This is a genomic window from Microbulbifer sp. ABH2_005 (genome assembly GCF_056160005.1).
This window is the reverse complement of record NZ_JBSWWI010000001.1, coordinates 230,686-288,356: the sequence shown is the minus strand read 5'-3', so window position 1 is coordinate 288,356 and position 57,671 is coordinate 230,686. Positions and strand designations below refer to the sequence as shown.

50 protein-coding genes (2 of these 50 only partly in view) are annotated in these 57,671 nt (G+C 48.7%); 23 read left to right on the top strand and 27 right to left on the bottom strand.

What is annotated here, in order from left to right; translation table 11 throughout:
* Both ACXAFI_RS01280 and ACXAFI_RS01275 read right to left on the bottom strand, forming a co-directional pair.
* Positions 1 to 27 carry the 5' end (the start) of an alanine/glycine:cation symporter family protein gene (locus ACXAFI_RS01280; protein WP_475107362.1) on the bottom strand. Its footprint begins 1,380 nt before the window's first position, so the window shows 27 of its 1,407 coding nt (coding positions 1-27); it begins with the start codon at positions 25 to 27; its stop codon lies beyond the left edge, outside the window.
* A gap of 178 nt (positions 28 to 205) precedes the next feature.
* A complete protein-coding gene (locus tag ACXAFI_RS01275) occupies positions 206 to 1,723 on the bottom strand; it encodes an MFS transporter (RefSeq protein WP_475107361.1) in 1,518 nt (505 codons plus the stop codon).
* Between the two features lie 186 nt (positions 1,724 to 1,909).
* Here ACXAFI_RS01275 and ACXAFI_RS01270 point away from each other — a divergent pair, with 186 nt between their 5' ends.
* From ACXAFI_RS01270 to ACXAFI_RS01260, 3 genes are all read left to right on the top strand, one after another.
* On the top strand, positions 1,910 to 4,351 hold the full coding sequence (locus ACXAFI_RS01270; protein ID WP_475107360.1) for a glycoside hydrolase family 31 protein: 2,442 nt from the start codon (positions 1,910 to 1,912) through the stop codon (positions 4,349 to 4,351).
* A 50-nt stretch (positions 4,352 to 4,401) separates the two neighbouring features.
* The gene (locus ACXAFI_RS01265; RefSeq protein WP_475107359.1) at positions 4,402 to 6,315 is read left to right on the top strand and encodes an alpha-amylase family glycosyl hydrolase; all 1,914 of its coding nucleotides are present in this window, start codon (positions 4,402 to 4,404) and stop codon (positions 6,313 to 6,315) included.
* A gap of 215 nt (positions 6,316 to 6,530) precedes the next feature.
* Positions 6,531 to 7,169 carry a hypothetical protein gene (locus ACXAFI_RS01260; RefSeq protein ID WP_475107358.1) on the top strand — a complete coding sequence of 213 codons (639 nt, stop codon included), beginning with the start codon at positions 6,531 to 6,533 and terminating at the stop codon, positions 7,167 to 7,169.
* 47 nt (positions 7,170 to 7,216) lie between these two features.
* On the opposite strand, the gene ACXAFI_RS01255 is transcribed toward ACXAFI_RS01260, so the two are convergent.
* Positions 7,217 to 9,766 carry an alpha amylase C-terminal domain-containing protein gene (locus ACXAFI_RS01255; protein ID WP_475107357.1) on the bottom strand — a complete coding sequence of 850 codons (2,550 nt, stop codon included), beginning with the start codon at positions 9,764 to 9,766 and terminating at the stop codon, positions 7,217 to 7,219.
* Positions 9,767 to 10,916: 1,150 nt separating this feature from the next.
* Between ACXAFI_RS01255 and ACXAFI_RS01250 the strand changes: the two genes are divergently transcribed.
* The 8 genes from ACXAFI_RS01250 (at position 10,917) to ACXAFI_RS01215 (ending at position 15,274) form a co-directional block, all read left to right on the top strand.
* A complete protein-coding gene (locus tag ACXAFI_RS01250) occupies positions 10,917 to 11,720 on the top strand; it encodes a trypsin-like serine protease (protein WP_475107356.1) in 804 nt (267 codons plus the stop codon).
* Between the two features lie 74 nt (positions 11,721 to 11,794).
* Positions 11,795 to 12,082, top strand: a complete 288-nt coding sequence (locus ACXAFI_RS01245) for a hypothetical protein (RefSeq protein ID WP_475107355.1) — start codon at positions 11,795 to 11,797, stop codon at positions 12,080 to 12,082.
* A gap of 255 nt (positions 12,083 to 12,337) precedes the next feature.
* Entirely contained in the window at positions 12,338 to 12,562 is a 225-nt protein-coding gene (locus tag ACXAFI_RS01240) for a DUF7661 family protein (protein WP_475107354.1), read from the top strand.
* A gap of 163 nt (positions 12,563 to 12,725) precedes the next feature.
* A complete protein-coding gene (locus ACXAFI_RS01235; protein WP_475107353.1) occupies positions 12,726 to 13,502 on the top strand; it encodes an acyl-CoA thioester hydrolase/BAAT C-terminal domain-containing protein in 777 nt (258 codons plus the stop codon).
* A 165-nt stretch (positions 13,503 to 13,667) separates the two neighbouring features.
* A complete protein-coding gene (locus tag ACXAFI_RS01230; protein ID WP_475107352.1) occupies positions 13,668 to 13,871 on the top strand; it encodes a GDCCVxC domain-containing (seleno)protein in 204 nt (67 codons plus the stop codon).
* Positions 13,872 to 14,099: 228 nt separating this feature from the next.
* Positions 14,100 to 14,399, top strand: coding sequence for a hypothetical protein (locus ACXAFI_RS01225; protein ID WP_475107351.1), 300 nt, complete (start codon positions 14,100 to 14,102; stop codon positions 14,397 to 14,399).
* A 75-nt stretch (positions 14,400 to 14,474) separates the two neighbouring features.
* Positions 14,475 to 14,861: a Rid family hydrolase gene (locus tag ACXAFI_RS01220; protein ID WP_444910637.1), complete on the top strand. Its 387-nt coding sequence runs from the start codon at positions 14,475 to 14,477 to the stop codon at positions 14,859 to 14,861.
* Between the two features lie 104 nt (positions 14,862 to 14,965).
* Positions 14,966 to 15,274: a hypothetical protein gene (locus ACXAFI_RS01215; protein ID WP_475107350.1), complete on the top strand. Its 309-nt coding sequence runs from the start codon at positions 14,966 to 14,968 to the stop codon at positions 15,272 to 15,274.
* 378 nt (positions 15,275 to 15,652) lie between these two features.
* Here the strand turns inward: ACXAFI_RS01215 and ACXAFI_RS01210 are convergent, their stop codons facing one another.
* The 8 genes from ACXAFI_RS01210 to ACXAFI_RS01175 all read right to left on the bottom strand — a co-directional run bounded on the left by ACXAFI_RS01210 (position 15,653) and on the right by ACXAFI_RS01175 (position 22,703).
* Entirely contained in the window at positions 15,653 to 16,450 is a 798-nt protein-coding gene (locus ACXAFI_RS01210; protein WP_475107349.1) for an FTR1 family protein, read from the bottom strand.
* A 10-nt stretch (positions 16,451 to 16,460) separates the two neighbouring features.
* Positions 16,461 to 16,847 (bottom strand): cupredoxin domain-containing protein, encoded by a 387-nt coding sequence (locus ACXAFI_RS01205; protein ID WP_475107348.1) that lies wholly within the window; start codon positions 16,845 to 16,847, stop codon positions 16,461 to 16,463.
* Entirely contained in the window at positions 16,840 to 18,183 is a 1,344-nt protein-coding gene (locus tag ACXAFI_RS01200) for an ATP-binding protein (RefSeq protein WP_475107347.1), read from the bottom strand. The genes ACXAFI_RS01205 and ACXAFI_RS01200 overlap by 8 nt, the downstream gene beginning before the upstream one ends.
* Positions 18,180 to 18,848, bottom strand: a complete 669-nt coding sequence (locus ACXAFI_RS01195; RefSeq protein WP_475107346.1) for a response regulator — start codon at positions 18,846 to 18,848, stop codon at positions 18,180 to 18,182. Before ACXAFI_RS01195 ends, ACXAFI_RS01200 begins: the two co-directional genes overlap by 4 nt.
* 148 nt (positions 18,849 to 18,996) lie before the next feature.
* A complete protein-coding gene (locus ACXAFI_RS01190) occupies positions 18,997 to 19,842 on the bottom strand; it encodes an SDR family oxidoreductase (protein WP_475107345.1) in 846 nt (281 codons plus the stop codon).
* A 1-nt stretch (position 19,843) separates the two neighbouring features.
* Positions 19,844 to 20,515, bottom strand: coding sequence for a TenA family transcriptional regulator (locus tag ACXAFI_RS01185; protein ID WP_475107344.1), 672 nt, complete (start codon positions 20,513 to 20,515; stop codon positions 19,844 to 19,846).
* On the bottom strand, positions 20,512 to 21,990 hold the full coding sequence (locus ACXAFI_RS01180; RefSeq protein WP_475107343.1) for an AMP-binding protein: 1,479 nt from the start codon (positions 21,988 to 21,990) through the stop codon (positions 20,512 to 20,514). Before ACXAFI_RS01180 ends, ACXAFI_RS01185 begins: the two co-directional genes overlap by 4 nt.
* A complete protein-coding gene (locus ACXAFI_RS01175; protein WP_475107342.1) occupies positions 21,981 to 22,703 on the bottom strand; it encodes a thermostable hemolysin in 723 nt (240 codons plus the stop codon). Before ACXAFI_RS01175 ends, ACXAFI_RS01180 begins: the two co-directional genes overlap by 10 nt.
* A 316-nt stretch (positions 22,704 to 23,019) precedes the next feature.
* On the opposite strand from ACXAFI_RS01175, the gene ACXAFI_RS01170 reads away from it, so the two are divergent.
* Entirely contained in the window at positions 23,020 to 23,862 is an 843-nt protein-coding gene (locus tag ACXAFI_RS01170) for a universal stress protein (protein WP_475107341.1), read from the top strand.
* Positions 23,863 to 23,941: 79 nt separating this feature from the next.
* On the opposite strand, the gene ACXAFI_RS01165 is transcribed toward ACXAFI_RS01170, so the two are convergent.
* Positions 23,942 to 25,588: an alpha-amylase family glycosyl hydrolase gene (locus tag ACXAFI_RS01165; RefSeq protein WP_475107340.1), complete on the bottom strand. Its 1,647-nt coding sequence runs from the start codon at positions 25,586 to 25,588 to the stop codon at positions 23,942 to 23,944.
* A gap of 296 nt (positions 25,589 to 25,884) precedes the next feature.
* On the opposite strand from ACXAFI_RS01165, the gene ACXAFI_RS01160 reads away from it, so the two are divergent.
* From ACXAFI_RS01160 to ACXAFI_RS01140, 5 genes are all read left to right on the top strand, one after another.
* Positions 25,885 to 26,739, top strand: coding sequence for a DUF3014 domain-containing protein (locus ACXAFI_RS01160; RefSeq protein WP_475107339.1), 855 nt, complete (start codon positions 25,885 to 25,887; stop codon positions 26,737 to 26,739).
* A 320-nt stretch (positions 26,740 to 27,059) separates the two neighbouring features.
* Positions 27,060 to 29,057 carry a DUF3857 domain-containing transglutaminase family protein gene (locus tag ACXAFI_RS01155; protein ID WP_475107338.1) on the top strand — a complete coding sequence of 666 codons (1,998 nt, stop codon included), beginning with the start codon at positions 27,060 to 27,062 and terminating at the stop codon, positions 29,055 to 29,057.
* Between the two features lie 3 nt (positions 29,058 to 29,060).
* On the top strand, positions 29,061 to 31,244 hold the full coding sequence (locus ACXAFI_RS01150; RefSeq protein WP_475107337.1) for a hypothetical protein: 2,184 nt from the start codon (positions 29,061 to 29,063) through the stop codon (positions 31,242 to 31,244).
* Between the two features lie 324 nt (positions 31,245 to 31,568).
* Positions 31,569 to 33,416 (top strand): VCBS domain-containing protein, encoded by a 1,848-nt coding sequence (locus tag ACXAFI_RS01145; protein WP_475107336.1) that lies wholly within the window; start codon positions 31,569 to 31,571, stop codon positions 33,414 to 33,416.
* A 64-nt stretch (positions 33,417 to 33,480) separates the two neighbouring features.
* Entirely contained in the window at positions 33,481 to 33,777 is a 297-nt protein-coding gene (locus ACXAFI_RS01140; RefSeq protein ID WP_444920212.1) for a hypothetical protein, read from the top strand.
* An 81-nt stretch (positions 33,778 to 33,858) separates the two neighbouring features.
* Here ACXAFI_RS01140 and ACXAFI_RS01135 read toward each other — a convergent pair whose 3' ends face one another.
* From ACXAFI_RS01135 to ACXAFI_RS01090, 10 genes are all read right to left on the bottom strand, one after another.
* The gene (locus tag ACXAFI_RS01135) at positions 33,859 to 35,370 is read right to left on the bottom strand and encodes a tryptophan halogenase family protein (protein WP_475107335.1); all 1,512 of its coding nucleotides are present in this window, start codon (positions 35,368 to 35,370) and stop codon (positions 33,859 to 33,861) included.
* Between the two features lie 137 nt (positions 35,371 to 35,507).
* The gene (locus ACXAFI_RS01130; RefSeq protein WP_475107334.1) at positions 35,508 to 38,348 is read right to left on the bottom strand and encodes a TonB-dependent receptor; all 2,841 of its coding nucleotides are present in this window, start codon (positions 38,346 to 38,348) and stop codon (positions 35,508 to 35,510) included.
* 323 nt (positions 38,349 to 38,671) lie between these two features.
* Positions 38,672 to 39,634, bottom strand: a complete 963-nt coding sequence (gene glk / locus ACXAFI_RS01125; protein ID WP_475107333.1) for a glucokinase — start codon at positions 39,632 to 39,634, stop codon at positions 38,672 to 38,674.
* Positions 39,635 to 39,943: 309 nt separating this feature from the next.
* Positions 39,944 to 40,252 carry a DUF1272 domain-containing protein gene (locus tag ACXAFI_RS01120; RefSeq protein ID WP_152455163.1) on the bottom strand — a complete coding sequence of 103 codons (309 nt, stop codon included), beginning with the start codon at positions 40,250 to 40,252 and terminating at the stop codon, positions 39,944 to 39,946.
* Positions 40,253 to 40,612: 360 nt separating this feature from the next.
* Positions 40,613 to 40,750, bottom strand: coding sequence for a hypothetical protein (locus tag ACXAFI_RS01115; protein WP_475107332.1), 138 nt, complete (start codon positions 40,748 to 40,750; stop codon positions 40,613 to 40,615).
* A gap of 111 nt (positions 40,751 to 40,861) precedes the next feature.
* A complete protein-coding gene (locus ACXAFI_RS01110) occupies positions 40,862 to 41,203 on the bottom strand; it encodes a hypothetical protein (protein WP_475107331.1) in 342 nt (113 codons plus the stop codon).
* Between the two features lie 45 nt (positions 41,204 to 41,248).
* The gene (locus tag ACXAFI_RS01105; protein WP_475105975.1) at positions 41,249 to 42,136 is read right to left on the bottom strand and encodes an IS3 family transposase; all 888 of its coding nucleotides are present in this window, start codon (positions 42,134 to 42,136) and stop codon (positions 41,249 to 41,251) included.
* Positions 42,088 to 42,441, bottom strand: coding sequence for a transposase (locus tag ACXAFI_RS01100; RefSeq protein ID WP_475107330.1), 354 nt, complete (start codon positions 42,439 to 42,441; stop codon positions 42,088 to 42,090). Before ACXAFI_RS01100 ends, ACXAFI_RS01105 begins: the two co-directional genes overlap by 49 nt.
* A gap of 406 nt (positions 42,442 to 42,847) precedes the next feature.
* The gene (locus tag ACXAFI_RS01095) at positions 42,848 to 43,159 is read right to left on the bottom strand and encodes a cupin (protein WP_475107329.1); all 312 of its coding nucleotides are present in this window, start codon (positions 43,157 to 43,159) and stop codon (positions 42,848 to 42,850) included.
* Positions 43,160 to 43,208: 49 nt separating this feature from the next.
* Positions 43,209 to 43,499, bottom strand: a complete 291-nt coding sequence (locus tag ACXAFI_RS01090; RefSeq protein ID WP_475107328.1) for a hypothetical protein — start codon at positions 43,497 to 43,499, stop codon at positions 43,209 to 43,211.
* Between the two features lie 310 nt (positions 43,500 to 43,809).
* Between ACXAFI_RS01090 and ACXAFI_RS01085 the strand changes: the two genes are divergently transcribed.
* A complete protein-coding gene (locus tag ACXAFI_RS01085; RefSeq protein WP_475107327.1) occupies positions 43,810 to 45,111 on the top strand; it encodes an amidohydrolase in 1,302 nt (433 codons plus the stop codon).
* 29 nt (positions 45,112 to 45,140) lie between these two features.
* Here the strand turns inward: ACXAFI_RS01085 and ACXAFI_RS01080 are convergent, their stop codons facing one another.
* Positions 45,141 to 47,486, bottom strand: coding sequence for an FG-GAP repeat domain-containing protein (locus ACXAFI_RS01080; RefSeq protein WP_475107326.1), 2,346 nt, complete (start codon positions 47,484 to 47,486; stop codon positions 45,141 to 45,143).
* A 334-nt stretch (positions 47,487 to 47,820) separates the two neighbouring features.
* Positions 47,821 to 49,287 carry a DEAD/DEAH box helicase gene (locus ACXAFI_RS01075; protein ID WP_475107325.1) on the bottom strand — a complete coding sequence of 489 codons (1,467 nt, stop codon included), beginning with the start codon at positions 49,285 to 49,287 and terminating at the stop codon, positions 47,821 to 47,823.
* A gap of 447 nt (positions 49,288 to 49,734) precedes the next feature.
* Here ACXAFI_RS01075 and ACXAFI_RS01070 point away from each other — a divergent pair, with 447 nt between their 5' ends.
* On the top strand, positions 49,735 to 50,337 hold the full coding sequence (locus ACXAFI_RS01070; RefSeq protein ID WP_475107324.1) for an N-acetyltransferase family protein: 603 nt from the start codon (positions 49,735 to 49,737) through the stop codon (positions 50,335 to 50,337).
* Positions 50,338 to 50,680: 343 nt separating this feature from the next.
* Positions 50,681 to 51,649, top strand: a complete 969-nt coding sequence (locus ACXAFI_RS01065) for an alpha/beta hydrolase (RefSeq protein WP_475107323.1) — start codon at positions 50,681 to 50,683, stop codon at positions 51,647 to 51,649.
* Positions 51,650 to 51,768: 119 nt separating this feature from the next.
* Here ACXAFI_RS01065 and ACXAFI_RS01060 read toward each other — a convergent pair whose 3' ends face one another.
* The gene (locus ACXAFI_RS01060; RefSeq protein WP_475107322.1) at positions 51,769 to 52,824 is read right to left on the bottom strand and encodes a hypothetical protein; all 1,056 of its coding nucleotides are present in this window, start codon (positions 52,822 to 52,824) and stop codon (positions 51,769 to 51,771) included.
* A gap of 392 nt (positions 52,825 to 53,216) precedes the next feature.
* Between ACXAFI_RS01060 and ACXAFI_RS01055 the strand changes: the two genes are divergently transcribed.
* Together ACXAFI_RS01055 and mmsB are read left to right on the top strand one after the other, a co-directional pair.
* Positions 53,217 to 54,728, top strand: a complete 1,512-nt coding sequence (locus ACXAFI_RS01055) for a CoA-acylating methylmalonate-semialdehyde dehydrogenase (protein ID WP_475107321.1) — start codon at positions 53,217 to 53,219, stop codon at positions 54,726 to 54,728.
* A gap of 40 nt (positions 54,729 to 54,768) precedes the next feature.
* The gene (gene mmsB / locus ACXAFI_RS01050; protein ID WP_475107320.1) at positions 54,769 to 55,668 is read left to right on the top strand and encodes a 3-hydroxyisobutyrate dehydrogenase; all 900 of its coding nucleotides are present in this window, start codon (positions 54,769 to 54,771) and stop codon (positions 55,666 to 55,668) included.
* A 36-nt stretch (positions 55,669 to 55,704) separates the two neighbouring features.
* On the opposite strand, the gene ACXAFI_RS01045 is transcribed toward mmsB, so the two are convergent.
* Positions 55,705 to 56,427, bottom strand: a complete 723-nt coding sequence (locus ACXAFI_RS01045) for an SDR family oxidoreductase (RefSeq protein WP_475107319.1) — start codon at positions 56,425 to 56,427, stop codon at positions 55,705 to 55,707.
* A gap of 121 nt (positions 56,428 to 56,548) precedes the next feature.
* Between ACXAFI_RS01045 and ACXAFI_RS01040 the strand changes: the two genes are divergently transcribed.
* Positions 56,549 to 57,469, top strand: a complete 921-nt coding sequence (locus ACXAFI_RS01040; RefSeq protein ID WP_475107318.1) for a LysR family transcriptional regulator — start codon at positions 56,549 to 56,551, stop codon at positions 57,467 to 57,469.
* Positions 57,470 to 57,523: 54 nt separating this feature from the next.
* Here the strand turns inward: ACXAFI_RS01040 and ACXAFI_RS01035 are convergent, their stop codons facing one another.
* A protein-coding gene (locus tag ACXAFI_RS01035; protein ID WP_475107317.1) for a hypothetical protein crosses the window boundary here: on the bottom strand, positions 57,524 to 57,671 show its 3' end. The gene runs 326 nt beyond the window's last position; 148 of the gene's 474 nt are visible here — the last part of the coding sequence; its start codon lies off the right edge, out of view; the stop codon is at positions 57,524 to 57,526.

Below are 57,671 nucleotides of genomic sequence, written 5' to 3'. Positions count from 1 at the left end.
CCGATCAATGGCATCGAAAAAAGACATAAGCTTGCGTCGTTTTCTGTAAGACACCGCCAGTCTAGGTACGCTCACACCAAACTGTCAAAATGCTCCCATAAAATCCCATAGGTCAATCAATGCGAAGATTTTGGAAAAACAGGGAATCCCAGCAATAAAAAAGCCCCAAATAGGGGCTTTTCTAACGACCTTTTACAGCTTTTTATCAAGCTGTAGTAGTTGTCTTTAATGCGGGCTCGGGTTCTGAACTCTCCCTCACAAGCGCTACTGATATAGCGCCAAGCAACATGCACACTCCCGCCAAAACAATGATGTAAATTGCCTGGTTTTCGAAAACTGTTTTCAATATCAGGCCAGCTACCAGGGCAGAAACAATCTGCGGTGCGGCGATAGTGAAATTAAAAATCCCCATATAAACACCGGTCTTATCCGCCGGCAGCGAGTCAGAGAGGATCGCATAAGGCATCGCCAGAATAGCGGCCCAGGCAATGCCCACTCCCACCATGGGTAACAATAATCCCAGGGCACCACTGGGTACGGAAACTTCAGTAATCAGCAGATTCACCTGAGTAGGCTCGCCTCCCTGGAAGAACAGGAAGCTGATGTAGCCCAAACCGCCCAGTGCCAGCGATAGGGAATAAGTGAGCTTACGCCCCAGCACCTGAGACAAACGGGCCAGGACAATAGAGAAGATCGCTGCAAACAGGGAGTAAGCAGCAAAAATAATCCCTACCCAGTCACCGGCAGCACCCTTAGCGGCAGCGATATGTGCGGGAATTTCTTTGACACTTTCCAAGTAAACTGGATCAAACCACTTGGCTTCCACTCCCCAAACGTGTTGAGTGATCGCAGGCGTGGTGTAAACCCACATAATAAACAGGGCAAACCAGGAAAAGAATTGCACCAAGGCCAGCTGGCGCATGGTGCGCGGCATTTTAATTAGCAGCTGGAAAAAACCGATCAAGCGCTTTGCCAGTGGGGCTTTTTGCTGTCGCTCCCGTTCCAGTTGCGCGGAGTCGAGACCTTTATAGGCATTGTACTGCTCTGGCGGATACTCCTTGGTACGCAGCACGGTCCACAACACACTGCCCAGCAGCACTGTGGCGCCGATATAGAAAGCCCATATAACGGAGGGCGCCACCTCTCCCGCACGGGCGGTATTTTCCAGACCAATCACATTGGTCAGGATAAATGGCAACATGGAGCCGAAGATGGCGCCAATGTTAATCAGCAAAGACTGTATCGAGTACCCCAGGGTGCGCTGCTCTGATGGCACCATATCGGATACCAGAGCACGGAAAGGCTGCATGGTCACGTTAAAGGCCGCATCCATCATCGCCAGCATAACGCCGCCGAAAATAATGGGGGCCACTATCGCCACCACAATCCCGGCATTGGGCATAAACGCCATCCCCAGGGCTGCAGCAATGGCACCAAAAAGGATAAAGGGGTTGCGGCGACCGAAGCGACTCCAGGTTCGATCCGAGGCCGAACCCACGATCGGCTGTACGATCAGTCCCATGAGCGGTGCCACTATCCAGAACAGCGATAGAGAGTGCAGGTCCGCTCCCAGATCTGAAAGAATCCGGCTGGCATTGGCATTTTGCAGGGAAAAGCCAAACTGTACGCCGAGAAAGCCGAGACTGACATTCCATACCTGCCAGAAGGGCAAGCGCGGTTGCTGGGCTTGCGGCGCAACGGCGCTGCATGCTGATTGGGTCATAGAGGTCACCGCATCACTAGTTATGCTTATTCTGCCATTCTCACACGCAGTCCCGGAGCATCCATCCTCCCCCATAGGGGAGGATGCGGGCCAGATCCTTCGCTTTAGGATAAACTCAGGCCCATGCGTATACGCCGGGCCAACACGAAACTGTGAATCCTAATCAAGCAACTGAAGTCCCGCGCGATGATCCTAAAACTCCCACTCCTGCGCCTGGTGTGTCTCGCAGCTACACTCTGCCTGAGCGCTCAATCCCTGGCCGCTGAACAGCGTAACTACCGCGATCACACCATGAGCGAAGACTCACTAACTGTACAGACGAGTGAGGGCGAGGTCACCCTCACCCCGGTTGGTCCGTCAGCGCTATCGGTGCACTATCGCCGCGAAGGCCTGAAGCAGTTGCCCTCATTTGCGTTGGCCACCGATTCTGCCAACCGATCCGAGGCGACGCTGGAGCAAAAAGGGAACAAGCTCGTTTACCGCACTGGCTCGCTTACTGCAGTCATCCACAAGTCTCCTTTCCGAATCGAGTACTTGCGCGGTAGCGAACAAATCCTGAGTGAAGAGAGTGGTTTCTTTGCCACCGAGACGATGCGCGGATTCCGTTTCGCACTGTCGCCAGAGGAAAAACTGCTGGGTGGCGGAGAGCGGGTTATGGGGATGGACCGCCGCGGTCAACGCCTGCCCCTATATAACCGTGCCCATTACGGATACACCACCGAATCCAACCAGATGTATTTTTCCCTGCCAGCAGTACTGTCCAGCAACAAATACATTCTGCTGTTCGACAACTCTGCCACCGGCACCCTGGATCTGGGCGCAAACGAAGAAGATATCCTGCAATTTGAAGCTGTAGCCGGGCGCACCGCTTACATCGTGGTAGCCGGTGAGACTTATCCACAGTTGCTGGAAAATTATGTATCCACCACCGGCAAACAGCCCCTGCCACCCCGTTGGGCCCTGGGTAACTTCGCCTCCCGCTTTGGCTATCACAGCGAAGCTGAAGTCCGCGCAACCGTGGATAAGTTTGCCGAAGAAGATTTCCCCCTGGACGCCCTGGTGTTGGACCTCTACTGGTTTGGCCCAGATATAAAAGGTCATATGGGCAATCTTGCCTGGGACAAGGAAGTCTTTCCCGAACCAGAAAAGATGATGGCCGACCTTAAAAAACGCGGCATCAATACCATCCTGGTGACCGAGCCTTTTGTCCTCTCCACCTCCGAGCGCTGGCAGGAAGCCGTGGCGAATAATGCCCTGGCGAAAAACCTGGCCGGAGAGCCTAAGCGTTTTAATTTCTATTTCGGCAATACCGGCCTGATCGATGTCTTCTCCGAAGATGGCCGAGACTGGTTCTGGAATATTTACGACGGGTTATTGGAACAGGGCGTAGCCGGCTGGTGGGGCGACTTGGGTGAACCGGAAGTTCACCCCTCCGATACCGTTCACGCAATCGGTATGGCCGATGAGATCCACAACGCCTTCGGCCACGCCTGGGCGCAATTACTGCACGAACGCCAAACGGCAAAGCACCCTGAGCGTCGCCCCTTTATTATGATGCGCTCCGGTTTTGCCGGCTCCCAGCGCTACGGCATGATTCCCTGGACCGGCGACGTCGCTCGGGAATGGGGTGGCTTACAGCCCCAGGTGGAATTGGCTCTGAGTATGGGCTTGCTGGGCTTTGGCTACACCCATTCAGACCTGGGCGGCTTTGCCGGCGGTGAGAAATTTGACCGCGAACTCTACATCCGCTGGTTACAGTACGGCGTATTCCAACCGGTTTACCGCCCGCACGCCCAGGAGCATATTGCTTCCGAACCGGTTTTCCACGATCGCCGCACCCGCGATATCCTGCGCGAATATGTAAAACTGCGCTATCGCCTGCTGCCCTACAACTACACCCTCGCCTTCGAAAACAGCCAGACCGGCATGCCACTGATGCGCCCGCTGTTTTTCGAAAACGAAAGTGATCTGTCTCTACTGGACTACAAGGATGCCTACCTGTGGGGTCAGGATTTCCTCGTTGCCCCAGTCGTGGAAGAAGATGTGGATGAGGTCGCGGTAAAACTGCCCGGCGGCACCTGGTTCGATTACTGGAGCGATAAACAATATTCTGGCGATCAGGCTTTGGTAGAAGTGACTCTGAAAACTATTCCTGTACTGGTGCGGGCCGGCGCCATTATTCCCACCATTGACGTTATCCACAGCAGCCGTGATTACTCCAGTAAAAACTTGACCTTGGACTACTACGCGCACTCCTCAACAGCAAAGTCCGAGCGCTATGTTTATGAAGATGATGGCGCTACCGCGCAGGCTTTAGAAAAAGGCAAATACGAGAAGCTACATTTCTCAGCTGAAAACAAACAGCAGGGTTTAACCTTCGCCTTTAAGCGTGAAGGAGACGGTTATACCGGTATGCCGGAATCCCGCAAGGTCAATTTAAAGATCCACAACTGGCAACAAGTGCCCGTGCAGCTCGATATTAGCGGCGAATCCCTGCCCATTTTCGACAGTGAAAAAGACTTTGCTCAGGCACCCCGTGGGGCCTGGTACAACAAGCGCAAGCAGCAACTGCTGGTTAAATTTGACTGGCACAAAGAACCGCTGAATTTAATGCTCAAAAATCAATAATTCAGCAAACCGCTGTTCACTGACAAAAAATTTAAAGTCATCAGGAAACAATGAAGAAGTTACATTCCCTGTTTATTGCCAAACTCCTTTCGGCTTCCCTACTGGGTGCTGCTCTATTCGGCACTGCCGGCTGCAGCCAGGATAGCAGCCCGGAAGAAATACAGCCCGCTGAAAAAGTTGCGGAGAAAAAAGCTGTTATCTACCAAGTGCTACCGCGCTTATTTGGCAACACTAACAGTACCAACAAACCCTGGGGCACACTCGAAGAGAATGGTGTAGGCAAGTTCGCTGACTTTACCCCAAAAGCACTGAATGAAATCCACGCGCTGGGCGCCACCCATATCTGGTACACCGGCGCCCTGCACCACGCACTCGTTGGCGATTATACGAAATACGGTATCAGTAACGATGATCCAGATGTGGTCAAAGGCCGCGCCGGCTCTCCCTATGCCATCAAGGATTACTACAGCGTAAACCCGGACCTGGCCAATAACCCAGCAGAGCGAATACAGGAGTTCCGCGCACTGGTGGAACGCAGCCACGCGGCCGGTCTGAAAGTGATTATCGATATAGTGCCCAACCATGTAGCCCGCGCCTATCATTCTCTCGATAAACCCCAAGGCGTACAGGATTTTGGAGCTGGCGACAACACCCAGGTCACCTACGCCCGCAACAACAATTTCTACTATGTGGTGGGAGAAGACTTCCGCGTGCCCGTTGCAGAAGACAGTTATCAGCCTCTCAATGGCGAAGCCAATGATCTTGTCGATGGGCAGTTTATAGAGAGTCCAGCGAAATGGACCGGTAATGGCGCGCGCAGTGCACAACCTGCCATGCACGACTGGTATGAAACCGTCAAAATTAATTTTGGCGTTCGTCCCGATGACAGCAAGAATTTTTCTGAGCTACCCCAGGAATATGCCGAGCGTGACTACCGGGCCCACGCCCAGTTTTGGGCAGACAAGAAAGTCCCGGACACCTGGGAAAAATTCCGCGATATCGCCCACTACTGGCTGGACTTTGGCGTGGATGGATTCCGCTATGATATGGCCGGTATGGTACCGGTAGAATTCTGGAGCTACCTGAATTCCTCCATCAAAATGCGCAACCCCAACACACTGTTACTTGCCGAAATCTATACTCCAGAGCGCTATCGGGATTATCTGCATCTGGGCAAAATGGATTACCTCTACGATAAAGTCGGCACTTACGACGCTATTCGTGCGGTCATGGAGAACAAGGGCAGCACAGATAAAATCGCAGAGGTACAGGCAAGCCTGGTAGATATTTCCTCTCATATGTTGCGCTTTATGGAGAACCACGACGAGCAGCGTATTGCCAGCCCACAATTTTCTGGCAACCCAGAGGCTGGCAAACCTGCAATGCTGGTGTCTGCCGCGCTCTCTCCAGCCCCTACCTTGGTTTACTTTGGCCAGGAGTTAGGAGAGCCCGCCAACAAAGATGCCGGCTTCGGTAAAGCCAGCCGCACCACCATTTTCGACTACTGGTCAGTACCCAGTGTGCGCCGCTGGAACAATGAGGGCGCTTTTGACACTGCACTGCTGACAAAAGAAGAAAAAGAGCTGCGCATCTTCTACCAGCGCCTGCTTAATTTCTCCAAACAGAGCCCGGCCTTACTTGGCGATTATCTGGACTTGCACAGCTACAACCGCAAGCAAAACTCTGGCTATGGTGAAAAACAATTCTCCTTTGCCCGCTGGAGTGAACATGAAAAATTGTTGGTAATCGCCAACTTCGATAACAGGGCAGTGGAGTTTAATTTTCAGTTGCCTACAGCACTTCTAGAGGCCTGGAAACTACAACCGGGCAGCTACCTGGCTGAAAGCCAGATATCCAATAAGGTGGCGAACCTTATCTTGGAAAAAGACCAAGCCTCCACAAAGATCCAGTTGGCACCCTACGAAAGCCATATCTTTGCAATATCCACTACTCCCCAGAAATAGCTACTCAGCCCTGGAGGGGACTACTCCCCTCCAAGAACGCTTAAGCACAGCAATTTATACCCACCCTCCCCCCTTTCTCACAACATAATCCCGACAATCCCTAACCATACTCATCAGGTAACTCGCTTGACATAAACACCACCCCATGTATATTGCCTGCAATTATATTGTGCACAATTTAAATAAAAACCGAAATTGATATGCAAGGGGAGATTATGAACAGACAACCTAGCCGCTATTTTTCACCGCTAAATCTAATTTTGACTGCACTTTTAGCATCAGTAGCACTTCCTACAATGGCTGAAACTAACAAGGCTGAACAGAGCGAAGCACCTATCCAGGTGACAGACGAGACTTTTAACTGCATCCGAGATATGACCAAGGTGCGGGGGTTTTATGTGGATAATTTACTGGGAGACCAGGATGGGACTCTAGAGGTCGCAAACTCCAGCACTGGAGGTGTTTATCCTCCTGGATCAGTGGTCCAGTTAGTCCCCGGGGAAGTGATGGTCAAACACCAAAAAGGCTTTAACCCCGCCACTAAAGATTGGGAGTTTTTTGAACTGGATGTTTCTGAAGAAGGTAGCAAAATCCGTAAGCGAGGTTTTGTTGATGTAGTTAACCGTTTTGGAGGTAACTGCTTTGCCTGCCATATCCAGGCCAAACCGCAATGGGATTTAATTTGCGAGACCGGACACGGCTGTGAACCCATACCACTGACAAAAGAAATACTGGCCTTGTTGCAAAAAACCGATCCTCGTTGTGAATCGAACCCAAAGTTAAATCAAGAAAAGATTGCAAAATTGCAGGCGCTACAACAAGCACTGCTGGCTAAAGAAAAAGAAAATAAATAACTAAAGAAGCCTGCAGACCAGCTTCCTGGCCTGCAGGCTCTTATCAATTACAGTGCAATCACACTATAAGTCATAGTTTGATCATTCACCTGCACCTTGTAGCTTCCGCTTACAGAAGTGTAGATATCAGACCCACCCTGCTCCAAGTCACCATCGGAGTCGCTATCGCCGTAGTTTTCACTCCAGTCAGCATTAACATCGAACTTGAAACGCTGCTGGGATTGACCATCAAAATTTACCTGGATTTCCCAGGTATTGTCGGCAACTAATTCCATAGCGTCAGCACCCCAACTATTTGGTGTGCCACGAAAATAAAATGAGTAAAAATTGGATGCGTAACTACCACAGTCTGCACAGGTCAGGCTGTAGTTCAAGGTTTCATCATTTACCTCAACAATATAGGTACCTGATACATCGGTGTAGATATCATCCCCACCCTGCTCCAGAGAACCATCTGCATTGTTATCCCCGTAGTTTTCAGCCCAGTCACTGCTGACATCAAACTTAAAGCGCTGGTTTCTGCTGCCATCAAACACCACAGTGGCACGCCAGGTATTATCTGCAACCAGGGTCATCGCCTGAGTGCCCCAGCTATTGGGCGTACCGCGGAAATTTAATGCCGTAAAGTTTTGAGCATAACTAGTATTGGGATCAGTCACGGTGATGGTTGCCGTAGCACTATCGGTCAGGCCATCGCTGTCAGTAACAGTGACTGTCTCGGTATAAGTGCCCGCAGTGGCGAAGCTCAAAGTCGTCGAGGAAGAACTACCACCACTGCTCCAGCTGTAAGAAACCACACTACCGTCGCTATCAGCAGAGCTGCTGGCATCCAGGGTGACACTCTGATTGACCTCTACTGTGCTGGATACTGGAGTCACACTTGCAGTGGGTGCCTGCTGGGAAGAGACCTCGGTGATCGAATAGGCCAGAGTCTCATCATTTACTTGAATGAGGTAGCTACCGGTTACCGAGGTATAAATATCTGCTCCGGTTTGATCCAGCGTGCCATCAGCACCATCGTCACCGTAATTTTCGGCCCAGTCACCATAGATATCCAACTTAAAGCGTTGGTCTGCCTGGCCATCAAAATTAACCACCAATTGCCAGGTATTATCTGCTACCAATTCAAAAGCTGTTGCTTCCCAATTATTAGCTGTGCCACAGAAATAAAGGCTGGGGAAACCTGCACCAGAACATTCATCACCACAGGGACTAGATAGCTGCCCACCGTGAATGGCAGCAGCGGAATAAGCTGCAACATTGAAGGTGGCATAGCCATTGCTGCCTACGGAAATAACATCGCCACTGCACTCATCATCTCCCGCCAGGACATTGCAGTAGTCCCCTGCAGGAAGGCCTGTATACAGTGTCTGGCTGAAAGAATTACCCTCGTTATTGATAACGACATAGCCTTTATCACCGCGTCCAAAGGCAATCTGATTATCTCCGTTATCCCACCAATTTTCCATACTGGTGCCATCGGTATAGTTACGGAAACCCACCATATTGGCAATATTGCCCCATCGGTGCTGACATACCCATTCATTGTTTTCACAGCTTTCCGGTCCAGTGCTCGGGGGACCAATATCCGTATCAGTAAAGTCATAACCTGACATTACCTTCGGATAGCCATAGGGGTGTGCCAGCATAAAAACGTTGGCCAGGTTGTACTTGTAGCCATCGTGATAGGTCAGGTTACCGCCACCACCGTGGCCACGCTCACGATCGTGGTTGTCTATAAAGTGAACTGCATCGCTGGAAGACAAAAGCCCCCAACTCTCGCCAATAGTGGCAAGATTTTTAATCTGACCGTTAAAGTTGCTGGCTACATCGGTGCCATATTTAAATTCAGTGACACGGCCTAGAAAAGTATAATTGTAAGGCTGGATTTCTGAGGCCTCGCCAGCAGCACCGATAACCTCGGAAAAGATCCAGGGGTTGCCAGCTTGATTCACAATTGCCTGTAAATCGCCGGGGGACATATGCTTGACCGCATCAATACGGAAGCCATCGACTCCCATGCCTTTTAATTTACTGAGGTAGCCAGCGAGTTCTCCTTGCACATAACTGGAGCCGGTATCCAAATCTGGTAAACCACTCAACCGACAGCTCCACACATGATTAGCATCATTGTAGTTATTAATGGTGCAATCGGAGTGATAGTCGTTATCAGAAAACTCCGGATGGTCCAGCAAGGTCCACTGGGTGCCCCCCCAACCGGTGCCACCGCCATTCCAGGCCGCCGTATGGTTAATTACCGCATCGGCGTAGACTTTCACACCTGCTGCATGACAACGGTTGATCATACTTTGCAGCTCTTGCTCAGTACCGCTGCGACTGGTTAAGTTGGTATAAGTCACTGGCTGATAGCGCGCCCACCAGGTGGACAGGCTGATATGCTCATTGGGTGGAGATATTTGCACCGCATCAAACCCCTTAGGCCCGAGAAAGTTCTCACACTCACTGGCGATATCATTCCAGCTCCACTCGAATAAATGTACAAAAGCGGTACCGGCATTAACGTGGGCACTAGACAGTGTACCAAGCAAAAGGCCCGTACTGGCCAGTAGCCTTTTTAGGGGAAATGGATTGTTCATCTTTGCTTTCTCTTTACTCATCTTTTCGCTGTTAATTTTTAAAAGCCAGGTATCCGAGTCCTCAATCACACAAACAGTGAGCCAAAGGGACTAGATCTCCTGAGTTTGAAGACCGAAGTCACGGATTGAGAAACAGCAAGCTTTGACGCTGAGAAAGGTTATTCCACCAAAGGTAAACGAAACCAAGGGCGCAACAATCAAAATGAGGTTCAAATTGTCAAGCATTCACGACTAGGCTCAGCAACCGGAAACATCCAAGCGAAAAGCTGGTATCCGTGAGAGCGAATGACTGCCAGTGAATGTCAAGCATGGAAATAAATAAACCTAGTTATTGTTGTTATACCTAACTCAAAAAGCGCTTCTAACCCAATGACTCTGGCACAAGTGTCCACCCTCTCTGGGGTGTGACCTATTGCAGAGTAAAGAAATGGTACTAACGCACACATCCCCCTTCAGGGGGGCGTAGTAGTTTTATCTGCAGAGATTTGAACTTAGTGACATGAGAAGCAGTGCGGTGTTCAGAAAACAACAGGATTAAATTTTAGGCGACAGCTTTCAAATTAAGCTGAGTCAGTGAAGTTTAAGAATTAATAACCATTTAAAAACAACCCTATTTGACATAGACCAATACCATTTTATCTTGCTAAATATCAGCTCATGGTAGCTAGAGCAATTACAATTATCACTCTCGTATAAATTACTAACATGTCAATCACTATAGGGGTTCAGATTATTAGCCACAGACTGCTCTAATATTTCCTTTCTATTTACTAGGCGACCCTATCCAGCCTAAAACCCATCGTTTTGATTCCACCTAAATAAATTAGGCATGTATCATCCATGATGACCGTGTTGAACTAGAGACTTCTTTCACTATGATCATTATTTCCGATCTAGCGAAATTAAAATTAGAATTTTTGAAAAGCCTATTGGAATGGTAAGGAATTATTGAGATAGTTGTAACAATATCCGCATCGCAAATGTTACATCAGTGCCAAATTCATAAAAAGAGATAATTTAACTTATTTTTTGGTAGCTAAGGTTAAACTAGTTCCAGAATAGTAATCAAAATAATAGTGGTCATGATGATCACTATATAAATGTTAGCCCCTTAAGGACATTTACAAAGGCATCCCATATGAATCGACTTATGTTGTTTGTACTGTTTTTTGTATCCTCCAGCGTCTACGCGATCATTATTCGAGATGACGTTGACGATTCAAAATATAGAGTGCTTGGGTCTGAATATCCTGCTCTTGCAGACATACCTGGTGAGGGGCACGGAATACTCATTGCTCCTCAATGGGTAATAACTGCCGCACATGCGGTCTCATGGCGCCCTGAACAGATAATCCTCAATGGAAAACCCAGGAATATAGAGCGCCTGATAATACACTCGGGATACAAAAAACCGTCACAGGAGCTACTTGATCATGCATTGGCCACTTGGGAGTGGACGCTGTTTGCAGTGCTGCTCTCCTCCTCAGATGACATTGCACTTCTCAAATTGGCACAACCCGTTACTGATGTCTCTCCTGTCGCCATCTACAAAGGAGATAATGAGTTCGGTCAGAGCATCAAGATCATTGGAAAAGGCGCTACAGGTACCGGCGTCACTGGGTACAACTTTCATGACTCGCACCCTACTGAACTTCGTCGTGCGGAAAATAAAGTCACAAGCGCTCATGGCCGCTGGTTCTGCTATGTGTTTGATGCACCACCGGAAGCACTACCCCTTGAGGGCGGAGAGGGGAATGGTGATAGCGGCGGTCCAATCTTTATCCAAGCTGATGACGATTGGCTGTTGGCTGGATTGACTTCATGGACAGCTCCACAAGGTGCTATCAGGAATCCCCCGGGGCAGTATGGGCAGATTAGTTGTAATGTCCGCCTGAGTCACTATAAAGAGTGGATTGGAAATGTAATCTCTGCACAGTCGCGAGCAGATAGCTAACACAAAATCACCGGACCAGAGCGACAAGCCACACAGGTCGGTGAATTCAAACGTAGATTTTATGGGGCATCTGGATGCTTGAATGGATTTTGATATTTGTGTTTGGTGGTAGTACGGTTGTTACTCCTGAACCAATTTACATATCCGATCAACCATTCTCAATCTCTTTTGATAAACCAATTAGCGCTTATAACAAGTGGGCTACATTTCACTTTGATATTAGCCAATATTCTAATGAAGGCTTAGATTATCTGAAACAAAATCAGTATCTACGCTCAATTTTCCCAGAAGGCTGTATAAAACTTATTCTTATTGGTGAAAATGGTAGCAAGTATAACTTTACCAATTCGGCCCTTGGGTGAAATAGTGCTACTGACATTTGGTCCATACTGAGCACTAGTGAAATCTACCTAACATTAAATATTTATCTGCAAAAGTTTCATCTTGCAAAGCGTTGTCAGCTATCCAAATAAGCTGGTTCAACTATGGAAAAATCTAACAATCGCATGCATAAAAAACCTAAGTGTCGACAATTATGGTACTCCAGGCGCACTTTGCTACAATTTGATCTACTACAATGTCTCCGGTGATACGGGCATTAGGCAGAGGCCAAAGTCATGGAAAGATATAAATATAATATTTTTGGTAGAGAAGTCTTAGTTGAAAGAAGAAAAAATCACTGGAAAACCTTCTATCAGAGCTCTGAAGGCAAGCGCCGAGACACCGAAATATTTGTTCCGCCAGAAATTACGGAAGGTGGGTTAACTCAGTATTTATCTGGTCTCTGCCATGAATGGGCAACTGAAAGTCACCCATTTGTGGTACGTCTCGGTAAAAAATAAACGGATATTCACAAAGAGTCCGCTTAACAGCTTCAAGCAGAATATTGAGGGTGTTAGTAGTAAGACCTATACACAATTATTAGACACCTTGTATAGTTAGACCTCGGCCTAACACAGAGGCAAGATCAGTAATCAACAAAATTTTAGCCACACGGAAAAAAGCATGTTAAAGAAGATCATAAAAGCCACATTGGTTTATTCATTTTTTATGGGCCAAAGCTTAAATGCCTCTACTGTTGAGGTTAATTTAGAGAACAACGATTTTGTCGGAAACTATTATCCATCTTCATCAGCTGAGCAGCAGGTTGCTGTGTTGGTCCTGGGCGGGTCAGAAGGCGGGCTACCTGAAAAGCTCGCTCAGCCAGTTGTCGACGCAGGATATCCAACGTTGGCTTTAGCCTATTTTAATGCCGATGGATTACCTCAAGAACTAGAGAAGATCCCGCTGGAATATTTTACTGAGGCTAAGTCTTGGTTAAAGAGTCAGAATAATGTAAAGCCAGATGAGTTAATAATGGTTGGCTGGTCCAAGGGTGCCGAACTGGCATTACTCTTAGCATCAAAAGATGCAGAGATTTCAAAGGTAGTGGCAATAGCACCAAGCTCAGTAGTTTGGGCAGGCATTTTAAAAGATTGGACAAAAGTACCTGCATCAAGTTGGACGGAGAAAGGGCAAGAGTTAACTCATATCCCATTTAAACCCTCTGGGCCGGTAAACGGTTTGCGGGATCTATATGCCCAGTCATTAGCGAACCGTGTTGATGGCAATAAAGCAGATATTTCTGTTAATGATATAAGAGCCAGAGTCGTACTGATGACCGGCGAAAATGATGCAATTTGGCCGGCGCCTCAGATGGCAAATGATATTTGCGATAAAATGAACGCTAAGAGCGAAAATCAGTGTGAGCACTTAATTACGAGGGTTTGGATCACTTGTTAGATTATAAGTTTTTAGACAAAGGTACGGCTATCAACGATACCTTTATCGATAAACTTAAAGGCAACTAACAAACATCGTCAGCAGATGTGTATCTCACTGCTACTTTGATCATTATTTGTAAGCGCATAATTGCGACACTAATCGTAGAGTGAGTTTAAGGCTACCATGATTCTAGAAACGATTATTACTTGCCCCAAGTGCCGACATCAAAAGACTGAGGCCATGCCTACGAATTATTGTGCCTTTTTTTATGAATGTGAACAGTGTCAAACACTGCTTAAACCAAAGCCCGGTGATTGTTGCGTTTTCTGTTCTTATGGTACGGTAAAATGTCCGCCAATCCAGCGAGGACAAAACTGTTGCGGGTAACACACATAGCAAGGGTTTTAGTCGCTGCGAAACAACACGGTTGGGGCTATCTATACTCCGCTCCAGCGGCCCCTAACCCGAACACCATAAATCATGAACAGGCTAAGCACACAAGATACTAAGAAACCTAACAAGTAATAGTGTAATTATGATCACTAGTGATCTAACAATCATAAGCGGTAGATCGCATATAAAGTCGTACCTCTACTTTAAGGAGTACGATGCACAATGAGTGAATTAAATTCGACTACCATCGCGATTTATGGCGGTGCTTTAGCGTTAGTAATTGGGCTCATTGCATTTGCGTTAAATTGGAATGTCTGGGGCGGCGGTATGCCTGGGTACAAGATATTTCTATTTCCAGGAAACTTGACTCTTGTATATGTTTGGCACCCACTGCTAACTGAGGAAATAGATTTCTGGCCTAAACTCTTTCTCCAGTCGCTAGGTCAATTTGCAGTAGCATCTGTTATTGTTTGGTTAAATACTGTTACGATAAGAAAACTACTCGCCGTTAATTCCTTGTAATGTGCAGCAGTAACTTCGATCTTACAGGCCTGTACTCACTGCGTTACAGTGGGTGTTTTACTCAAGTAGGGAAACATGAGAAAACTAATCTCTTCAGGTTCTCATCTGGAAGAGCCGATAGGATTTTCCAGAGCGTGCCGAGTTGGAAACCTAATTTCTGTTTCTGGTACGGCACCTATTAAGGATGGCCAGACCGCTTACATAGGTGATGTGTATGCTCAAACGAAATACTGTCTGGAGCTTTCGATGAAGGCCATACTAGAAGCGGGTGGAAAGCCGACGGGTATCATCAGAACCCGTATCATGCTTACGGATATATCCCGCTGGGAAGAAGCAGCAAAAGCACATGGAGAGCTATTCTCTACAATAAAACCTGCGTGCACATTTGTTGAGGTAAGTCGCTTTATAGATCTGGCATGGCTTGTGGAAACAGAAATGGACTGTGTATTGGGCCAGATATAAAAATTCGCTCAAGTACGCTCTGAGCTTAATACCCGTCACTGAACGGATTTACGACGCGTTAATATTACCCGAACCGCCCCCTTATCCCTGTATTAAGATTTTATATGAACTGGAAAGCACTAATAGAATTCGGAGCCCCTAGGCAATCTCATCAGCCGCCAATTATCAACTTGCTGATAGCTTCATGTATATTTTTAGGACTAATACCTTGGCTTGTGCTGGATGGAAAATTCCTCCTAACAAAGGGAAATTTCCGTCCAGAAGAAGTTCTTTTAACAGTCAAAGATCAACCTGTCTTTTTTTGGATTCTAGCCTTCTTCGCCTTCATTTGCGGTGTTGTGTGCTTGCTGTCTAGTATTGGAGATTATCAACTGAATGCTCGAGCACAAAAAATCAATAATCGCAGGCAGTAAACTGGTATTCTTACTGGTTCCTACAAGATATTTATCTCTACTCTCAGGCTTACAGAAAATATATAACATTGTGCCCACTTTGTTGTAGACACTTGATGCGCTTAAAGAACCTGAAAAGATGCATGAGATGACCAATCCCATGGAAACGGAAGCCCATGTGCAGATTAAAATGGGGCCTAAAAGACCTATATATTTCAAGCTATATTATGAACACTAAGCACACACCAGCCGCAAAATTTAATACACTCTGTCTCAAAGCAGGATTGCGCGAATATGTGTTATTTGAAAGTATGGATGATTCGGCCATGAGAATGAAAGACTACATTTACGAGAATGCCCTCAATAAGAAAAGGCGTAAATAAACCCTCATTGAATAACTTATCTACCCACTGGTGAATCTCTGGAACACCTATAATAAACACCCCCAAGCACGCACAGCATAAGAAAAATACTGCCTGCGTAGGCCATTACTTCCAGAGGGGTTGGTGTGGCTTCGTAGCCAGCAATAGCAAAGAGTAGCTGTCCTGGGATTGAGTCCTCCCTTAATAGTTGGGAGCTATCCCAGAGGGGCTCTTGCCCAGGCAGTAAATTTGCTTGAATGAATAATTGCGTGGCCTGAAGAATCATTCCGGCTGCCAATATGGTGAGTAATATACAGGAGGTCATCAAAGTATATTTGGGTGATAGACCACATAAAAAGTAATAAAATAATGCACCTAAACTGTAGCCGATACCGGCACCTAGCAATGCACCGATTATTACGGAGGGTAAGAGTGGTGGGTGCAGCCAAAAGGAAGTAAGGTAAACATAAACTTCTGACCCCTCACGCATAATTGCGAGTGTGACTGCCAGTAGCATAGCGCCCTGTATGATGGGTAAATGATATTGCTGCTTACGCCAGTTAAGTAACAACAAGGTGGTGACTATTGCTAATAATATATAGATTGTGATTAATATTCCGGCATTCACTAGCTCCTGACCTGTACCATTTAGCGCCTGGGAGACCCTCACAAGGTTTTCACCATAGACGATTGCAGCCAATCCACCGAGTAATAGCGCGATATAAAACCAGCGGGTGCGAAGATCCAGCATTCGGGCAGTTGCCAATAGCACACTGAGCAGCAGCGCCACTTCCAACACTTCCCGCAGTATTACCATTACAGAGGTTAACAACATAAGCCTTTCGCTACTGTGCGATAATTTTTCCCTGAGCCGTTATGGGATGGAATTCCCCAAAAAATAGATATTCTCCTGCGGGCAAAGGGCCAATAAATAACACTGCCTTGCTATTACCCATGATCACTTTTTTTCGGTTGAGCTGGTAACTCTCAAACTCTTCTGGAGAGGCATCACGATTGTAGATCACCAGTTTAATCTCCGTATCGGCGGGTACCACCAGTTCGGAAGGGTTAAAAAGATGATTGTGGATTTCTAATTTCACAGTGGGTTTACTAGTATCTGGAGCGCAGGCACTCAATAGAATTGAAACCAAAATCCAAAGGCCGGCAGCCAAAGCGCCGCTCTTTTTCTGTTTTTTATAGGTTTTTCTTCGCACCTGTAAGCAGCTACGCATCCTTGTCGTCCTTTACTTTTTTAAAACGCACGGTTATTGAAAGCCCTCGGCCAAAGTGTGACTGGCCGAGTTCGATTGAAGCTCCGTGAAGGCGTGCGATATGCTGGACAATGGAAAGGCCCAATCCGCAACCGGGGGCAGTGCTCTGGTGGCGGTCGCCACCCACTCGGTAGAACCGTTCAAAAACCCTAGGGTACTCTTCCTCTGGAATCCCCGGCCCAGAATCCTCCACTTGTAGAAGAATATCCCCTTTGATTAACCGGGTACTCACTTGCACATGGCCCTCCTCAGGAGTGTATTTCGCCGCATTGCGCAGGAGATTTTTTAAAAGAATAGTCAGTGCGAAACGGTCGCCACGCAGAAATACCCTACCGCCCAGCAGTTCCACCTGTTGCTTTCTCTGGGCAAAGATCGGGTATTCCTCTGCCAATACCTCTCGTGCCAGGGCATGAAGATTGAGTATCTCAAAGCGCGCCGGGTAGTGTTCGGGTGTAGTGCGAAATAAATCCAGCATTTGCTCTACTAAGTGCGCCATGCGCTGAACACTATCTTCCAGCTTGACCAGGCTCTGGGGCATTACTGTTTGCCCAACCCCCTCAAAATCACTCTCCAGATTATGCGCGTGTACCTGTATGGCGGCGATGGGCGTGCGCAATTCATGGGCGGCGTCAGCGGAAAAGCGCCGCTCGCGCTCAAAAGAGGCCTGCAGGCGTGCGAGTAGTGCATTAATGGATTGCACCACCGGGAGCAGTTCCTGTGGGGGACTACCTTCTGACAGTGGTGTCAGATCTTCGGCGCGTTTGCTATGCAGGTCTTCGGCGAGTTTTCGCAAACTGGAAAGACCGCGCCCTACTACAAACCAAATCAGCAACCCGGCAATCGGTAGACCCAACAGTATCGGTAGCACTGCGGCAATCGCCAGTTTTTCTGCCAGCTGGTAACGCAGGTCAGATCTCTCGGCAACGATAATCCAGTGGCCATTATCGGGAAAGTATTCGGCGAGACTGCGCCAACGATAGCCCGAGAAATTTATTTCCTTAAAGCCAACGGCAAATTCACTGAGGGGTTGCTTCGGGGCATCGGCGGAGCGCACCAGTAATTTCTTATCCTCAGACCATACCTGCATCACCATGGCCTCGGGTTGGGCCACCACCCGCTCGGCCCCTGTTGCCACCGGCATATCTGCCAATAACCTGGCAGAGGCGCTTAATTGGCGGTCAAACAGCCGCTGCGCTTCCGCCATGGTGTCGCGGTAGCCGCGCAGCGCCGAGACAAAATTGACCAGCATGATGATGCTGAGCAGCGCGATCAACAGAAAAATACGGATAGATTTCATGCGCCGCCAGCCGCTTCCAGTTTGTAGCCAACGCCGCGAATGGTCTGAATAAACTCTGGATAGATTTTTTTGCGTAAATTGTGGATATGCACATCCACAGTATTGCTGGAAACCTCCTCGCCCCAGCTGTACAGCTTATCTTCCAGCTGTTCGCGACTGAGAATATGGCCCGGGCGCTCGGCCAAGGCGCGCAGCAGGCTAAATTCCCGCCGCGACAGTTTTATTTCCTGCCCAGCCCTCGTCACGCTATGACTGGATAAATTAATGGCTACATCGCCAATCAGGATTTCCGCACTGAGACCGCTGCCCCCGCGCCTTTCCAGAGCGCGCAAGCGCGCCAGTAGCTCATCTACTGCAAAGGGCTTGGTCAGATAATCATCGGCACCGGCATCCAGGCCCTGCACTTTAGAGGGGAGATCATCGCGGGCGGTGAGAATCAATACCGGCGAGCGAATTGATTTAGCTCGCAACCGTTTCAACACCTCCACACCATCCAGGTCTGGCAGGCCTAGATCGAGAATAATCACATCCGGTGTCGCCGCCTGAGCCAGAGCAATGCCCTCACTGCCGCGGGCCGCGTGATCAACGGCATAGCCCCCTCTCTGCAGGGCGGTGACCATCCCCTCGGCCAGGGATTGGTTATCTTCGATCAGCAGGATGCGCATTGGCCTGGACTCTTCAGCAATGGAAACAGGTTAGGAGAGCGCTGTGCAACACCCTCCCCGACCGCCAGAGCATAGTGCCTTTGCCGGGACGGTGGGTGGCGCGGGAGTGGTTGTTAAATTGGTTGTTGAATTGAAAAGGCCGGCGCGCTCAGAGCGCGCCGGGAGCCGCCTTATCCTGTGCTGTTGGCGGAGTTTCCCCGCGAGCAAATTGGCGAACCAGGGGCAGTTTCTTTGCCAGCGCGCTATCTACCAGAGAGGGCAGGAGCGCATTGACCTTGATAAACAGGCGTTCGGGCCAGCCGATAAAGCGCCTGCGGCCGTGTTTACTCTGAAGTAAACACAGACATTGGGCGGCGACAAATTGTGGCGAGTCGGACTTGTTACCGAGTGCCCGATTCAAGTCGTTGACTGCGTCGCTGTTGAGAGGGGTATCCACCGCCCTGGGCGCCAGGTAGTGCACACGCACCTTACTGCCCACCAACTCCCGGTGCAGGGTTTCGGTGAAACCGTGCAGCCCCGCTTTACTGGCGCCATAGGCTCCAAAGCCCGGATGACCGATATGACCAAAGGCGGAGCCGATGTTAATGATGGCGGCGTGTTCGCTGCGCTGTAGTGTCGGCAGCAAATCGCGAGTAAGCGCCATAGGCGCGATCAGGTTGGTGTGTAACAACCTGCCCAGCTCGGCATCACTAATGTCGCTGAGTAGGGAAAAGGAAGCGATGCCGGCGTTGTTGACCAACACATCCACACCGCCAGGCAATTGCTCGCAGCTGCGCACAAGCTCGGAACGGCTCGCACCATCACACAGATCGGCCACCAGTACCTGGTGCCTGTCGCTGTGGGGCAGCCCCACTTTTAACTGTTGCAGGCGCGCAGTGTTGCGCCCCTGCAATAGCAGCCGGTAGCCCTGCTCGGCCAGCAAGCGGCTGATGGCACTGCCAATTCCGCCGCTGGCGCCGGTGACCAGCACCGTGAGCGTTTCTCTTGCTGTCATATCAAGCGGCCTCCTGCACGTTAAAGGGGTTGTCCAGTTCGCGGAAAATATCCCCATACAGGCGGTACATAACCCGCGAGCAGTGCAGGATCGCGGCCTGGTCATCGGGATTATCGATACGATTCATCAGCCCCTTGAAGAAGTCCACATGGCCGATATCCAGATCGCCGTGAGAGAGCAGATAGCTGAATGCCTTGTTGGGCAGCCCGTGGGTTTTCTGGATGGCGCGCGCCGCTTGCGTTGCTACGGCAGTACTGGTGCCTTCAAGCACATGCACCATGCCGAAAAAGCCGAGGGGATTGCCGCGGGCGATATTGTCATAGGCGTAGGACACCATCAGTTCGGTACTCAGGTTCGGGCGGCCGTTCCGCACCGCTTCCGCATCGCCGCCACAGGCGGCAATATCGTTGAGCACCCATTCCTGGTGACCGGTTTCCTCCTCGATATATTCCGCAACCGCCTCGCGCAACCATTCCTGTTGCTGAGTCAGGCGACTGCCACAGGCCATCATCAGCGGCACCGTGTGCTTGACGTGGTGATAGGCCTGGGTGAGAAAGGCCACATATTCCTGCAAGGCAATCTCACCCCGTGCGGCGCGCTGGATAAAAGGTACCTCCATCAGAGACTGACGGGCGTCGGCAGTTTGCTGTTCAAGCAGATTGTAAAAACTCATGAGGAGATACCTCCATAAAGGCTATCGATAGAATTTTGGAACTGCGCGGCGATGCGATCGCGGCGCGGGCGGCCGTTGGCAGTGAGCAGGCCATCGGCAAACGTTAATGGCGCCGGCAGCGCGGTCCAGGTGCGCACCTGGGCGTAATCCGGCAATTTGCGATTCACTGCCTGCAACCAACTGTCGAGTTGCTCGCGGCTGCTGCCGGGGCGTGCAAAAATTAGGGCAGCACAGTGGGGGCGAGCATCGCCAACCACCACGCACTGTTGCACGATCGGCTCCAGCAGTACTTCGCTCTCAATCCACTCCGGCGAGATATTGCGCCCAAAAGCGCTGATCAGGATGTTCTTGCGGCGCCCGGTGATGTGCAGAAACCCTTCTGCGTCTAATTCACCCAGATCACCGGTGGCGAGCCACTGCGTTTCGCCATCCTCGTCACTATCCAGGTATCCCAGGTAGCGGGGACCGCGCACCATCACCTCACCATTGCGAATGGCGATATCGCAGTGAGACAAGGGCTGACCCACGCTGCCTGGACGATCGGCGCCTGGCACATTCAGGGCTACCACCGAGCCACATTCGGACAATCCGTAACCTTCATAAACCGGCAAGCCAATACTGCGCGCCTGCAACAACAGCCGGGCCGAGACCTTACCGCCGCCCACGGCGACAAAGCGCACTGAGCTCGGCGGCTGCCAGCCGTTGCGCTCAGTGTGTTCCAGTAGCGCCTTCAACATCTGCGGCAGCAGGATCACGCTGTGGGGGCGATACTCATCGATACAGCTCGCCAGCTGGGCTACATCCAGGCCCGAGCTGCCTCTGAGGCCCAGGCGCCCTGTGGTCGGCACCACCACCTCACCACCACGCAACCAACTACTGTAAGCCCCGGCCACGTTCTCCAGCAGAGTGGCCAGAGGCAGCAGGCACAGGTGCACACGGTTGCCCTGAGGCTGTAGTTGCTGTGCCAATACACTAGCGGTGGTGAACTGGGTTCGGGCTGACAGGCAGACACCGCGCGGCGTGCCGGTAGAGCCAGAGGTAAAAGTGATTTTGGCGGTGTGTTCCGGCAGCGCCGCTGTCGCTTCCGCATGGATATCGATCAGGGCCATACCGGCCAACTCAGCCCGTGCCTGACCCACCATATCGAGCGCGGTAAAACGTTCGCAGCTATCGCTCAACAGGGCCTGCATACCACTCACGCGCAGGGTATGTGCCAGCTGCTGCTGGGAAAAGAAAACCGGCAGCGGTACCAAAGTGATCTGCGCTATCTGGCAGGCCAGGTCCACCAACAACCAATTGGGACCATTGTCGGCGTAGAGGCCCAGCACACGGATCTCGCGCGCCTGCAGATCCACGGCGATTTCCTCGGCGGCCGCCAGTAGTTGCCCGTAGCTAAATGTGCGCTGCTCGCCCCGCAGCGCCAGCTGCTCGGGGTGATTCACAGCCTGCTGGCGAATTTGCTCTATCAATTGCATAGATTGGCTCCTCCCGCCGAGGTTGTGAGGATAGGGGACATAGCCTGGGCCGAGGCACGACAGGCCAGCAGGGTCTCGCGGGTGCGGGGATTTGCCAGCAGGGCGCGATGCTCAGCGACCATATCGATGGCGGTTACCGCCGGGGCCGACTCGTAATAACGACCCCACTCGTTCAGGTTATCCCCCAAACGCCGGCCGTCGGCTTCACATAAAACCGTCTGCCGACCCACCAGTTTCTGCAAGAGGCCGCGCACTTCCGCAGTCGCGGTATAAATGGCCCAATGCACACCGGCGGCGGCACATAATTCAAACAACATCAGGAACAGCATCTGGCTGCCACCGCGGCTGGTGGAGATCAAATTGCCGATCTCGACAATCTCCGTGCGTCTTACCGGACTCCCACTGAAGGCGGCGATCTCTTGTTCCACCGGCTGATCGAGGTACTGCTCCAGGAACAGCGGTCCACTATCGGCGCGGCGCAGCCCGAGGGCACTGCTGAACGCGCTCTCCTGCCAGGCGGATAGCAATAGCGGGGCAAACTGGTTCACCTGCGCACCATAGGTATCGGCAAACTTCTGCGCGATAAATCCCTGCACCCGGCTGTGGCCTGCCTGTCCCATACGGGTCAGGTCGAAATCCAGCTTGCGCCGCCGCAACCTGCGCTTGGGCAACGCACTCTTATCCAGGTATTGATAATGTCTTTGTAGCGCCATTGAAAACCCTCTTTGGGAGTGTCACGGCGAGAGTCTACGGAGGCAAAATTAAGGCAAACTTAAGAAACACTGAAAAACCCCGCCGAGGGTTTCCCTCCCCACCTGGCACTAATCGCACCGGCGGCCGGTCTTGATCTGGCTCAATACAGTCCTTCTCCATTACTTCATCATGCGACGGCATTAGGGGCTGGCTGGCGCGTTTTTCAACGTATTAAGACGACAAATTCTCCGCGCCTGAGGCCCCCCGTGATAACGTAGACCCAGGAGTCAACTGCACAAGGCAGGGACCGGAAACACCCATTGATCTGGAGGAAAGATGGAGCAGCAAAGCACCGTATTCGTGGTCGTGGACCCCAACGATGACAAGCATGTGGCCCTGGAGCGGGCAATGAGCACTTCCCGCGGTCGCAACCCGCAGCCGCGCTTGGCGGTGTTTGTGGCGGTGGACGGCGAGGCAGTGGATACCCGCGCGGTGAACGACCACCTATTCCGCGATGAATCCTGGTTTCGCGAGCAAATCCGTGAACCCATCTCCGAGGCAGGGCTCACCTGCGAGATCACCGTGTGCTGGTCCAGCGACTGGCAAGCGGCCATTGTGCAGGAGTCCAAGCGCTGCGATGCGGAAATGATCTACCTGCCAGTACACAAGAAATCCAGCCGCCGTTTTACCTTCGCCGAATCTAAGTGGCGAGTGTTGAAAACCGCACGCTGCCCGGTGGTACTGATTCGCCCCGGTGCCAAAGCCGCGCGCAAAGTGGTGCTGGCCACCGTCAACTACCAGGCCAAAACCCTGGAACAGCGCCAGCTGAACCGCCAGATCAGCGAGCGCGCCACCTATATTGCCGGCCATTACGGCGCCGAGCTGCACTTGGTGAACGCCTACCTAGACTCCATGCGCTATCCCGATCGCGGCGCCCTGGCCAAGCTGGCCGATAAAACCGGAGTGCCCACGCACCGCATTCATGTAAAGCAGGGCTATACCAGCGATGTGGTGGAAGCGGTGGCTAAGGAAATTGATGCGGATTTGGTGGTAATGGGCACCCTTAACCAGTTCGGCGAAACCGGCTCGCTGCTGCGCGGCAATACCGCAGAGCGGGTGATCGGCCAGTTGGACGTGGATGTGATGGTGTGCAACCAGTTCACCAACACCGATGTGTAAATTCCGTTAGAAAGCTCTAAGAAAAACCCGGCAATCATTTGCCGGGCTTTTTCTTTCTCGGACCGGTTAAAAACCAGGGCTACTTTGCGTTAGCTGAAAGCAGCAACAAATCCCCACCGGTATTAAAAGTCACACTGCCACTCTCAACTTTTGCACGCTCACCGGAATAGTAATCCGTTAACACCGTGCCATCGGCAAACACGCCTTTTACAGAAATACGCTTCTCCCCAAGGGGCAGCTCCATTGCCACTACCACCGGCTGCTCCCCGGCTAAAGTGCGAGCAAAAGTGTAGGGTTTATCGGCGAGTTTCTTGTGCACACCAGCACCCACAGCGGGGTGTGCTCGGCGGAACTGGCCGAGCTTCTGCCAGTGAGCGAGCAATGCGCGGGTTTCAGCTTTTTTCAGGTCGCCCCAATTCATGGGGCTGCGCATGGCCGCATCGCCAAAGGCACGGGGATCGGTCATGGGGCGCGCCAGCTCATCGCCGTAATAGATCTGCACCGCCCCCGGTGCCAGCATCAGTTTACTGGCGGCAATTCGGGTCTGTTGGCGCTCGCGATCGAAGGAGTGGTGGTCGTCGTGAGAGCCCAGATAATTGAGCACCCCCAAGCCCTTTAACGCACCAGAATTCAATGCGCTGGAATAACTGGAGAAAATTTTCTCCGCGGGCTCGCCGGCTACCTGGGCAAAATCGAAGTTGATCAGGCTGTCGAAACCGTACTGGTAGAAATCCACTTGCTGATCACTGTAATCGTAAATACGGCCGACAGTGGGGCCATAGTTATTCACACCAAAGTGATAAACTTCACCCAGCATAAAGAAATCGCGATCGTCGAGTTTCTGCTGTGGATGTTTTTCTTTCCACTCGGCCAAAGCCAGGTCCGCCTCTTTTTTCAGGATTGCCCAGGCTTCTGGCTCGACATGTTTTACCGTGTCCACACGAAAGCCATCCACGCCGTACTCCCGCACCCAATCGGTCAGCCACTTGATTAGGTAGTACTTGGGCGCGCGCGGATAGCTGGTGCGCTCGAAAAATGCATCCAACTCGCTCAGTTCCTGTTGCAAGCGGCCCTCTCGCTGCCACTTATCCACAAGCTGCGGCGGCAGCGCCACGGGCTTATCGCTCTCGGTGAGGATGTCGGTGAGATTAGCGTGGATCGCGCACTCCACATTACCGGCGTAATCAGACCAATCGCACTGCGCGCCTTTGCGCAACCAGCTGGCGGGCCACTCCGGGTCCTTTGCGGTTATCGGGCCGGTGTGATTGAGAATCACATCGAGTAGCACACGGATACCGCGCTTGTGCGCGGCCTCTATCAGCTCCGCCAACTCCGCCTCGGTGCCAAAGTTAGCATCCACCGCAGTCCAGTCTTTGGGCCAGTAGCCATGGAAGGCATAGGTGCGCTTGTCGGAATCATTGTGACCGTGGATATTCTCGATCACCGGGGACATCCAGATGGCATCCACCCCCAGATCGTTGAAATAACCCGCTTCAATCTTTTCGATCACTCCACGCAGATCACCGCCGGCGAATCCACGCAGGTGTGCCGCGTCATCCTTGCGGCCATAGGGAAAGTCATTGCTTGTGTCGCCGTTATTAAACCGATCCGGCAACATGAAATAGATAGTGGCATTGCGCCAAAAAGAGTCGACCGCTTCAGCGGCTGCAGCAATCTGCACAACCCCCAGAAACAGGCCCATCAGTAGGCTGGTGAATTTAACCATTGTTCCCTCTCTTATTCTTCGCGCTCAACCGCTCTTATGCGACGCGCACATTTTCACTGGTCCACTCTAATCCGCAATGGAATTCATACATCCTCCCAAGCGGGGGCGTAATCGGTAGGAAAGAGGGAGCCGAACAGAACCTGTAACAATCTACGCAACAGGCAGAGAGTGAATCAAATCCCCTTTGCGATGGGCTCCTGTGGAGAGTAAGGTAAAACCCAGGCATCACGGAGAAACCGAAGAGCTTTGCCGTGGTCAAAGGGTCACATTCTGATAGCAGCAAAAGGAGGCAGGGAATGTCGGAACAACAGTCTAGGCATGGGTGGATCATCGGAATTATTGTGGTGATCGTCGTCGCCGCGGCAGCCTATTGGCTGTGGACTGGCGAAGAAAAAAAGAAAGAGGTTCCCCCTACCAAAATTATTGAGGAGCCCCAAAGCACCCCTGAACCAGAAACACTGGAACAGCCTCAGGAACAAGCCGCCACCCCGGAGCCCCAGGAACCCGCACCGGTGGAAGAACCCAGCAGAGAACCCCCACCGCCTCTCAACGAGAGCGATAAGGCCGCTTATGACGATCTGATGAGCCTGGCCCCAGACAACGCCCTGTCGCGCTGGCTAGTAAACGATGAGGTGGTGCGCAAGTGGGTGGCCGCGGTCAACTCTGGCTCACGGGGAGACCTGATCCACAAGCACCGCCCACTGAAAACCATTCGCGGCCCCATTATTGTTACCGGCTCCTCAATGGAGGGCTATGAATTATCACCGGACAATTACCGCCGTTACGATCAGCCGGTGCGCCTGTTCGCCTTGATGGATACCGACACCGCGGTTGGCCTCTACCAATATTGGTATCCGCGCCTGGCGCAAGCCTATGGTGAACTGGGTATCCGCAATAAAACTTTCCACCAGGTGGTGATCGAGGCAATTGATAAGGTGCTCGCGGCCCCTGAGGTCGAGGGCCCGATCAAGCTGGTGCGCCCGTCGGTCTACTATAAGTTTGCCGATCCCAAGCTTGAAAAACTGCCCGGTGTACAAAAGTTGATGATTCGCATGGGCCCGGATAACGCCGCACGCGTGAAGGAAAAGCTCAAAGAGCTGAAAGAAAAGCTGGAGGCTATGCCGGTTCAGCAGCCGGAACAGGCTCAGTAATCTCTTGAGTATCATCGAGCCCTCCCGTAGGAGGGCTCGAGGTAACACGTCCGCTCTTCCCCATTCACATCCCCCCAGATCCGCCACCGGCTCAATATATTCTGCTTAGGGGTTGGGGTATATTACCGGCACACTTGGCGGCTAAAGAAGTACTGCCGCCCGGCTCTGTAGCAGGACCTACAGGCGACTATAGAGAGGCTCAGGAGGAGCTAGAGGTTTGCCGGAGCCGACCGGTAAATTACCTTCGCTTCCTTTTAGCTCCCTCCGTGCCTTGAATGAGTGCCTGTTAACGCCCGCTGTCAAAACTATTGAGGCTCACCTTGAAATATCGTTTCCTCGGCCAATTGTTGGCTGCCACTCTTTTCCTTGTCACCTCATTTGCACAAGCGGCCCCGGAGCTGTTATTCAGTGCCACGCCTGAATGGGTGGAAATATTACAGCCGCTGGAATCAAAGCGCCCTGCGCAAGGCAGCGTGCGCGTGCACCTGTCCAATTCCCAGATCCGCCACAGGGGAAAAGAGCAGCAGTATTACTTCCAGGTAATGGTTGAGCCCCTGAATCAGCAGGGTGTCAGTGAAATTGCCGAGCTGAGTTTCAGCTTCTTCCCAGCTTTCCAAAAGCTGTGGGTGCACGATATCAGTATACAGCGTAACGGTGAGCGACTGGATCGCCTACAAAAGGATGGCTTCAAGCTTTTCCAATCTGAGCAGGAGCTCGCGAATAAACTCTACTCCGAACAATGGAATGCACTGTATATACTGGAAGATATTCGTCCCGGCGATATTATCAGTTACGCCTATACCATTGAGGGCAGCAACCCGATTTTTGCCCGCAGCGACTTTGGCCGTTTGTACCTGTCCTGGCCCCAGGCGGTAGATCGCCGCTTTGTGAAAATTAGCAGCGACAAGAAACTTAATTACCGATTTAACCATCGCGAATACCCAGTCCACAAAACCCAGCAACAGGGCAATTACGCCTACACCTTGGACCTGCGCGATGTGGCGGGGGTACCGATGGAAAGCGAATATCCATACTGGCACGACCCGCTTAATTACATCCAATACTCCAGCTACGACAACTGGGGGCAGGTGAACGACTGGGCCCTGGGGCTCTACCAAGTCGACCGCTCATTGCCAGAGGCATTAAAAAGAAAACTGGATAACTGGCGGACACAGTTGGGGCTGGAGGCTGCGGTCAGTAAGGCGATTGAATATGTGCAGGAGGATATTCGCTACTTTGGTATCGAATTGGGGATCAATTCCCATCAACCCAGAACACCCCAGGAAACCTTGGAAAAACGTTATGGGGACTGTAAAGACAAAGCGCTTTTACTTACCAGCATGCTGGCCCACTTGGGAGTGCAATCCTACCCCGCCTTGGTCTCCTCTTCCCGTGGGCGGGATATCGGCGAGGATATTCCCTCCCCCGAGACTTTTAACCATGTGATCAACCTGATCGAACTAAATAATCGGGAATATTGGGTGGATGCCACGGCTTCAGGTCAGGGTATCGATATAGAGAATAAGGGCTTTTTCGATTATGAATTGGCACTTCCCATTGCCAAGCAGACCCGTGCCCTGAAAACCGTAGAACCTAGCTCAGAACAGGTCGCCAGCTACAGCGCCCGTATCGAAGAACAGTATGATATCAATGCGGCGGAAAACCGTGCGAAACTCCAGGTACGCTCTCATTTCTCCCACCTGAAAGCCGAGCAGGTGCGCCAATTCTTCCTTACTGCAGATTCTGAGCAAATCAAAAGTAGCTATACCAATTTTATCGCCGGTTATTATCCGGGCGTCAGCACCAATCCAGAGATCACCTTTAAGGATAGCCTGCAGGAAAACCAGCTGGAGGTATCCGAGCATTACCAAATCGGCGACTTTGCCCAGCTGAGTTCCGCGCGCAAGATATTTTCCTTGTATGGCTCCGCTTTGGTGCCCTATTTATCCAAGCCTCAACGCCCCATTCGCCAAAGCCCCCTGGCGCTGACACACCCAGTCGATGTCCAACAGAGTGCGACTGTAAATATTCGCGGGGAGCTTCTCTGGCAGGAGGAGCTGGGTACCACCACTATCGACAACCCCTGGTTCACCTTTACACGCAATGCCAAACTGGATAACGGTGCACTTCTGGTGGACTACACCTTCAAATCCAAAACCGATCATGTGGAACCCCAAGATGTGCCCAACTATTTGGCACAATTCAATCAGCTCGACAAAGCACTGCAGTATAAGTTTTGGGCTAAAGGGGAGGCTTCCTCCGAGCGCAATAGAAGCCAGGAAATGAAAAACCTGATTAAAACCCTAATCAGGAAGTAAGCCATGAAGAAGCTGCTGATTTTACCCACCCTATTCTTACTGGCTTCCTGCGCCTCCCAGACCGCGGTCCAAACACCCGCAGATCCACTGCAGGCTTTAACCGAACAAGTTGCGCAAGCACCGGATTCGGTGCGATATGCTACTTATTGGAGTGAATATTTAAAATCACCCCAGCCTCTCAGAACCTTAGAGGCACAAGATCGTTACCAGTCAGAAATGATAGAGCTGGAAAGCGGCAGGAAAACCTGTACAGAAATAAATTGGGAAAAAATAACCCAGCTCAACAGTATCTCGCTACTGCCACACCTGAGCGCCGCCGAATGCTATGAATCTGCTGGCAATAGTGAGCAGGCCAACTATCACCAGAATATTTTTAACTTTATCGCCACAGGAATACTGTCATCGCGCAGGGGCGATACGTTCTATAGCGCCTATGAAATAGCCAGTTGGGCCGACGCTGAGGACCTACTCAGCATGTCTGGCTATGAAATACTCGATAACTATTTTGAATTTGCCGCGAGTCGAAGCGGCCTGTATCGAGTTTACAATGTGCGCGATCCTGATAGCGGCAAAGTGCGCAAAATATACTTTGATAACAGTCGTTTCCTCCATCGCCTGCTCGAAATTCAATACCCCTTTGCCGGTCTCTCTGACTCTTTGTATAAAAACATCATTCAACCGCTGGCAGAGTCTGACTATGCCGCACGCCACGCCGTTGGACAGGTTCAGGAAGCTGAGGGGGAATTTCAGCAGGCGGAGCAAACCTACTTAGAAGCCATTGGCATGGGCTCTCTCACTGCGAATATTAGTCTTGGCAATCTGTGCCTCGAAGGCAACAGCACCATGTTTGCCGTGGATGAATGTGCCCAACTCTTTGTTGCCGCTGCAGACCTGGGGCTACAGGAAGGCAAAATTCTACTCGCTTATATCACCACTATCGGACTGGGCATAGAAGTCGATACAGAGTTGGCTAGCCAGTTGTTGGCGAGTGCTGCAGTCACCATGCTCAAGGGCGAGGCCGAGTACGCAATGGCGCTATTACTGGCATCGAATCAATACAATATGCCGAGAACGGAGTTAGCAGAACACTACCTGCAACTATCCGCCCAGCAAGGCTATGCCCCGGCACTGCTGGATCTCGCAGGCTCTCATATGAAAGGTAAACCGGGACAAGAGGAAATCTTCACAGACCTAATTAGCCAAGCTGCAAAAAAGAACTATCCCCCTGCACAATTTTACTATGGGAAATATCTGCTTGAGGTCGCTGGAAACGACCAAATTCAGGAGGGAATACATTTTCTAGAGCAATCGGCCGGTGCAGGATTCCCCGCTGCACTTTATCTAAGGGGAAAAATTGCAGAAAACGGTCTCTACCAGCAAAAGGAAGATGAACAGTCCGCGCTACGGGACTTGGAAAAGGCAGCCCTAAGCTGGCACCACCCAGCACAATTTCGTATGGGGGTACTCAATTCCACTGGAAAACTTGTACCGACCAATCACGAACTCGCCTATGGCTGGTATGCCCTCTGTGCCAAGATAAATAATCTCGAATGCGTGACCAATCTAGGCTATGCCTCTGCTATGGGTGCCGGTGTAGAGCAGGATTACCATCGGGCAATTAAAATCTATCAATACGCCGCACAGCAGGGATCGGCAAGGGCCAGCTACAACCTGGGGTTACTCTACCAAAACGGACAAGGTGTTGAAAAAGATCTACATCAGGCGAGGCAATACCTAACGCAAGCCGCCGAGGCGGGCTCCACCGAAGCAATGAACGCTCTGGGGATGCTTTATCTCAACCAAAGTGAAGGCACACAAGATTATGCAGAAGCATTAGCCTGGTTTGAACGCGCTTCAAAACATCACTCCATGTATGGTCTCTATAACCAGGGGCGAATGTATGAACAAGGGTTGGGAGTAAACAAGGATCAGGAACAAGCTCTTGAATTATATAAAATCGCTTCTGAACTCGGCCATACGGGAGCCTCTTTAAAGCTGGCCAGAGCTTACAGCTCCGATGAGCTTAAAGAATATGATCTGCAAAAGGCCATACATTTTTTAACACTAGCCTCTGAGCAGAGCGGAAACAATATCGTCAGAGAAACCGTACTTAACTGCCAAAAAGCCCAATATTGCAGTGAGTTGGATATAGGTAAACTGGTTAGTCTCTTATCAAAAGCTGAATAATTCCCCCCAGATTTACTGATAAAGCGGCCAACCGTCAAATTGGTCGCTTTACTTCCACCTGTGCACATAAGTGACAAACTGGTGACATAAAGAGCAATTTTTAGCCTGACATTACAGGGCTACAAGAATTAAATATATATTCTGATAAGTAATTCAGAAGGTAATTTCCTAGATTATTTTTACTTTAATTTCGCCAAGAGTACCTAACAGGTATCAATTCCTGAATATTCACAGAAAAGCTCCAATATCCACCCGATTTCACAGAATATGCAGATCTCTAGCCTATAATCCTGCGCAAAATTACAGATGGATATCGAGAGCAATATGAAAGATTCGATAAAACTATTTTCAACCATCAGCTTGGCGGTATTCTTGACTGCTTGTGGTAGTGGGGGCGGTGACGGTGGCTCTGATAGCCCTACAGGAAATGGCAGTGGCAGTGGCAGTGGCAGTGGCAGTGGCAGTGGCAGTGGCAGTGGCAGTGGCAGCCAAGAGACTGGCATCGGTACAATTAGCGGTGGTGAAGGCAGTGTTATCGAAGACCGCACAGTCTCTACGAGTGGCAAGCTCATTGATGATGCCAACCCCAGCCAGATCTTTGAAAATAGTAGTTTTCAAGGCACTTATGGCACCCTGACAACCTCAATTGATGGCAGCTGGCTTTATACCCTGGATAGCGCTCTCTCCGATCCCCTGGATGCGGATGAGCAGGCCACCGATTCGTTTACCCTCGGTGTGGGTAATGGCAATGACACCACAAAAATTAGCATTCAGATAACCGGCGCTGACGACCCCTATTCTTTCAAACCTAGCATGCCCCTCTCTTCATTGGTTTTTAATGACAAAGAGTACGCCTCTGGTAAGCTGGAAATCGATGATGTCGACGGTAATACCCCCCTCTTCAGTGCAGACTCCATTGAGGGTAAATATGGTCAATTTACCCTTCAGAGTGATGGAACCTGGGAATACTCACTTAATAGCAACAGCGAGGCATTAAAAACAGGAGAAACTAGTGAAGACACGATCAAATTTCTACTTACAGATGGCAGCCAGCAATCAGTAGTTTTTTCAATTGCTACAACAGCCTCGTCTAAAAACAGTATCGTTTTTATATTTATGAATTTCTCCGACGCTATCGCCACCAGAGAGGCGGGGGTTAGCGAAATTGCCGACATGGTCTTCAATGAAGTCGATTCTCTTGATAATGCCTATCTGGAAAATTCCCAGGGCCAACTCAAGTTCCTTAGGCACCGAATCGATAACGATACTCTGCAGCATTATTGCTATGGTGAGGAGGGTGTAGAAAAAAGCTCTATTGACTGTATTACATACACTATTCCAGACCCTCAAAACGGGGGAACATTAAGCGTTGCAGATGCACAAGCTCGCCAAGGCCAGGGTGGCGAGTACACTGATGGTGGTTTTTCCTGGAGAGACGATGCCCATCAATGGGCCAAAAATAACTTGGTTGATGATAACGGTCAGCCTTTGAATTTAAGTGATTGGCGCCACCAAGTGTATATCTACCCTTCAGAAGCCGAAGATGCCGGTTTGATTGGTACTGGTATTGCCTCTGTGGGTGGCAAGTGGAGTATTGTTGCCGCACGCACCGATCAATTGGTGATGGGGCATGAGCTGGGTCACAATATTGGTCTTGGCCACGCAGGCTGGGACGAAGATAACGATGGTACAGCCGAAAATGAATACGGTACCGCCGGCTCCCTAATGGGCAACCGGTCAAAATCTCGCCTATTTGGCAGTGCCCACCGGGAGGTTATGGGTTGGTACAAGTCAAATCCAGAGTACACTACAACCGTCAGCCAGATCGCTGGCAGTGCCCAGGATATAGAGATTCAGGCCATAGAGCTGACAGCAGGTGAACTCTCCGGGACACTTCCCCAACAACTTAAAGTGCAAAGCAATGGTAGTAAAAACGGTAAAGATTACTACTATGTTAACTATCATATTGGCCACAACATTCTAAATCCAAGGTCTCATTATGCCAATTCAGTCACCATTCACTATTTGCATGATATAGATTCAAATCATGTCGCCGTACTGGAAAAACCAGGTGACTCTTTTAAAGATGACAATGTCGGCCTCATGATTACTTACAAATCTAACAGCGAGCCTGGTCAATCTGCAGTGATATCGGTCGAATATGATAAATAAGGACTGTGAAAATAGTCAGAGAATTACTTGAGCCATCAATCATTTTATTTAGAAGGTAGTCTTAATGTATAAGGTATTATTAATCGTATTCAGCATTACTTTTAGCCTTTTCTGTCAAGCAGAGGAAGTCGTTACTGGAACTTTAGAGGAGATCATCTCTGAAGACTTTAAAACCGGTAAGGTAGAGCGTCGTTTCAGCATCAAAGATGAAGCTAGCGGTAATTATTATTTTATTGACGCTAAAGAAGTTAAGCAAAAGGGTATGAAATCTGGGGACCGGGTAAGAATTCGCGGTGAACGGGGCGATAAGCGGATGCTGCACATGAAGGAAACCAAGAAGCTGGAAAAGACTGTAGAATAATAGGTTCCTCAGAGCCGGGCTAATGAAAAGTATCCGGCTCTATCTTTTCCCTGAAAATCTTCAATTCACTCTAAGATAGTTTCAAATGGACTGCAACATCCTTAAATGTTCGCAGTGCGATCCAAAGTTCAATGCACAACGTCTATTGAACTCCCGAATATCTTCAATTTTATATTTATTTGCCAAGTCACTGCCCGGGCGCAGCTGTTGCTGATCTGGGTAGATACCCTTGCCTGTCAACAAGCAGTTCCAGGATACATTGGGAAAGTAGATATCCAGATTTTGATTTAGCAGTTCATCGGTAATATTCTTACCGGCCATCCAGGAGTGCAAGATAGACCGCAGAGATTGTGAGATTTTTTCATTGGTGCTATTGGCAATCCAGTAATCAGTATCCCTACGCGAACTGATTCGGTAGTGACAGACGATGTAGTCACGTACGGCATCAAAACGAGCGCTGATGCGATTATTAAATTCGTTCCTATATTTATCGGTGTAGTCGCCATTGTTATAGGCTTCGATAAATCGCACCACGGTCTCTTGAACCATATCCAGGGCTGTCGCTTCTAGGGGTTCTATAAAACCCTGAGAAAGCCCCACGGCTAGGCAGTTTTTTGCCCAGTGCTGAGCTACCCGACCTACTTTGAACTTCAACTGACGAGTCTCTACATCACTATCCAGTAGTCCCAGATGGGCACGAATTTCTGTTTCTGCTTTGTCAGCATCCACAAAACTAGAGCTATAAACATAGCCATTGCCATTGCGATTGGTCAGGGGGATTTTCCATGCCCAACCATACTTCATCGCTTTAGATATTGTGTGAGGAGCAAAATTTTCTTCTTGCTCGGTCGGAAACACTATTGCCGAATCATTAAAGAGACTCTCCGCACAACTAATAAACGGCACTTTCAGTGTTTGCTGGATTAGGTTCCCACGGAAACCCGAACTATCAACATACAGATCCGCTTTGAGAACTTTCCCATCTGTAGTTTTCAGGTAATCAATATTGCCTTGAATATCGAGCATAGCCCCGGCTACAGTTGCCACCTCGTACTTAACGCCCTTTTTCTCGGCAACACGACGTAAAAACTTGCCTAACAAACCAGAGTCAAAATGATAACCGTAAGCAATTTCAAAAGGAAAATTCTCCGGTGCCACCGGAGATAATTTCCTCCTTATCATCTCTGTAGCGAGAAAGAACTGATCTGGGTGTCCTTCCAGATCGATGCCTTTTCTACGTAAGAAACTATTATGGAAAAATGCCGGGATAGTGAATTGATCTGGTTGAGCGACAAAAGGATGAACATACTCGGTGAAACCTGGCTTCACTGACCAGTCTTTAAAGGAGATTCCCACCTTGTAAGTCGCATTGCATTCCGGCATCCACTCCGCTTCGCTAACACCAATCGTCTCCATGAAGCCTTTTAAAGGCGGTGTTGAGCCCTCCCCTACGCCAATAATGCCAATATCCGGTGATTCCACCAGGGTGATTTCAAACCCTTTATCCTGCCAATGGGCCGCCATCAAGTTAGCGGTAATCCATCCGGCGGTACCGCCACCCAGAATAATAATTTTTTTATTTTGACGGTTCATTTCTATTCTCAAATATTCAGAACCTGAACGAAATATCAGGTATTGAGGAATTTCCAACAAAAAACCACCCGGCAAGCAAGGCTCAGCGGGTGGTCTTTTATTACTATTCCAGTTTACACCGGATTAACTAGAGGCACTTAATAACTATAGTTTAATCCGAGATAAAACTGACGCCCGAATTCAGTATATTCACCGAGGACACCATCCACCCCGTAAGATTTCACATCCGCTTCATTGGTCAAATTATTGCCGGATAAAACAATATCAATACCATTTTCGAAAGCATAGGAAATCTGTGCATCCACAGTTGTATATTCACGAGCAGGAACTACTGTAGAGCTACCAGGGATTGACATTACCTCTGTAAATTCATCTCTATAGCGCACATTTACATGGCTGCTGAAGTTCCCGATATCCCAAAATACCGTAGTACTCCACACGTTCTCAGATAGGCCTGGTAAGGGCATTGTCTCGCCAGCGAGATTACCGCCGGTAACCTCAGTCTCACTTTCTGTGTAAGAATAACTAGCGGTCATACCTAGCCCAGATAGAACTCCTGGGAGCTGATCAAAGGTTTTCGTACCAGCCAGCTCAATGCCGCGAATATAGCCACCCTTATCATTGTTCACGTAGGTTTCAAATGCACCAGCTTCAAAGCCTACCGGAACATCGATACCCAAAGATTTAAACAGAGCTGTGCGTTCAGACTGGCTGTCGAGATAAATATACTGCTTCTCGATCAGACTCTCGATATCTTTCCAGAAGATTGCTGCAGTGACCGCACCACCATCTTCAAAGTAGTGTTCATAAGCTAAGTCAAATTGGTTCGCACGGAAGGGATCTAGGTAGGGAGATCCTTTGGTCCAAACATTATAATCATTCTCTCCCGCTGAGTTCCAAGAACCTGCACCGCCCTTTAGCTGGCCAACCGGCGGGCGTCCCATAACTTTTGCTGCGGCGAAGCGAATGTAATCTTGTTCTGATAACTCAAAGTTTAAATTTAATGAAGGTAAGGTATCAGTATATTCAGGGCCATACTCGACATGGCCATAGTCGGTGCTAGTCACACCCAAATCATCAGTGATCGCGGTACCAAGTCCATCACCAATTTTTTGGATGCCTTTTGATTTAACGTCTGTTTCGACAATACGCACGCCAAAGTTACCGGTTACAGGTATGCCACCCAATTGGGTATCAATATTCGCCATCGCATAGTAAGCGAATACTTCTTCAGTAACAGCTCCAGACTCAACAAAAGTCCAATCCTTACCATTACTGAAAGTTTTTACACCGTTGTAGTTACCAGCACCAAAAATGCTTGATGCAAGGCCATCCATATCAGTGATAACGAAATGATCGGGAGCACCTTCAACGGATTGAACTTTTACGAAACCATCCAGCTCCTGTGGCATGCATTCAATTTCTGAAAGGTTGTCTTCACAGTAACCGTTATACTGCCCATCGCGACTACCATATAGGAAGGTTCCACGATCAGAATCAAAAGTTCTCTCAGAGTAACGAAGACCAGCTTCAATAGAGGCGATTGCGCCCCATTCCAAATCAAATTGGTAGTCCAGTTTGAAGGCTTCAACCTCGTCAGTGTACTCGTGAGGATACTCCTCATAGCGAGAAAGACGCATGGTATCCAGGTCAGTAAAATCTACCCCGGCAAAAGCAGCTGAAGGTATACCATCACCTTTCATTGAGTAAGCAAAGCTTTGATTTGCCGCTTCCTGCCAAGTCTCCAGCTCACCGCTATCGTCATACCCCAAGTCATACGCATGCATGGACACAATCTGGTCCTTACGAGTCTTGGTGCCTTCGCTGTATGAATAATCGAAAGTTAAAGTATGCTGATCAGCAAAACTCCACTCCAAATTCAAGCCAATACTGTCGCTATCTGCCTGGGTGGATTGATCTTCGGAGCGCGCTTCAAACCAGGGACCAATAGTTGTATCGGTGACAGTTGCTGTGCCTGAGGTTGCAACCCCCCCATCGATTATTCCATAAGGGGTGTAACCATCGGTCTTTTCTAAGTTGCCAACAGTAATACCGTGGCGAGTGTCAATCCGCTCAAATTCAGACTTGAAATAGTCAAGCTGAGCCTTGAAGTTATCTGTAGGCTGGAATACAACACTGGCCAGATAGCCATCGCGAGTATCTTTACCTGTTCCAGCCTGCCATTGGAAGGCTCGAGGTACATTTACTTCCTCTTCATCTTCCGTAGTTCCGGTGAAGTATCCGAGCTGATCGTCAGCACCTGCACGCGCTTTGGTAAAGTTGTTTGGCTGCTCAAGGTGGGAATAACCCAGAGCGACGCCCACCTTGTCATCCATAAATTTACCCATGTACGACAGCGTGACACGCTCACCGAACTCGTCGGCACCGACGTCATCGGCTGCGTCGTTAAACGACATGCGTACATTGGCATTAAAGTTGTGTTCTTTCTCGGCATCGAGAGGGTTGGCCGTTTTTAGCTCTACAGAGCCCGCTACACCACCTTCGATATGAGAGGCTTTCGGAGTCTTGTAGACCGCCGCCTGATTAATCAGCTCAGCTGGGTACTGGTCAAAAGAGATCCAGCGAGTACTTTCGGTATAACCACTGGTAGAGGCCTGCTCACGACCATTCAGGGTCGTCTGCAGGAAGTCGCCGTTCATACCGCGGATATTTAGCTGTGAGGACTGACCATTGGATCGCACGGTGGTTACGCCGGGCAGGCGGCCCAGGGCGTCAGCAATAGATTGGTCGGGAAGAGATGACAGAGCGCCCGCATCTACCACATCGGCCACCACATCGGCGGCGCGCTTGGCTTCAACGGAGTCCAAAACGCTGGTGCGAATACCGGTAACTGTTACTTCTTCCAGTGTTTCCTGCTCCTGCGCATAGGCCCCAACCGAGGTGGACACGGAGGCCGCGATGGCAGCAGATAGCAAAGTGGGTCTGAGCGCCCCTTTACCTTTATTGGATAGACTCATCATCTTCTCCCTGGACTTATCGTTATGTTGAGACCCTGCATCCTAGGCCGGCCCCCTATCCATAACATCCTCCCCCAAGGGGGGAGGAGGCGGGAGAAACTGTGACTTCAATCACGCTGGTATACCGCATAATTATACGCGATGCGGCGAAGGTAAATTGTATCTAACAAGGTAGGTGCAAAGGGAAGTGTGGCTTGTAAGAGAAGCTTTAAGCCTTGCGGAGCCCCTGAAAAAAGTGACGATTTAGTGTTAACTTTCCCAAACGTTTTATAGGTGCCCCTGAAACAAATGAACTGATCTATTTCAGGGGCACAGCAGGCAAATCAACCCTCCAACTGCACCGCAGCACCGATGAGTGCCTGGTAGCCGGCATTCAAGGCATAGACCGGCACGGCTTGCATCCACTGTGCAACCCGCCCCTTGGTGAGAAAGCGCTGCTCAAACTCGCTTTCAGGCAACAACTTTGCGATACGAGGCAATATGCCTCCCCCCAGGAATACTCCACCACGTGCGCCCATATACAGCGCTGCATCTCCCGCGACACTGCCGAGGAAATTGAGGAAATCCAGCAGGGTCTCACGACACATAGGGTCGGAGTTATCCAGGCCACGAGTGCTTACATCCGGTGGTGTCAGCGCTTCAGGGGTTCGACCATTCAATTCGCAGACGGCACGGTACAGATTTACCAAGCCATTTCCAGAGAGGACCCACTCATTGAAAACCGGTGTACGGCTCTTCATGAGGATCTGCAGTAATTGCAACTCGCGCTCGGTGGAGACTGTCAGGTTAGCGTGGCCTCCCTCGCCTGCGAGCACATGGTAGCGTCCATCCGCCTCAACCAGGCCCGCCACACCGAGGCCGGTACCCGGTCCCAGTACCACCATGGGCGCCCCTTGTGGGCGGGGCACATCTCTCAGTACCTTATAATCACTACTGGTCAGGCGCGGCAGGGATTGAGCCAACGCAGCGAAATCGTTGATCAACTCCAGATGGGGAAACTGAAACTCCTCGGCCAGGGCCGTGGCATCAATACTCCAGCCCAGGTTGGTCATGTAAACGCGACTACCGGAGGAAGTCTTTTCCAGCGGGCCAGCAGCGGCAATACAGGCTTTCTCAGGCCTGGGCTGATTGAGGCCATCCAACCAATGCTGCAACGCAGCATCAAACCCTTCAAAGCGCTTGCAGTCCACTACTTTCAGCCCCTCTAGCTGATAGCCCTCCGCAACCGGTCTGGCTATCGCAAAACGGGCATTAGTGCCGCCGATATCCGCTACGATACTCGTCATAGTTATCCCTATAAGATCCCCAAAAAAAGGCGATATAAGTTAAGGGGTGAGAAGAAATTATGCTAGCCCCATAGGTCAGGGTTGAGGGCAACCTAGCCCATAAAGTAACCGGGTAATCTACTACTGCCCCTGAAGCGAAGAAAATATGCCCTTAAGGACCCAGGCTGAGTGCATTACATCTCTTCGTACCTTTTTTCCCTATTAATGCAGAATAGCTATCACGGCGACAGCATGCTAAACAGCTATTGACCGGAAAATATAATTTGGTCATTAGCACATAACTCTGCATCAATAATCACAGCAAAAAGATCAACGCACTTCAGCAGCAATCTCTCTTAAGGATTCAGCGAAAACTTGCATTTCCTCGTGGCTGAATTTGCTTTTCACTCTCTTTTCTGAAGGTGGCTGAAACTCGAGACCCACGCCTGGGCGCCGAGCCACTTGTGGACGAATGGGCCTTGGGCAAAAACCACCACCACAATTTGGGCAAACGTTGCTCAGTATGTCTTCTACACAGGTGCGGCAAAAAGTGCACTCATAGGTACAGATCATTGCCTCTGTGGAATTAGGAGGTAGGTCCTTATCACAGCACTCACAGTTGGGTCTCAGTTGTAGCATGGTGAACTCGCCTTCGGAGTATGGAATTTTTAGTATTGAGAAATCTCAGCTTTATTAAGCAGATTGACTTTTATTCTTATAACTTCCCAATAAACAATAATTCTTGATAATCTTCAAGCCTTGGCAAGTAATCGTCTAGGGTGAGGTGAATTCTTTGGGGAAAGGCAGGAACCTTAAAGCAGTTCGTTTATAGCTGGAAGGTGGTTAAAAAAACACTAGCTTAGAGAAATACCGAAATGCTTCTTTAGGCGATAGTATATTGGCAAGTTTACCCCATAGATCATCACCTCATGTACTCTCAAGTAGAGTATACTGGATTATTACCTTTTTAAATCCTTCACAGAGTAATGGCTCTCACTCTCATTGGGCTACCGGAGTCACCGGCCGACGTACCGACCCAATAAGAGGATTACGTACAGGTTTGGCAATACCATAAATAACGACTAACCCAACGCCGCCACCAGCAGTGGCAATTTCTCGACTCGGATTATCATCCAAGACAGCCTCACTGAAAGCCCGGCATCCAGCTCTGGCCACTCCATAGATTTCCATTGATATCAAACATCAGCCGGCCAGCGGCAAAGATGCCTCCTCCAGAAAGTTTTATCTTCAGGAGATAATATTTTGGTGGATATATAGATAAGGAAGGAACTTTGTATTTCTACGCTGTTTTCCCACAGGGATTGGATAGCGCAGGTTAAACAATTCAAAGTACTTGTCAGCGTTAAGGTAGGGTTTCTTAGCCAGCTTTATTATTCCCTCCAAGGTCGTAGCGCTCTCGGATAAGCTGAGGAATTCTTTACAAGCTTCTCTAGTTTCCCTTCCTCCACAGAGTGATAACAATGCGGCCAAAGTATTCATACGCACAACGATTTCATATTGAATTAAATTGCCCAATCCCAGCACTGTTCCTCCAAAATTTCCGCTGGAAACATCCGTTAAGTGTTGCACATGAGAAGCCTCCCCCCTTAAAGTAGACACCACCTTATATTCATCTTATGCGGCCATTCTTTCATATTCATCTGGGCTTTTGAACCCAAGTGAACCATGTCTTCTTTTAAAGTTATAGTACCTATCAAGATACCAAGATAAGTTGGTTCTTAGCTCCTCAACGGATTCAAAATTAAATCCTTTGAAACTCTCAGTTTTCAGTGTTTGAAAAAATGATTCTACATACACATTATCATTCATAAATCCTGGACGATTCATGCTCGGCTCAATACCCAGTTCCTTGAGTCGGTTTTGGTATGCATAAGCACCGTACTCAGAACCTCTGTCGCTGTGAAATATTAGATCTGATTCTATATTTCTGCAACGGACAGCTTTATTTAGCGCTGACAGTGTTAGCTCAACAGTTCGAGTGTCCGACAGCTCCCAACCCAACACTTTCCGGGAGTAAAGATCAATAATCACAGCTAAATATTGCCATTGCCCATTGATCTTCAGATAGGTTACATCACCAGCCCATTGAGAGTCTGGTTTAATCGGCATACCATGCTCTCTTTGTAAATTTTCAACCTTAATGCAAGGATTTCCAGGCAAAGGGCGTCGACGATAGATCCTTCCAGCTTTCCCCACAATTCCAGCCTCTCTCATAAGGCGTTCAACGCGCTTGTGATTTATTCGTTCACCATTAGCTTTCAGCTCTGCGCTAATTCTTGGGCTTCCATAATTACCATCATGCTGTGCATAGATAGCTTCGATACACCCAAGAATTCGCCTATTTTCTATGTCTCGAGTGCTCTCATCACGGTTGAGCCACTTATAAAACCCTTGGGGTGAAACATTCAAGTATCTACATAAGTACCTGACACCAAAGTCTGATCGATTAAGAGCTATGAACGAGAATCTTTCAGCTTTAGATCTTTCAGGTACATTTCCCACTTTTTTAGGAAATCATTCTCCTTTTGCAATTTCTCAACCTGCTTTTTTAGACGCCTTATCTCTTTATCATCAGTTTGAGACTGAGTTTTCGTTGTCTTTGCCATACTTATTCTACGACTGGGCTTCTCGACCAGCTTGCCTTCTCTACTTTCCTGTCGCCATCTATACACCATTACTGGATGCAAACCAATAATGTTGGCGATAGTGGTCGTATCTACTTTCAGTTGATTAGTGAGAGCTACCACTCTAACTTTAAACTCTGTTGAATATTCAACAACCCGCTCTTCACTCAGTATTTTCGGCATTTTTTCCTACCCTATTCAAAAGGTAGGCGTCTACTCAATGGGGGAAGGTTTCAACGCGCCTTCCCCTTATTATTCGCAATAATTTGATCAAGACGCTGTGCTTCACTACCGGGTAGTGCTTTCCATAGCTCTATCTTTGCGTCCTTTAGGGCCTTACCATCAGATTCTATGTTGATATCAATAGCATTCGAAAAACTGAAGAATAGTTGTATTAGCGGGTATATAGCCAAGAACTAACCTAATCATTATTCAAGTAGGCTGATACCGGGGTAAATCGGTAAACTTATGGCATCAATATTATTTTTATGAAAAGGGTATTCTTCCATTATAAAAAAACCGGCGTTCAAGACCTATCTGAGTAAACAATGAGAAGTCGGTTTTTAAAAATTCTAGCAATCGATCAGGATCAAATACTTCCCTCCATCTCCACCACTAGTATACGAGCCTCTCCTTGAGGGTGAGCCACATGTTCCGTACCTTCTGAAGCATAAAAGATATCACCGGGATGCAACACCTCAGATTTCACTTTACCATCTTGCTTATAAAACATCTCAACGCAACCATCGAGCACAGCAAATACTTCCTGACCATCATTTACATGCCAAACATAGGGCTTATTGGTCCAATGCAATTTGGTAGTAACACCATTCATATTGGCAATGAGCTTTGACTCCCAGGCAACCTTTCCTGTGAAGCTCTTACTTTTTGTAAATTCCATTAATAAATTAAACCTACATTAAATTCTAGAAAAACTTAAATTAAAATAATTAATCAACTGAAGCATTCAAAGCCTGATCCTCAGCTTCACCCTCACCAACCCCGTCAGTAATTTCATCTATCCTACGCACACCAAAAGACACCGTCGGCGGTATCCCCATGCCAAGATCAATATCTGCTACCCGATAATTTGAGCCCTTTGCCTTGAGAATTGCATTGACCTTCTCCTGTTTTTCCACCGCTTTAATAACGGTATTGGCTATCACTTCATCACTACTAAACGCTGTAACAGACTCGTTGACTTTTTCTCCAACCTGCTTGGCTTTATCTAAAATCCCCAAATGCCTTCTCCCTGCGATTCCCTGATGTATATTTTGATATGACTATTGTACTGATAATATTTTTAATATTCAGTTAAGCATACTATTTCGCTGTTAATTTTTTAAGATCCACCCTCAGAAACAATACCCCCTAAACTACCATTTTGGCATGAGCATTTATTACTGCTCAACGGCTCAACTTACTACACGCTCATCCAGTAACACCAGCTGTGTATTCATTGAACAAGTTTCTACTTAAACGTATTCGCGCTGGCGCTTTTCTGCCAGAAAGATAGAATCGATTACCGATAATGAGAAAAGAGAAAATACCGTGAATAAACTCCTCCTATCACTCGCTATCAGTACGTCGTTACTGGCCAGTCAGGCATCTGCTACAGATACCAATCCCCAGCAATTACTAGAAGACACCGCACCCAAAGTCATCGAATGGCGCCGTCACCTGCACCAGAATCCAGAACTGGGAAATCGTGAATTTGAGACCGCCAAATATATTGAGAAGTATCTGCGCGCACTGGGCCTAGAGGTTGAGACAGGGATTGCCCATACCGGGCTAGTGGGTTTTCTCAAAGGGAGCAAACCCGGCCCTACCGTCGCCCTGCGCGCGGATATGGATGCTTTACCAGTCACCGAAAGAGCCGATGTTCCCTTCGCCTCTAAGGTGAGAACTTCTTATAAGGGCAAGGATGTCGGAGTCATGCATGCCTGCGGCCATGATACCCATGTGGCCATGCTGATGGGAGCTGCTGAAGTACTCACAGGCCTTCGTGAGGAGCTGGCCGGCAATGTCCTCTTTATCTTCCAGCCCGCCGAGGAAGGGGCGCCAGATGGTGAGGAAGGTGGAGCAGAACTGATGCTCAAGGAAGGCTTGTTCAGAAAATACGAACCAGAAGTGGCATTCGGCCAGCATGTCACCTCTTCCTTACCCTCCGGTGTGATTGGCTATCGCTCAGGTCCGTTAATGGCCGCTGCCGACGAGTTTCGCATTACTATTAACGGCCGACAAACACATGGTTCACGTCCCTGGGGTGGCGTTGACCCGATTGTTACCGCCGCGCAAGTTGTAATGGGCACCCAAGCTATTGTCAGTCGCCAAATCGATATCACCAAGGAACCTGCCGTTATTTCCTACGGCCGTATTGATGGCGGTGTGCGCAACAATATTATTCCAGACAGTGTTTACCTGAACGGCACCATCCGCAACTTTGATATGGACAATCGCGCGGAGATTTTTAAACGCTTAAAAACCACTGCGGAACTGATTGCCGAAAGCTCTGGAGCTAGTGCGGATGTGGAAATCCTTGAGGGCTACCCAGTAACGATCAACAATGCCGAGCTCACTGAGACGGCCCTGCCTATTTTAAGATCTGTGGTGGGGGAACAACGTGTTGTGGAGGTACCAAAAATAACCGGTGCTGAAGATTTTTCCTATTACGCAAACGAAGTGCCTGGATTCTTCTACTTTTTAGGGGTAACCCCGCAAGGGCAGGATCCCAGCAAAGCCCCGAGCAACCATTCACCGCTATTTTATGTGGATGAAGGCACGTTGCGTAAAGGCACAGAGGCTTTAACATTATTGACTTTGAGCTATATGGAAAATTATAAGAAACAGTAAAAAAGAGCCCCACTTGGGGCTCTTTTTTCTTAACCAATAGGCGTTAATTCAAAAACTCTGATTGAAATATTAAAAGTGCTACTCTCCCCATCATCATCGGTCAGTGTTACAGAAAAAACCAATGTGGCCTGCTCTGATGGTGCTGTAAATGAAGCGTTGACGCGGTCTGAGCTGGTAATAGAGACGGGAGGACCAGATACTTGCTCCCATTGATATTTTACTATGTCTCCATCAATATCAAAGGCACCAGAAGCATCAAGGGTAACAAGGGAACTTGGTTGAACAACTTTTATTAGACTTATAGGCATCATAGGAGGCATATTCTGCTCTACGACAATACCAACCATGCCGGTAGACTTCAGACCATCATTATCCACCACTTCAAGCTCAAACAAAAAAGCAGCTTTTAGCCCTGGAGAAACCTCAGGCGCAATAAAACTAGCTGTGCCGTCTTGGTTATTAATTACTGGAATATCAGAAAGTGAGCGCCAATTGTAGCTAACGATTTCCCCATCTGCATCTGTAGAGGCCCTGCCATCCAGAAGTACTTCCTCACCAGAACTTACTTCCTGGGGGGCTCCAATAATGACTAGCGGCGAGGCGAGGCTCTGGACATTTACTTGAGTTACAGCGCTACTTTCCAGACCTTCATTATCTGTGACCACCAGTTCGAACTTCAGTGCTTCAAAAAATATAAAAGGAGAACCAGAGATTACCGGTGCTTTGAAGCTCACCGTAGCTTCAGAATCCTGCACCAACTCCACAGGCTCTCCAGAAATTTGCCTCCACTCATAGCTAACAATCTCTCCAAATAAATCTATTGAGGAACTACCATCCAGAATGACAACCTCGCCAGATTTTACTGCCTGAAAATCACGTATTATTGCTCTAGGCGGGGTATTTCCATCCAAGGTAACAATCGCCGTATCAACAGAAACTACGTTTTCATGATCTTCAACTTCTAATTCGAACACCAAAGCTTCATCACCGCCAATATCGGAATTTTTGGATGACGGTGCCAAGAAGGTGGCAAATCCATTACTCGTATCATTTAATGAAACAGGGGAACCTGATACTTGCTTCCAACGATAATCAATAATGCTTCCGTCTCTATCAGCTGATTGACTACCATCTAAAAGGATTAGCTGATTTTTTTGGACTACCTGATCATTTCCAGCATCAGCTATCGGCGCCAAGTTAATCCCTTGGGTATCTCCCTTTAGCAGAACCAATCCTGAAGAAGGACTTGCAATAACAACATCTGGAATTCCATCACTATTGATATCTCCTACATCTACTCCTCGAGGATTTGCATAAATATCCTCTGGTATACCGTGACTGGATTGCCCTGACAATCCATTTCTGGTCAGCGTATCAAAAATAGAAATACTATTAGTATTCAATGAAATTGTCATAAATTCATGACTTAAGTCATTATTCAAATCATGAGATAACAACATTGCTGAAATGCTTTTACTGGGAATTGCAAAAGGCTTTTGCAGCAACCCATCACTCCCTTGATAGAAAGCTAACTGAGAGGCATCTGATCCCTCTCCAATAGACAACCATATATCATTTAAACCATCTCCATTTAGATCATTAACTGAAATATCGTAAACTGTGAAATCACTGCCGAGTGCATAGTATGAAGTCGGGAAAAAATCACCATCTCCCTGGGAGATCAATACCGTTAAGGCCTTACCCTGTGATTGATTACTAATCGTTATGATATCGTCGACGCCATCATTATTGACGTCACCAAGTGTCAAGCTGCCAAGATTATCCGGCTCCAGGAAGTGAAGAAAAGACCTATAATCCTCTGGCTTAGTACCAACTATTGAATAAATTACAACCCCAATAGTATCCGCACCTCTACCAACGATATCACTAACTCCATCCCCGGTAACATCAGCAATAGCTACTTGACTAGAGTAAGATGAATTAAAAGATTTCCCTAAAGCTAAAGATCCATCACTAAGCTGAAAAAAAATATCAATTCGACTTTTGTCAAAACCTACAGCAACATCCTGAAGTCCATCACTATTCAGATCTCCAACAGCAATAGATTTTGGCAGATGCGTTCCATCCCCATCCCCATCTAATGGATAGTCTATGGAATCCTCTAACTGCCCATTCTCACCCTGTAAAAATACCTTTAATTTAAAGTCATTAACTGAATCAAAATTACTGGAGGTGCTCAGCACCACATCATCTCGACCATCATTATTTAAATCCGCTACCGCAATAGCTTCCGCTTTTGATCCTATTGGATAAATTTCTGCAGGCAGAAATTGAACCTCTCCCCATGCACTGCTGGCAAGCAGTAGCACAGAAGAAGGGAAGACAAAGAATTTTGAGAGTAACTTCTTTTTCACAACATCTCCTTGTGTAAAATCGCTTTAAGAAGCAAGCGAAACCTAACACAAAATCCACAGAGCAGATGTGATCAATTAAATAAAGAGTGTTTAAAATTACGCGGCTAAAGCAGACGCTGGTGCTAAAACTTGGGATAGAAACGTAAGGCTATAAATCGTGAAACCAATGCACCAAGTTATTCAACTTTAGAAAAAACATATATTGCAGCAAATTGAAGTACGGTTAAAAAACTCAAAAAATATATTTACTGATAAAATTTAAGAGTAAGTGAAAATTAGCAGCTACAAAAAAAGCGGCCTAAGCCGCTTTTTTTATTACCAACTGCTCGAACTGCTAAGCGCTTTCCGAACGTCCTCTGCTGGGACGGCGTCTTGGTGCTCTCTGAGGTTTCTGGGCGTCACTGCGGCTGGATTCAGCACCGCGAGTTCTGCCATTACCACCGGCTCGATTTCCATTACCGCCTTTACCGGCAGCGGCATTGCTGTTGCGGCCACCGTTTCCACGTCCTTCTGTCTTGCCGCGACCATTTCCGCGATTACCCCTGCGCTCATCGCTATTACCTCGCGCTTCACGCCCCCCCTCACTGTTACGGGAGCCGGTAGGGCGCTTGTTGGCGGCGGGCTTTTGTCCGCCACCACGCTTGGGATTACCAGAGGCCGGCAGCTGGTGATCGGGCTCAAAGTCCTCAATCTCCTCACGGGGGATTGGCTTGCCAATCAAGCGCTCAATATCGCGCAATTGCTTGATTTCATCGGCGCTGACCAGGGACACCGCCTGGCCACGCGCACCGGCACGGCCCGTACGACCAATACGGTGAACATAATCTTCGGGAACGTTAGGCAGATCAAAGTTAACTACTTGGGGTAACTGATCAATATCAATTCCTCGAGCGGCGATATCAGTGGCAACCAATATTTGCACTTTGCCCGCCTTGAAGTCGGCCAGGGCACGAGTGCGTGCATTCTGGCTTTTATTGCCATGAATCGCCGCCGCGCGGATATTGTCGCCCTCCAACTGCTTCACCAACCGGTTGGCGCCATGCTTGGTTCGGCTGAATACCAGAGCCTGGTGCCAGTCGTTATCGCGAATAAGGTGACTCAACAGTTTTGTTTTGCGTGCCTTATCCACTGGATGCAGTTTTTGACGCACGGTATCTGTAGTCGTGTTGCGCGGACTGACATCAATTTCCAGTGGATTCTTCACCAGGCCTTTTGCTAGCTGGCGGATTTCCGGGGAGAAGGTGGCTGAAAACAGCAGGTTCTGGCGCTCTGTGGGCAGGATACGCAATACCCGCTTGATATCATGAATGAAGCCCATGTCCAGCATGCGGTCGGCCTCATCCAACACCAGGGCTTCGAGCCGATCGAAGCGGATAGCCCCCTGGCTATGTAGGTCCAGTAAACGTCCGGGAGTGGCCACCAGGATATCGGCACCGCCGCGCAGCCTGGCGATCTGTGGATTGATCTTCACCCCACCAAAGACAACAGAGTGGCGCATTGGCAAGTATTTACTATAGCTCTGCACATTATCGAACACCTGCGCAGCCAGTTCCCTGGTAGGAGTAAGCACCAACGCACGCACCTGCCCTTTTTTTGCGCGCTCCCCCTGGCTCAAACGGTGCAACATTGGCAAGGTAAAACCGGCAGTCTTACCAGTTCCCGTTTGGGCCGCAGCCATAATATCGCTGCCCTGCATAACGGCGGGAATAGCCTGAGCTTGGATGGGCGTGGGCGCACTGTACCCCTGCTCTGCAACTGCACGGGCGATCTCCTGGGCAAGGCCCAGATCTTCAAACAACATAAATAACCTCAAACTGCGCCCTAGGCGCAATCAAACACATTCGCACCACAGAGGTGCAAATAGAAAAATCGGAGTTGGCATCCAGAGCAAGCAAGGCTCGATGCACACAGCCGTCAAATCACCGGCCAGCCGGCGCGCGGCATTCAGTAGAGGGTTCCGGGAAGAATTTAAGAAAAGTTCACGGGGGGATACCGGTATATCACCGGCCTACAAATGACGCAGCTGAGAAAAATCAGCTGCAGCACTATAACACAAACAATCTGACTGTATAGTTCCAGCCTCTAAAACTAGTCCTCATAGCCATAGACACAGGGATTGTTAGGCACTCGGGCGAGACGACCGTAACATAGTTCCACGTTCGCAACGCGAGCGTCTATCTTTGTGATATCCAACCCTCGTTGCGAACCACAGATGATGCAGCCAAGTGCTGCTGGGATATTCACAACCATGTCACACAATCGCAGTGTCAGTAATGAACACCAGATCGAACAAGTCACTCTCGGTAACGGGCGCAGGGTTTCAATACGCCCTATTTGTCGCAGTGACAGCCAACTGGAGAAAGATCTTATCGAAGATTTATCTCCAGAAACCCGGCGTGACCGCTTTATTGGTGGAAGCTGTAAAGCCAGCCAAAAATTGATTGAGCTACTCACCGATAATGATCACCAGATTCACGAGGCCTTTATTGCCCTGTGTACCAGTGACCATGCGCAAAGGGCCGTGGCCACAGCACATTACGCTGTAGATGCTGACGGACAAGCCTGTGAGTGCGCAGTTGTTGTGCGCGATGACTGGCAGGGATTGGGACTCGGCCGATTGATGCTTAAACGTCTGATCGACTGTGCGAAAGAGCAGGGCTTACAACGGATTTACTCTATTGAGTCGGCCGATAATAAACGCGTGCAGACATTTGCCCGCTCTATGGGGTTTGTTTGTAAAGCAGACCCGAAAGATTACACCCTATTAACTTATACTCTTAACCTTCAGGGAAATCCCCCTACCAATGGTTATGATGCAACCTCTAAAGAGGCCGGGATAAATCTGGGTTAAAGACCTTCCTCACAATTATGGCGGTAGTGAATTTTATTTAGCTGCCGCCATCCTACTGCTTTACTACCCCAGACTTAATGAATCTTCCTGTGCCCTTGTTTCCATCCACTAAGATATTAAATGACCATCCGGTCAGTTCGCTACCGAATCAGTATACCTAACGGGATAACCGGCAGGGCATAACACCGGGAAATAAACCTTTAAACTTGCTAGCAGTTTTCACAGCTGAGCTTATTAAACACCAAAGTGTCACCACAGATCTGAAGAGATCGACAACCAGTACTATTTCTCGTTCTTTTGTGCACTTACATTAGATTTAACCGCTTATTTTATCCCTATAAAAATGAAACTAAAAAAACTGATTCCAGTTACTATATTCTGCGTTTTGATTTCTGCTTGCTCCTCAAATATCGCAGACTATATTACGCACTCTAAAAGCTTCCCTTACGACGAGATCGTTTCCAGTGAACAGATTGAAACATGGGGGTTTAAGAAAGGTAACTATCGAGATACATACAGAGATCTTAGCATCAGCTATCTTTATGCCGCCCCCTTGGAAAAAGGCAAAATCAAATACTCTATTGAAACCGACTCAGGTCAGAGTACAACTACAGTAGCTCTTGCCATAGATAGGAAAGCTCTGAAAAACAGTTATTCCGGCACTTTGATTCTGCTACACGGTTTCCGCGCCTCAAAGGAATTCATGCTCAACTCTGCATTATATTTCCGATTATTGGGGTTTCATGTTGTTATTCCAGACCTTCTTGGTCATGGCGAATCCGGTGGCAATAAGGAATATGGTGTTGGTGATAGCAAAATCATTAACAGACTGATTGATGATCTAATTGATACAGGCATTATAGAGAATCAACACATTTATCTTCTTGGCAACTCCATGGGAAGCCTTGCCGCGGCCAGAATTTCTCAATCTAGACAGGATATCAGCGGTCTGATTTTACAGGCACCCATGTTGGAATTTGATCAGGCTGTTTATCTTTATGCTAAGGAAAACTTTCCGCTGCTTAGCAAAGCAATTTCTGAGGATGAGATTAAAATAGGAGCATTAACCGCACTGAAAGAAGCCAATATCAGTTCCCAAGATACAAAAATTGAACCTTTAATTATGAATTCTTCCATACCGGTGCTCTTATTTACTTCAAATACTGACTCTATATCACCTTATGATCACTTTAAAAACCTAGATCAGGGCCATATTAGGGTGGTAAATTTACCGGAAAGAAATCACCCGAGCATGGCCATTATCGGTGGTATAGAGCATAGAATCTTACAAGAGTGGCTTACGCCCAATTAAGAATTCCAATCTTAAGAAAGCTCCCACTAGGGAAAATAATTGTACAAAGAAGCGACAAACTACCGTCGCCTTAGCCTAGAAACAGAATACAATCATACATCAGGGAATAGATCCAGACTCTACCCCGCGCCCCCTTCACAGGTAAAAGGCCCACTAAACTCCAAAAGCCCCTGTGGCACTTGAATGGATTCCACCAGACTACCCCTTTTATAAAGAGAGAAGTTGATATTTGCCTGCATTGATTTCATGTAAATTTGGCCGAGGCCAAAAATAACATCCGAAGGAAACCTCTGCCGATAGAAACTTCCTGCATCAGCCCAGGCTTCAAGATTCAACTTATACTTTAATTTATTCATTTGTAGCTTTAGATAACCAGAACATGGATCCAGCTCACGTTTAACCGATAAATTCTTAAACGCTGGGTAAAAAATTAGATCATACTGGTCTGAAATATATCTACCCGCCCACATCTCAATACTTGAGTCACCAATTTTTGCCCCAGTAAACATAAAATAAATGTCATCGGTAAGCCCCATAGTGTATATAACACCCGCACTGGATTCCTTATCAAACCAACCTTTATCCAGCTGAGCAAAGCCTTGCCCAGTTAAAGATCGATCACCATCAGAAAAACTATACTTTACCGGTGTTCCCACCGTATAGAGAAACCACTTCCCTCCCACTCCAGGCAACTCGGGAATTATCCCAAAGGGTGTTTGCCCAGGGTTAAGGCCGTGCCAATAATGATGATGGTCTCCGGCCCAACGCATGCTAAAGTTAAATTCAGCATGATTGACCCATATCCCTGCCTCATCCGCCAAAACGACTCCAGGAACCTCGTAGTAGAATTCCCCTGAGTTATCTGGATGGTTCAGGATGACTTCATCCAGAAAAAGGTCATACTTAACTTCTGTGCCATTCTTGGGAGAAAATGCTACATGAATATAAGGCCTAGGAGTTGGCTCAGTGAAATCCGGAGCGATATAAGTTTGCAGGCTCACCTTAAAATATCCCACATCGGGTACAGCAATATTGTAGAACCATTGCTCTGCCCAAGTTGTATTTGAAGTAGGTGTATGAGCTTTCAGGTCATCCAAAGTGGTGGCCGAGACAAGGTGGCTTACTGACCAAAAAATTGAAATGATCAATAACTTGATTTTTTTTTGATAAAACATCTTACCACCTCCTAATTTAAATTAATTTATAAAGATCCCTGAGCTACGACTTTTAAAATAGTGAAAACGCATACTATCAGTATGCCTACAACTTTTATGGAAATATCTGACACCCATTACGCAAGTTGAGAAAGCCCACACAATACTAATTTAATCCCATTAACCCGTATTAGCTACGGCAAGGCCAGCCCCCCCTAAAAACATAAGAGTGTCATCTCTATTTCTGTCCAGACTGTAGTTATCCACAATCCCCTCCTACCCCTACTAACACAATTGTTCCAGGGCTCCCTACATCAACACACGGCGTGAAATGCCCCCTAACTATTGAGACAACACCTAAAACGCCTAAACTGTTGGACACCTCCCCACCTGTTTCTGGTAAGGCAAATAATATGAATAAATCCATTCCCGCTCGCCTTCCGCTTCTCATTGACGGCAACTGGATACAATCCAATGCTAAGGAGTGGCTGGATGTGACAAATCCTGCCACGGGGGAGGTTTTAACCCAGGCTCCCTATACCACTGAGGCAGAGCAACTTAAGGCCATTGCCGCCGCGAAACAGGCGTTTTTATCCTGGCGGGATACTCCAGTCCCTAGCAGAGCGCGTATTATGCTCAAGTACCAGGCTCTGCTAAAGGAACACCAAGAGACCTTGGCTGAGATTCTCGCAGAGGAAACCGGGAAAACTTTTGAGGATGCCAAGGGGGATGTTTGGCGGGGTATTGAGGTTGTTGAACATGCTGCCAATATTGCCACGCTATTAATGGGCGAGACAGTTGAAAACGTTGCCAGCGCTATAGATTGTTATTCTTATGTTCAACCTATCGGTGTCTGCGCCGGCATTACACCTTTCAACTTCCCTGCCATGATTCCACTGTGGATGTTTCCCCTTGCGATCGCCTGTGGCAACACTTTTATTCTTAAGCCTTCCGAACAAGATCCAATTACACCATGCAAGCTGGCCGAATTATTTGAGCAGGCAGGCGCCCCAAAAGGGGTACTGCAAGTTATCCATGGTGGCCGGGAGCAGGTGGATTTCTTACTCAAAGATCCAGACATTAAAGCCATTTCTTTTGTCGGCTCGGTACCGGTGGGTCGGCATATTTATCAAACAGGTACTCAGTATTTAAAAAGAGTACAGGCTTTTGCCGGAGCCAAAAATCACATGGTGGTCATGCCCGATGCTAATAAAAGTGCCACTATCAACAATATCATCGGTTCTTCTGTTGGGGCCGCGGGTCAGCGATGTATGGCAATTTCGGTAGTGGTATTAGTCGGTGAGGCACAGAGTTGGATCCCCGAAATACGGGATGCGATGGCAAAGATAAAACCTGGACATTGGAAGAATCCGCAAGCCGACTATGGCCCCCTAATTTCCCCCGCGGCAAAAAAGCGGGTGCTGGGTTATATCGAGACCGGCAAAAAAGAGGGGGCCGATTGTTTGCTGGATGGCTCACAAGTTATAGTTGATGGATATCCCCATGGCAACTGGGTAGGCCCCACCCTGTTTGCCAATGTCACCGCTGAAATGTCTATTTATACCGATGAAATATTTGGGCCAGTATTATGCCTAGTGAATGTAGATCACTTAGATGAAGCCATAACACTGGTCAATAATTGCCCCTACGGCAATGGGACTTCGATATTTACTGCCAGTGGGGCTGCCGCAAGAAAATACCAACATGAAATCCTTGTTGGCCAGGTGGGTATCAATGTGCCTATCCCGGTTCCACTGCCCTTTTTCAGTTTTACCGGCTGGCGCAGCTCTTTCTATGGGGACTTGCACGCTTATGGTAAGCAAGCCGTGCGCTTCTATACCGAAACAAAAACGATCACTGCTCGTTGGTTCGATTCAGATATCGAACACGCCGAACAAGCAAATATGACCATACAGTTAAAGTAACACCACTTAACAACTCAGTTTTTATTTTTTGGATAATTCCATGGATAACATCGTAGCCTTTCTCGGTCTGGGGCATATGGGTGCCCCCATGGCCTGTAATTTAATCAAAGCTGGATTCACTGTGAGAGGTTTTGATCCAGTGGAGACCTTACTCCAGGCGGCTGTAGAGCAGGGGGTGGAGAAATGCGCATCGGCGAAAGAAGCGGTAAAAGGAGCAGATTTTGTTATTAGCATGCTACCCAGTGATGCGGTAGTGGAGTCACTATATATTGATAAAGATCATCTACTGGAAGTTATCGAAAAGCAGACACTAATAATCGATTGTTCCACCGTTTCCGCAAGGAGCTCGAAGCGACTAATTAACGCCGCCCAAACTAAAGGGCTGCATGCCATAGAAGCACCAGTCTCTGGCGGAGTCAAAGGAGCGGCTGCCGCCACTCTCAGCTTTATGTGTGGCGGTGAGCATGAGGATGTGGAAAGGGCTAAGACAGTTCTGCAACATATGGGAACCAACGTTTTTTTTGCAGGCCCAGCAGGTACCGGACAAACAGCAAAGATCTGCAACAATATGTTACTGGCTATTCATATGATTGGCACAGCCGAGGCACTCCAACTGGGTGTGGATAACGGCCTCGACCCTAAAGTACTGAGCGAAATTATGTCAAAAAGCTCCGGCGCTAACTGGTCGCTACAGACTTACAATCCTTACCCTGGAGTTATGGAGAGCACCCCCGCAAGCAATCATTATCGCGGTGGCTTTAAAGTGGCATTAATGTGTAAGGACCTGGGACTGGCTCAGCAAGCTGCCGACCATAGCAGAAGCTATACCCCGCTCGGCTCACTGGCCAGAAATTTATTTGGCTTACACAGCTTGAAGGGAAATGAAGAGCTGGACTTCTCCAGCATCCAAACAATTTTCAAGAAAGAGTCCTATAAGTAAGATTGGTTATTTAGGCTCTCATCCCATTTAACCTATCTATCTGTCCTGACCGGTAGCGGCTATCTGAACTTCACGGATATTCACATGCTGAGGTTGGCTGTACATAAACATCGCCGTGCGTGCGATATCCTCAGCATTGATGGCTCCACCGATGGAAGCTTTCCACTCCTCATATGCCTTAATAATTTCATCTGAGGTGGTATGGCTTAGCAGCTCAGTTTCCACCGCTCCGGGGCAAAGGGTCATGATACGTACCCCACTTGCGGCAACTTCTTCACGCACAGTTTCGCTAATCGCCGATACTGCGTACTTTGTCCCACAATAGGCTGCATGATTAATAAAAGTCTTCACCCCAGCAATGGAGCTGATATTGAGAATCGTACCGCGACCACGGGATTTCATATCCGCCAGGACAGCCTGCATACAGTTCATCAAGGCGAGCACATTCACATCGAACATATCCCGCCACTCTTCGGCGTTCTGGGACTCAATGTTCCCCAGTAACATTTTACCGGCATTATTCACCAAACAATCCACAGGCCCATACAGCGCCTCTGCCTCCTGAATAGCTGTGGATAAAACCGCAGTGTCAGTTACATCGACCTGTCGACAGAGGGTGTTCGGTAAATTCAACGCCTCTAACTTTTCCAGACGACGTGCCAACAATAATAATGGATGTCCCGCATCCGACATATGCTGAGCAATTGCCGCCCCGATGCCAGAACTGGCGCCTGTTATTACAATCAATGGCTTAGACATACTGCTTTTCTCTTCTGCAATTAATAACCCTGGGTACTGGATTAACCCTGCTGTATCGGCAGTATAGAATTTAGTATTAGAATGACTAACCCACTTAATCTGAAATCATTGTTTTGATTTTATGAACAATATCTCCTGGCGAGCCATTCGCGCCTTTATTGCCGTGGCCGAGCATGGCAGCTTTACCGCTGCGGCGGATCACACGGGATACTCCAAAGCCACGCTCAGCCAGCAAGTCTCGGAATTGGAATCCGCCCTGGATGTTCAACTATTGCTACGCACCACTCGCAAGCTGCGGCTAACCGAAGTCGGTGAAGGCTATTACCAGCGCTGCAAACAGGCGATGCAGCAACTGGATAGCGCTGCCGATTGGGCAACACACTCCAGGGAGAAGATTAAGGGCAAAATCCATATCAACGCGGTGGGTGGGATTATCGGCGAGGAGATTATCGCCCCCCTGGTCATCAAGTTTCAGAAAACTTATCCCGAAATACAAATACAACTGGATTTTTCCAGTGTACGTGTCGATCTCATTGAGGATCGTTACGATTTAGTAATCCGTATGGGGGAGCTGCCAGATTCCACCCTCGTAGTACGCAAACTGCAGAGTATCAAAACCCGCTATGTTGCGAGCCCGGATTTTATCAAAACGCGTGGCCCAATTCTAAAACCCATGGATCTCTCACAGGTGCCCCTAATTTACGGCAGTGTTGACCAATGGGTACTAACCCGCGGTAAGGCAAGCCATAAAGTTGACGTTGAACAGGGTATCAAGCTGGTCAGCGGCCGCGCGATGCGCCTTGCAGCACTGGCGGGACTTGGGGTAACCCGCCTAGCAGACATCTATGTTCAGGCGGATATCCAACAGGGTAAATTACAGGAGATATTACCTGGATGGTCAGAGTCCACCCAGCTTTCTATGGTTTGCCCTCCGCTGCGCCATCAGCTAGCCCGTGTACGCAGTTTAATGCAATGGCTGAAAGATCATTTTTCCAAGGAATATGAGCGGTTATTGGAAAAGGGATTAGATGAAAACGGATAACAAGCAGCTATCGGCAAAAATTCTGCAGTGATCTTAACAACGATATTTTAAACTCTATGCAATTTCACCCGATTTTTCCTGCTGTTTGACCGTTCCTTCTATAGAGCTTTCCTCGCTATCGTTTAGCTTCATTTCCGTATTTTCTTCCTTATCTGTATTGATGAACGGGTAAATACAAAAAACCAATGCCAGGAGCACCCAG

What these genes read in the sequence shown, in the direction of transcription:
- ACXAFI_RS01230 (WP_475107352.1), top strand. Translation starts at nt 13,668, where the DNA reads ATGATTCTAGAAACGATTATTACTTGCCCCAAGTGCCGACATCAAAAG.
- ACXAFI_RS01185 (WP_475107344.1), bottom strand. Translation starts at nt 20,515, where the DNA reads ATGAGTTTTTACAATCTGCTTGAACAGCAAACTGCCGACGCCCGTCAG.
- ACXAFI_RS01045 (WP_475107319.1), bottom strand. Translation starts at nt 56,427, where the DNA reads ATGTCTAAGCCATTGATTGTAATAACAGGCGCCAGTTCTGGCATCGGG.
- ACXAFI_RS01065 (WP_475107323.1), top strand. Translation starts at nt 50,681, where the DNA reads ATGAAACTAAAAAAACTGATTCCAGTTACTATATTCTGCGTTTTGATT.
- ACXAFI_RS01095 (WP_475107329.1), bottom strand. Translation starts at nt 43,159, where the DNA reads ATGGAATTTACAAAAAGTAAGAGCTTCACAGGAAAGGTTGCCTGGGAG.
- ACXAFI_RS01060 (WP_475107322.1), bottom strand. Translation starts at nt 52,824, where the DNA reads ATGTTTTATCAAAAAAAAATCAAGTTATTGATCATTTCAATTTTTTGG.
- ACXAFI_RS01260 (WP_475107358.1), top strand. Translation starts at nt 6,531, where the DNA reads ATGAACAGACAACCTAGCCGCTATTTTTCACCGCTAAATCTAATTTTG.
- ACXAFI_RS01190 (WP_475107345.1), bottom strand. Translation starts at nt 19,842, where the DNA reads ATGACAGCAAGAGAAACGCTCACGGTGCTGGTCACCGGCGCCAGCGGC.
- ACXAFI_RS01040 (WP_475107318.1), top strand. Translation starts at nt 56,549, where the DNA reads ATGAACAATATCTCCTGGCGAGCCATTCGCGCCTTTATTGCCGTGGCC.
- ACXAFI_RS01235 (WP_475107353.1), top strand. Translation starts at nt 12,726, where the DNA reads ATGTTAAAGAAGATCATAAAAGCCACATTGGTTTATTCATTTTTTATG.
- ACXAFI_RS01100 (WP_475107330.1), bottom strand. Translation starts at nt 42,441, where the DNA reads ATGCCGAAAATACTGAGTGAAGAGCGGGTTGTTGAATATTCAACAGAG.
- ACXAFI_RS01200 (WP_475107347.1), bottom strand. Translation starts at nt 18,183, where the DNA reads ATGAAATCTATCCGTATTTTTCTGTTGATCGCGCTGCTCAGCATCATC.
- ACXAFI_RS01275 (WP_475107361.1), bottom strand. Translation starts at nt 1,723, where the DNA reads ATGACCCAATCAGCATGCAGCGCCGTTGCGCCGCAAGCCCAGCAACCG.
- ACXAFI_RS01265 (WP_475107359.1), top strand. Translation starts at nt 4,402, where the DNA reads ATGAAGAAGTTACATTCCCTGTTTATTGCCAAACTCCTTTCGGCTTCC.
- ACXAFI_RS01170 (WP_475107341.1), top strand. Translation starts at nt 23,020, where the DNA reads ATGGAGCAGCAAAGCACCGTATTCGTGGTCGTGGACCCCAACGATGAC.
- mmsB (WP_475107320.1), top strand. Translation starts at nt 54,769, where the DNA reads ATGGATAACATCGTAGCCTTTCTCGGTCTGGGGCATATGGGTGCCCCC.
- ACXAFI_RS01160 (WP_475107339.1), top strand. Translation starts at nt 25,885, where the DNA reads ATGTCGGAACAACAGTCTAGGCATGGGTGGATCATCGGAATTATTGTG.
- ACXAFI_RS01150 (WP_475107337.1), top strand. Translation starts at nt 29,061, where the DNA reads ATGAAGAAGCTGCTGATTTTACCCACCCTATTCTTACTGGCTTCCTGC.
- ACXAFI_RS01055 (WP_475107321.1), top strand. Translation starts at nt 53,217, where the DNA reads ATGAATAAATCCATTCCCGCTCGCCTTCCGCTTCTCATTGACGGCAAC.
- ACXAFI_RS01245 (WP_475107355.1), top strand. Translation starts at nt 11,795, where the DNA reads ATGCTTGAATGGATTTTGATATTTGTGTTTGGTGGTAGTACGGTTGTT.
- ACXAFI_RS01175 (WP_475107342.1), bottom strand. Translation starts at nt 22,703, where the DNA reads ATGGCGCTACAAAGACATTATCAATACCTGGATAAGAGTGCGTTGCCC.
- ACXAFI_RS01130 (WP_475107334.1), bottom strand. Translation starts at nt 38,348, where the DNA reads ATGAGTCTATCCAATAAAGGTAAAGGGGCGCTCAGACCCACTTTGCTA.
- ACXAFI_RS01165 (WP_475107340.1), bottom strand. Translation starts at nt 25,588, where the DNA reads ATGGTTAAATTCACCAGCCTACTGATGGGCCTGTTTCTGGGGGTTGTG.
- ACXAFI_RS01250 (WP_475107356.1), top strand. Translation starts at nt 10,917, where the DNA reads ATGTTGTTTGTACTGTTTTTTGTATCCTCCAGCGTCTACGCGATCATT.
- ACXAFI_RS01145 (WP_475107336.1), top strand. Translation starts at nt 31,569, where the DNA reads ATGAAAGATTCGATAAAACTATTTTCAACCATCAGCTTGGCGGTATTC.
- ACXAFI_RS01205 (WP_475107348.1), bottom strand. Translation starts at nt 16,847, where the DNA reads ATGCGTAGCTGCTTACAGGTGCGAAGAAAAACCTATAAAAAACAGAAA.
- ACXAFI_RS01135 (WP_475107335.1), bottom strand. Translation starts at nt 35,370, where the DNA reads ATGAACCGTCAAAATAAAAAAATTATTATTCTGGGTGGCGGTACCGCC.
- ACXAFI_RS01180 (WP_475107343.1), bottom strand. Translation starts at nt 21,990, where the DNA reads ATGCAATTGATAGAGCAAATTCGCCAGCAGGCTGTGAATCACCCCGAG.
- glk (WP_475107333.1), bottom strand. Translation starts at nt 39,634, where the DNA reads ATGACGAGTATCGTAGCGGATATCGGCGGCACTAATGCCCGTTTTGCG.
- ACXAFI_RS01120 (WP_152455163.1), bottom strand. Translation starts at nt 40,252, where the DNA reads ATGCTACAACTGAGACCCAACTGTGAGTGCTGTGATAAGGACCTACCT.
- ACXAFI_RS01220 (WP_444910637.1), top strand. Translation starts at nt 14,475, where the DNA reads ATGAGAAAACTAATCTCTTCAGGTTCTCATCTGGAAGAGCCGATAGGA.
- ACXAFI_RS01210 (WP_475107349.1), bottom strand. Translation starts at nt 16,450, where the DNA reads ATGTTGTTAACCTCTGTAATGGTAATACTGCGGGAAGTGTTGGAAGTG.
- ACXAFI_RS01225 (WP_475107351.1), top strand. Translation starts at nt 14,100, where the DNA reads ATGAGTGAATTAAATTCGACTACCATCGCGATTTATGGCGGTGCTTTA.
- ACXAFI_RS01140 (WP_444920212.1), top strand. Translation starts at nt 33,481, where the DNA reads ATGTATAAGGTATTATTAATCGTATTCAGCATTACTTTTAGCCTTTTC.
- ACXAFI_RS01070 (WP_475107324.1), top strand. Translation starts at nt 49,735, where the DNA reads ATGTCACACAATCGCAGTGTCAGTAATGAACACCAGATCGAACAAGTC.
- ACXAFI_RS01215 (WP_475107350.1), top strand. Translation starts at nt 14,966, where the DNA reads ATGAACTGGAAAGCACTAATAGAATTCGGAGCCCCTAGGCAATCTCAT.
- ACXAFI_RS01270 (WP_475107360.1), top strand. Translation starts at nt 1,910, where the DNA reads ATGATCCTAAAACTCCCACTCCTGCGCCTGGTGTGTCTCGCAGCTACA.
- ACXAFI_RS01255 (WP_475107357.1), bottom strand. Translation starts at nt 9,766, where the DNA reads ATGAACAATCCATTTCCCCTAAAAAGGCTACTGGCCAGTACGGGCCTT.
- ACXAFI_RS01240 (WP_475107354.1), top strand. Translation starts at nt 12,338, where the DNA reads ATGGAAAGATATAAATATAATATTTTTGGTAGAGAAGTCTTAGTTGAA.
- ACXAFI_RS01195 (WP_475107346.1), bottom strand. Translation starts at nt 18,848, where the DNA reads ATGCGCATCCTGCTGATCGAAGATAACCAATCCCTGGCCGAGGGGATG.
- ACXAFI_RS01075 (WP_475107325.1), bottom strand. Translation starts at nt 49,287, where the DNA reads ATGTTGTTTGAAGATCTGGGCCTTGCCCAGGAGATCGCCCGTGCAGTT.